The 57,671-nt window shown below is 65.2% G+C and carries 38 protein-coding genes and 1 pseudogene (2 of these 39 cut by a window edge); 16 read left to right on the forward strand and 23 right to left on the reverse strand.

Annotation, left to right across the window (positions count from 1 at the left end; genetic code table 11):
• Positions 1-22, reverse strand: partial view of a WD40 repeat domain-containing protein gene (locus DES52_RS15605; RefSeq protein WP_110887763.1) — the start only. The gene continues 1,910 nt to the left of window position 1, outside the view; the window shows 22 of its 1,932 coding nt (coding positions 1-22); its start codon is at positions 20-22; its stop codon lies beyond the left edge, outside the window.
• A 37-nt stretch (positions 23-59) separates the two neighbouring features.
• Positions 60-638, reverse strand: coding sequence for a hypothetical protein (locus tag DES52_RS23320; RefSeq protein WP_211317941.1), 579 nt, complete (start codon positions 636-638; stop codon positions 60-62).
• 474 nt (positions 639-1,112) lie between these two features.
• Here DES52_RS23320 and DES52_RS15615 point away from each other — a divergent pair, with 474 nt between their 5' ends.
• A complete protein-coding gene (locus DES52_RS15615) occupies positions 1,113-2,369 on the forward strand; it encodes a vWA domain-containing protein (protein WP_110887764.1) in 1,257 nt (418 codons plus the stop codon).
• A 96-nt stretch (positions 2,370-2,465) separates the two neighbouring features.
• Here DES52_RS15615 and DES52_RS15620 read toward each other — a convergent pair whose 3' ends face one another.
• From DES52_RS15620 to DES52_RS15660, 9 genes are all read right to left on the reverse strand, one after another.
• Positions 2,466-2,954, reverse strand: a complete 489-nt coding sequence (locus tag DES52_RS15620; protein ID WP_110887765.1) for an HD domain-containing protein — start codon at positions 2,952-2,954, stop codon at positions 2,466-2,468.
• Positions 2,951-3,733 (reverse strand): hypothetical protein, encoded by a 783-nt coding sequence (locus DES52_RS15625; RefSeq protein WP_110887766.1) that lies wholly within the window; start codon positions 3,731-3,733, stop codon positions 2,951-2,953. Before DES52_RS15625 ends, DES52_RS15620 begins: the two co-directional genes overlap by 4 nt.
• Positions 3,717-4,343 carry a hypothetical protein gene (locus DES52_RS15630; protein WP_110887767.1) on the reverse strand — a complete coding sequence of 209 codons (627 nt, stop codon included), beginning with the start codon at positions 4,341-4,343 and terminating at the stop codon, positions 3,717-3,719. The genes DES52_RS15625 and DES52_RS15630 overlap by 17 nt, the downstream gene beginning before the upstream one ends.
• Entirely contained in the window at positions 4,340-6,976 is a 2,637-nt protein-coding gene (locus DES52_RS15635; protein ID WP_146237320.1) for an ATP-binding protein, read from the reverse strand. Before DES52_RS15635 ends, DES52_RS15630 begins: the two co-directional genes overlap by 4 nt.
• Complete coding sequence (locus DES52_RS15640; RefSeq protein WP_110887769.1) at positions 6,973-8,388, reverse strand: hypothetical protein; 1,416 nt, start codon at positions 8,386-8,388, stop codon at positions 6,973-6,975. Before DES52_RS15640 ends, DES52_RS15635 begins: the two co-directional genes overlap by 4 nt.
• Before the next feature lies 1 nt (position 8,389).
• Positions 8,390-9,352 carry a hypothetical protein gene (locus tag DES52_RS15645; RefSeq protein ID WP_110887770.1) on the reverse strand — a complete coding sequence of 321 codons (963 nt, stop codon included), beginning with the start codon at positions 9,350-9,352 and terminating at the stop codon, positions 8,390-8,392.
• Between the two features lie 272 nt (positions 9,353-9,624).
• Positions 9,625-11,124 carry an ISL3 family transposase gene (locus DES52_RS23765; protein WP_170131089.1) on the reverse strand — a complete coding sequence of 500 codons (1,500 nt, stop codon included), beginning with the start codon at positions 11,122-11,124 and terminating at the stop codon, positions 9,625-9,627.
• Between the two features lie 266 nt (positions 11,125-11,390).
• Positions 11,391-13,385, reverse strand: a complete 1,995-nt coding sequence (locus tag DES52_RS15655) for an AAA family ATPase (protein WP_110887772.1) — start codon at positions 13,383-13,385, stop codon at positions 11,391-11,393.
• Positions 13,382-14,833, reverse strand: coding sequence for a hypothetical protein (locus DES52_RS15660; protein ID WP_170131090.1), 1,452 nt, complete (start codon positions 14,831-14,833; stop codon positions 13,382-13,384). Before DES52_RS15660 ends, DES52_RS15655 begins: the two co-directional genes overlap by 4 nt.
• A gap of 373 nt (positions 14,834-15,206) precedes the next feature.
• Between DES52_RS15660 and DES52_RS15665 the strand changes: the two genes are divergently transcribed.
• Both DES52_RS15665 and DES52_RS15670 read left to right on the forward strand, forming a co-directional pair.
• Positions 15,207-16,457, forward strand: a complete 1,251-nt coding sequence (locus DES52_RS15665; RefSeq protein ID WP_170131091.1) for an HAD hydrolase-like protein — start codon at positions 15,207-15,209, stop codon at positions 16,455-16,457.
• Positions 16,454-17,422 carry a DNA-processing protein DprA gene (locus DES52_RS15670; RefSeq protein WP_211317942.1) on the forward strand — a complete coding sequence of 323 codons (969 nt, stop codon included), beginning with the start codon at positions 16,454-16,456 and terminating at the stop codon, positions 17,420-17,422. Before DES52_RS15665 ends, DES52_RS15670 begins: the two co-directional genes overlap by 4 nt.
• Before the next feature lie 173 nt (positions 17,423-17,595).
• Here DES52_RS15670 and DES52_RS15675 read toward each other — a convergent pair whose 3' ends face one another.
• The 7 genes and pseudogenes from DES52_RS15675 to DES52_RS15710 form a co-directional block, all read right to left on the reverse strand.
• The gene (locus DES52_RS15675; protein ID WP_110887775.1) at positions 17,596-18,294 is read right to left on the reverse strand and encodes a hypothetical protein; all 699 of its coding nucleotides are present in this window, start codon (positions 18,292-18,294) and stop codon (positions 17,596-17,598) included.
• Positions 18,295-18,339: 45 nt separating this feature from the next.
• On the reverse strand, positions 18,340-18,606 hold the full coding sequence (locus tag DES52_RS15680) for a hypothetical protein (protein WP_110887776.1): 267 nt from the start codon (positions 18,604-18,606) through the stop codon (positions 18,340-18,342).
• 9 nt (positions 18,607-18,615) lie between these two features.
• Positions 18,616-19,704, reverse strand: coding sequence for a PDDEXK family nuclease (locus DES52_RS15685; protein ID WP_110887777.1), 1,089 nt, complete (start codon positions 19,702-19,704; stop codon positions 18,616-18,618).
• 141 nt (positions 19,705-19,845) lie between these two features.
• The gene (locus DES52_RS15690; RefSeq protein WP_110887778.1) at positions 19,846-20,361 is read right to left on the reverse strand and encodes a hypothetical protein; all 516 of its coding nucleotides are present in this window, start codon (positions 20,359-20,361) and stop codon (positions 19,846-19,848) included.
• A gap of 151 nt (positions 20,362-20,512) precedes the next feature.
• A pseudogene (locus tag DES52_RS23025) lies at positions 20,513-21,118 on the reverse strand (5-methylcytosine restriction system specificity protein McrC); the annotation flags it as partial.
• A 21-nt stretch (positions 21,119-21,139) separates the two neighbouring features.
• Positions 21,140-22,456 (reverse strand): HAD-IA family hydrolase, encoded by a 1,317-nt coding sequence (locus tag DES52_RS15700; protein ID WP_110887780.1) that lies wholly within the window; start codon positions 22,454-22,456, stop codon positions 21,140-21,142.
• 247 nt (positions 22,457-22,703) lie between these two features.
• Complete coding sequence (locus DES52_RS15710) at positions 22,704-24,257, reverse strand: PEGA domain-containing protein (protein WP_170131092.1); 1,554 nt, start codon at positions 24,255-24,257, stop codon at positions 22,704-22,706.
• 831 nt (positions 24,258-25,088) lie between these two features.
• Here DES52_RS15710 and DES52_RS15720 point away from each other — a divergent pair.
• From DES52_RS15720 to brxL, 13 genes are all read left to right on the forward strand, one after another.
• Complete coding sequence (locus DES52_RS15720; RefSeq protein ID WP_110887784.1) at positions 25,089-26,420, forward strand: tetratricopeptide repeat protein; 1,332 nt, start codon at positions 25,089-25,091, stop codon at positions 26,418-26,420.
• Between the two features lie 337 nt (positions 26,421-26,757).
• Entirely contained in the window at positions 26,758-27,330 is a 573-nt protein-coding gene (locus DES52_RS15725) for a hypothetical protein (protein WP_146237323.1), read from the forward strand.
• A gap of 205 nt (positions 27,331-27,535) precedes the next feature.
• Positions 27,536-29,218, forward strand: coding sequence for a DUF262 domain-containing protein (locus DES52_RS15730; RefSeq protein WP_110887786.1), 1,683 nt, complete (start codon positions 27,536-27,538; stop codon positions 29,216-29,218).
• Between the two features lie 101 nt (positions 29,219-29,319).
• Positions 29,320-31,146, forward strand: coding sequence for an RNB domain-containing ribonuclease (locus DES52_RS15735; RefSeq protein ID WP_110887787.1), 1,827 nt, complete (start codon positions 29,320-29,322; stop codon positions 31,144-31,146).
• Between the two features lie 23 nt (positions 31,147-31,169).
• Entirely contained in the window at positions 31,170-33,782 is a 2,613-nt protein-coding gene (locus DES52_RS15740) for an ADP-ribosylglycohydrolase family protein (RefSeq protein ID WP_110887788.1), read from the forward strand.
• Between the two features lie 73 nt (positions 33,783-33,855).
• Positions 33,856-34,467, forward strand: coding sequence for a BrxA family protein (locus DES52_RS15745; RefSeq protein ID WP_110887789.1), 612 nt, complete (start codon positions 33,856-33,858; stop codon positions 34,465-34,467).
• Entirely contained in the window at positions 34,460-35,038 is a 579-nt protein-coding gene (locus DES52_RS15750; RefSeq protein WP_110887790.1) for a DUF1788 domain-containing protein, read from the forward strand. Before DES52_RS15745 ends, DES52_RS15750 begins: the two co-directional genes overlap by 8 nt.
• A gap of 10 nt (positions 35,039-35,048) precedes the next feature.
• Positions 35,049-38,627, forward strand: a complete 3,579-nt coding sequence (brxC, locus tag DES52_RS15755; RefSeq protein ID WP_110887791.1) for a BREX system P-loop protein BrxC — start codon at positions 35,049-35,051, stop codon at positions 38,625-38,627.
• A gap of 3 nt (positions 38,628-38,630) precedes the next feature.
• Positions 38,631-42,110: a BREX-1 system adenine-specific DNA-methyltransferase PglX gene (pglX, locus tag DES52_RS15760; protein WP_110887792.1), complete on the forward strand. Its 3,480-nt coding sequence runs from the start codon at positions 38,631-38,633 to the stop codon at positions 42,108-42,110.
• Positions 42,111-42,337: 227 nt separating this feature from the next.
• Positions 42,338-42,676, forward strand: a complete 339-nt coding sequence (locus DES52_RS15765; protein ID WP_146237324.1) for a hypothetical protein — start codon at positions 42,338-42,340, stop codon at positions 42,674-42,676.
• Positions 42,673-44,223, forward strand: coding sequence for a winged-helix domain-containing protein (locus DES52_RS15770; RefSeq protein ID WP_110887794.1), 1,551 nt, complete (start codon positions 42,673-42,675; stop codon positions 44,221-44,223). Before DES52_RS15765 ends, DES52_RS15770 begins: the two co-directional genes overlap by 4 nt.
• 28 nt (positions 44,224-44,251) lie before the next feature.
• On the forward strand, positions 44,252-46,843 hold the full coding sequence (pglZ, locus tag DES52_RS15775; RefSeq protein ID WP_170131093.1) for a BREX-1 system phosphatase PglZ type A: 2,592 nt from the start codon (positions 44,252-44,254) through the stop codon (positions 46,841-46,843).
• The gene (brxL, locus tag DES52_RS15780; RefSeq protein WP_110887796.1) at positions 46,843-48,870 is read left to right on the forward strand and encodes a protease Lon-related BREX system protein BrxL; all 2,028 of its coding nucleotides are present in this window, start codon (positions 46,843-46,845) and stop codon (positions 48,868-48,870) included. Before pglZ ends, brxL begins: the two co-directional genes overlap by 1 nt.
• A gap of 26 nt (positions 48,871-48,896) precedes the next feature.
• On the opposite strand, the gene DES52_RS15785 is transcribed toward brxL, so the two are convergent.
• The 5 genes from DES52_RS15785 to DES52_RS15805 all read right to left on the reverse strand — a co-directional run.
• Positions 48,897-50,090: a hypothetical protein gene (locus DES52_RS15785; protein WP_110887797.1), complete on the reverse strand. Its 1,194-nt coding sequence runs from the start codon at positions 50,088-50,090 to the stop codon at positions 48,897-48,899.
• A gap of 30 nt (positions 50,091-50,120) precedes the next feature.
• Positions 50,121-53,387 carry a UvrD-helicase domain-containing protein gene (locus tag DES52_RS15790; RefSeq protein WP_110887798.1) on the reverse strand — a complete coding sequence of 1,089 codons (3,267 nt, stop codon included), beginning with the start codon at positions 53,385-53,387 and terminating at the stop codon, positions 50,121-50,123.
• The gene (locus DES52_RS15795) at positions 53,384-56,065 is read right to left on the reverse strand and encodes a PD-(D/E)XK nuclease family protein (protein ID WP_110887799.1); all 2,682 of its coding nucleotides are present in this window, start codon (positions 56,063-56,065) and stop codon (positions 53,384-53,386) included. The genes DES52_RS15790 and DES52_RS15795 overlap by 4 nt, the downstream gene beginning before the upstream one ends.
• Positions 56,062-57,054: a helix-turn-helix transcriptional regulator gene (locus tag DES52_RS15800; protein ID WP_110887800.1), complete on the reverse strand. Its 993-nt coding sequence runs from the start codon at positions 57,052-57,054 to the stop codon at positions 56,062-56,064. Before DES52_RS15800 ends, DES52_RS15795 begins: the two co-directional genes overlap by 4 nt.
• Positions 57,055-57,204: 150 nt before the next feature.
• Positions 57,205-57,671, reverse strand: partial view of a DEAD/DEAH box helicase gene (locus DES52_RS15805; protein WP_110887801.1) — the 3' end only. Its footprint extends 2,188 nt past the window's final position; 467 of the gene's 2,655 nt are visible here — the last part of the coding sequence; its start codon lies off the right edge, out of view — the gene reads right to left on this strand; it ends in the stop codon at positions 57,205-57,207.

Genomic DNA, 57,671 nt, shown 5'->3' on the forward strand with positions numbered 1-57,671 from the left:
CCCAAATCAGTGGTAGAGGCATGTCATCCTTTCCAACCGGCGCGTGGAGGTCTGCTGCGTTACAGGTCCAGCACAAACGCCGGGTTTTTCAGTTGTTCTTGAAACTCTGCGAGGTCTTTGAATGGATTGGTCTTCACGAGTTCAAGAATTCCGGCGAGCACGACCTGCAGTCCTTGCAGGTCGCTGGCGTCCTGCGCTTTGTCGAGCGCGGCGAACAAATGCTCGAAGTTGCTTCGCCGTTCGTCGAAGGAACGCTCCAGGTACGTGCTCATGACGGCTCGCGTCGACGCGATGCTCGCGAGGGTGGCGTCCCGCCACGCTTCAATGTGATGTCGCTTCGTGCGCTCCTGCTCGGCCGTCACCGCGTACTCTCGCCAAGCCTCCACGATTCCTTGCACGGCGGCAAGCGTCGAAGGATCGCTGACGCTCTTGACAAAGCGGCGGGCGTCCGTTCCGAGGGTTGATGTTTGCGGCGGGAGCGCTTCTACTCGCGTCGCACCAGGTGTTTCGGGCGTCGCAGGTGCTTGACGAGGAGCGCTTGAGCCAAGGCGAGCCGCAAGGGTCGCGCCCAACGACGTGAATTGCTGCAAGGTGTCGAGGAATTCCTGAGGGTCAAGGGGCGATTCGGATGTTGACATGCGACTCCTTCTCTTACAACGCGCTACGACCCGCAGACACGCCGTCTCGTATGAAGGCATTGTAAGAACCCGTGGTTGCGCCGTGGGCGCAAATGCCAAGCACCTTGACCGGCATTGACAACCTGTCATCCAAGCGACGCCAAGAGGTGCTACAGAAACGACGCTTGGGTAACGCCTCAGTCGTTTCCCTGCAACAACCGTCACCTTCAGCCAGACCGACTCGAGCTCCCTTAGAAACGCTCTTACCTACTTACAGAACAGTCGCGGCACCTCACGTCACAAGCTCCAGGCGCTCCAAACGACGCTTGATGACGCCCACGTCGACTTCAATAAGAACAGCAGCGCAGCTTCTCTCCCCAAGCGAGGCAAGTGAAAGCGCCTGCGACCCCGAAGGGTCGACTACAGCAAACGATCTACCGCTTCCTCCCTCGTCCACACACTGTTCGGCATCATTGCCGTTTCAAAGGAGCTTTCATGCACGAACCGCGCCTCGAACTGCTGCCCTTGCACGCCGCCCTGCGTACTTCGCACTCAACCGACGTGACCCTCCTCATTCGCGTGCACGCGCCCGCCTTGCCTGCTCGGACCACGCGGCGCGTTCCCCTCAATCTCGCGCTCGTCCTCGACCGCAGCGGTTCCATGAGCGGCGAACCCCTCGAAATGGCCAAACGCGCGGCGATCGCGGCGGTACGTCAAGCTCGAGCGGACGATCGCTTGAGCGTCGTCACGTTCGATGACACCGTGCACGTGACGGCCGCCAGCCAAACCATCACGAACCGCGACGCTGTCATTGCTGCCATCGAACGCGTCGAAGCGGGCGGCAGCACCGACTTGCACGGCGGGTGGCTGGAAGGCGCGATGCAAGTGGCGGCGCACGTGCAAGCGAACGCCCTCAACCGCGTGGTAGTGCTCAGCGACGGTCGCGCGAACCACGGCGTGACGAATGGCCGTGACATCGCAAGGAACGTGCGCGGGTTGACCGAGCGCGGCGTCAGCACGACCACCATCGGGTTGGGCGGCCATTACGACGAGAACCTCTTGTTGAGCATGGCGACCGCGGGGGACGGCAGCTTCGAGCATGTCGAAGACGCCACGCGCCTCCCCACCTTCTTCGAAGAGGAACTGCAAGGCTTGACGCGCACGGCGGGTCGCACGGTCAGCCTCGGCATTGAACCGAATCCGGAATTCGACGTGCGCCTCATGGACGTCTTGAACGACTTCAAGCGCAACGACCACGGGCGGTTGCAGCTACCCAACCTCGTCGCCGGTCAAGTCATCGAGGTGGTCGCGACGCTTCAAGTCCCAGCGCAACTCGGTCGGGAGGGTCTCAGCGTATCCATCGCGAACGTGCGCCTCGCGTGGACGGACTTGGAAGGCACGCGCCACGCCAGGCGTTTTCCAGTCGTGTTGAACGTGTACTCGGCGAGCGACGCAGACGCTTTGCCAAACGATGCGGTCGTGCAATCCGTCGCTGCGGTGTTGCGGTCGGCGCGGTACAAGCGCGACGCGGTGCGCGCCCTCGACCAAGGCGACCGGAGGGCGGCCCGTCAAACGTTCGAGGCGGCTTCGTTCGCGCTGCTCGCCGCCCCTTTGGACGCCGCAAGCCTTTCGCAGGAACTGGCGGACGTGCAAGCCTTGTCGGACGCCTTGGATCGAGGAGACACCGCATTGTCTCGTAAGCGCGCGCTCAGTCAAGCGCACGCGCGGGCGCACAGCAAACCCCGTAAGTAGCCGACGCGTCTAGGCGACTGGGCGGTGGCCAACGCGACAGACAAGCGTTGGCCACCGCCCAGTCGCCTAGGTGTCCTTTACAGCGTTGCCGCCACTTCAAATCAACGTCCGTTCACCGCGCGCGAAGGCTCGCGCGGCAGGGGTGCTAAGGTAACGAACGTCGAGCGTGTACCCCACGCGCGGTAAATCAAGGCGGTCCGCGTCCCAGCACGCGCCGATCGTCGGATCGCTTGAGGTCGTGCCGTCCGTGTGGTGGGTGCACGCGTACACGAGCGTATCGAGTTGCGCGCTCGTCAAGTCGAGCGCCGCGTGCATTTCGCGGGCACGCGCCGCTCCACGCGCACCATGTTGAGGGTCGTGGTACTCGTTGTCGCGCTGGCAGTCATGAAAGATCGAGAACCACCGCACGACCCGCTCGTCCGCACTTGGCGTGCGTCGAGCGAGCGCGACGCCGAAGCGCTCGACGTTCCGCCAATGCAGCTCTGGGCCGTGCAAGGAACGCGGGCCGAGCGGAAACTCCCGCGCGAGGATTTCCAGCACCGCTTCGAACGACACGGGCGTCACGCCCTCACGCGGATCGTTCACGAAGGAACGCTCCTGAGGTACAAGCGTTCCACGGCAGCGGCCGCTCGAAGGTTCGCGCCGTGCTCGAGGGCATTGTTGGCGTAGCGATGCCAACGATCGCTGTACTCCGCGTCCGCTCGCGCCCACGTCGCGGCTGTCGTCACGTCCCACCCTTGACGCAACGCGTCTTGCCCGGCTTGCCGCGCGCCTTCGACGTACGCCCACTGGTAGGCGTGCTCGAACTCGTGCACGAGCGTCTTCACCGCTTCCTTCGGATGGTCGAGTTCGAGCAAGCTGGAATGCAGCGTGATCACCGCGCCTTCCGACGTGTGCTCGCACAAGCCTTGCGCGGGCATTCTCTCGAACGTCACGCCTCCTAGGGGCACGCTCCACACGCGTTCCGCGTCCCCGGCCGCGTGCACGAGCGCTTCAGCGCGCTGCTCACGCGTGGCGTGCGCCCACCCTTCGGGTTGCAAGGTCGGGATGCGTTCAAACGCTTGCCACGTCGCTTCCGCCTTGTACTGCTCGACGCTCAAGCGCTCTTGAGCGTTGCGTTCCAACACGCGCTCACGCAGCTCGTGCAGTTCCTCCGCCGTCCTCTCCGTTCCCTGAGGCGTTTCGGCAGGACGAGCGGCGCGTTCACTCCACGCGCGCGCCGCCTCCTTCCCAGCTTCCAACAGGGTGCCGAGAATCATGGTGCGCCAGTCAGACACGTCCCCGCTCGGTTCGAACCGCACCTTCCCGAGGGATTCCAGCAGCGTCGAAGCGCCCAGCTCGCGGTGTTCACCCGACTCGTACATGCGGTGCCTCCCTGAGAACGTCAAGTTGTCGTTGCAGCGCGAGCGCTCCTTCAAGGTGCGCGCGGGTCGCGGCGCGCCCGCCGGCGGTTTGCGCGAGCAGGCAGTACGCGAGGTTCGCCGTGACGCTCGGCGCGAACGGTACGCTCGCCTCTGATGGGAGTTGCGCGTTGACGATGTTCGCGGCAGCGAAACTCAAGCTCGCGGCGCTCAAGGTGCCGTTGGGTGCGACGAGCGCGTCGAGCGGCGCGGTCGTGCCGAGCAATGCTTGCGTGACGACCGCGCCGTACGCGCACGGCGCGCTGCAGTGATGACACACGCGTCCCGCGAAGGGACGCGCGGTGACGGCTGCGCGACTCGCGTGCATACGCTGCACTTCCTGAGCGGCCGCGTCGAGGACGTCTTCGAGCGCTTCGCGGCGCGCGGCGCGTTCGAGTAGCGCCTGCACGACCGTGAGGGAGCCGTTGTCGTCCGGGTACGCTTCACGTGCTTGCCGCACGACAATAGGCACGCCAGCCTCGTCGAAGTCTCGAGTGGCGCGTGAAAACCACGCGGCGCGATTCGCACGCGGCACGTACGGCAGCAAGTGCAAGGCAATCAAGGCGGCCCTCACGTGAGCTCCTTTTCTGCCGTTGGGACTTGCACGGACGCTTCGCCAGGGATTTGCACGAGCGCGGCGCGGTCGTCGGTTTGCACGATCGCCTGACCGCGGCGCAGCAAGCTGATGGCACGCTTCTGCTCGTCTTCAAGGCCCATCACAGCGGCGAGGCTGTCTTGATCGTCGCTCGCTTGCAAGCGGTGCACGATCTTGAGGTTGGTGTTCTTCAAGGCGTCCGGGATGAGCTTGGCAGGCACTTGATCGACGATGACGAGTCCTTCGCCGTACGCGCGGACTTCCGCGAGGAGATCCGCGAACATCTCCGCCACGAACGCCTTGCCGCTCGGGGTGTCCGGCGCGGGTTTGCGCAGCACGCGGTGCGCTTCTTCGACGAAGGTGACGTGCCGCAAGTCGCTCGGACCTTGCGTGAAGCGCCGTTCGTACAACAAGCCGAGCAGCAAGCCCATCACGAGGGATTTATCAGCGTCGTCGCTGAGCATCGAGAGGTTCACGACGGCGGGCGCGTCGAGAAGGTCGTGCAGCGGCGTGGACGTCGCCACGTTGAACAACTGCCCTTTCGCGCCTTTCATCAGGGACTTGATGCGGTGCCGCAGCGCCGTGCGGAGGTTGCGTTGCACGTCCGCCGCGTAGGCTTCTTCGGCCAGCACGGCGTCCACGGCTTCCATGAGGTGAGAAAGCATCGGGAAGGTTCGAACGACAGGTTCTTCGTCGTCCAACCACCCGTTTTGTTCGTACGTGCGTACGAGCGCCGCTTCAAGCAAGATGGGTAGCACTTCTTGCATGGGGAAGCTCGCCGTGAGGGTGGCTTTGAGGCGGTCGAGGTGGCTTTGCGTCGCGTACCCGTCGGGCACTTCGAATGGATTGAGGTGCAGCGCGTCGAGGGGCGTTCCTTTCCATGAAGTTGCGCCGGGCATGAACACCCGAACGTTCGCGCCGGGTTTGCGCTCTGCGAGCGCCCACTCGAGGTACTCGGTCTTGGCAGGTTCAAGCACGAGGTACGGCACGCCGCGCCGCGCGAGTTCGCGCAGCAAGTGACGGCTCGTGACGCTTTTGCCGCTGCCAGTCGTGCCGGTGATGAACGCATGCCGCGTGAAGTGCTGCAATTCCACCGGGTACGAGTGCGCGAGGATCGCTCCGCGGTCCATGAGGTGCCCGAGGGCGATGAAGTCACCATCGGCGCGTGGCGCGTCCGTCGTGAAGTGCGGCGGGCGGGGCCGTGCGCTCACACCGGGCAGGTCGCGGCGCGGGAGGCTCATCCAGATGCTCAGCTCCTCGGTGTTCAGCACGGTGGTGAGGCGCTGGTAATGCTCACCCAGCGGGTGGGGGCGTTGCAAGCCGAAGAACGAAGGTTGCAAGTTCGGGAATTGCAGCAGTTGAATCGCGCCGCTCGGCACTTCTGGGCGACGCAAATGCGCCAAGTGGTGGACGCGCAGCGGCTCAAGGTGCGTTTCCGCACCGGAGCCGAGGCTGCGCAGCAAGCTCGCGCCCAGTTGATCGGTTGCTTCCGAGTCGCTCAGCAAGTACACCCCGGTTTCCCACAAACCGAGGTTGCGTCCGCTTTGCAAGCGTTCGAAGTGCGCTTCAAGCGTCGTTTCGGCGTATTGCGCGCGACGATCAAGCACCTCGATCGTTTCGCCTTCGGACGTGCCGGTGGTGACGTTCTTGCGCAGCGAATTGACCGCGCCGGCCACGGCGGCGCCTCCGAGCGTAAGGGCAGCGAGCGGCCCGGCGATGGGGGCGGCCGCCACCAGCGGGACGGCGGCCGCGGCGGCCAAGCCGACGCCTGCTTGCACGAGGGTGCCGAGCATGGACGGGATGGTCGCCGACGCCAAGCCGCGCTTGACTTCATCCCAAGACTTGAATTGCGAAGCGCTGGAGCTTTCATTCCACGAGCGGTTGACGCTGCGCTTCACGAGCGGGTGCACTTCGGCGATGAGTTGCATCAAGCCTTGCTGCAAGTTCACGATGGTGCCGTCCGCGAGGGGTTGCGCGAGCACCACGAGCGCGAAGCGTTCTTCACGAAGCTGCCCCGCGAAGCGATCCAGAGACTGCACGAGGTAGCGATCGGCGCCTTCACGCAAGGTGGGAATGCCGGTGATGGCGCTCGCACGGTGCAGGGACGCGAGGTGCTGCAGCAACTCGCGGCGTTCGTGTTCCTTGAGCGGGGTGGCGGCCACGCCCGGAAGGTGGCTGCGCGCGACCGTCTCGACTTGCCGCAGGACCGTGTCCACGTTGGACGCGTCGGCGTTCGTGCTGTGTGGTCGGCGACGCGCGACGCCGAGGTGCAGCGCGTAGCGTCCGCGGTCCCCGAGGAGGATCAACGCGAGGCGGAAGCCGCTGCTGGCGTGATCTTCGTGCAAGCCGGACAAGGTCGCGAGGGCGGCGAGGACGCTTTGGAAATCGAAGAGGTCCGTGTCGACGGACGTGTCCGCGCTGAGTGGGAGGTCGGCGAGTCGTACGAAGCCCCAGTCGTGCTCGGGCACGAGGACGGCGAGTTCCTCCCACTTCACGGGGGCGCGTTGATCGATGCGCGGCAAGTCGCTGAGGTAGTCGCGTTCGAGTTGACTTTTCAGGACGTTCGCCCACACGGCTTCGAAAGCGGCCAGGGAGTTGTTCGATGACGTCATGCAGGCTCCGGTGTCCACGTCCACTCAGCGGACGTGAATGGATCGAGGATCTTCACGTGAGAGGGGCGGCCGTTGGGGTCGAAGCGGAATTTGAGGCTGTACTGCTGCGTTCTCGTGCGAGCGCTGTTGGTGCGCAGTTCATGATCGAGCCAAGCTTCAGCGACGGGGCCGCGGTAGCGTCCGATTTCCTGCCAAACGGGCATCACGTGGCCGATGCTGAGCACGACCGCTTCAGGGTGTTCGCCTCGTCCTTTCCAAAGGAGACCGAAGATAATGCGTCGTTCCCCGCGAGCGCTCACCGTTTCATCCAGGGTCACGTAGCGGTACAAGGCCAATTCACCTGAAGCGGTTCGAGTGGGGTTGTCAAGGTTGATCGTACGGCCGAGAAGCACGAGCTTCGGGACGCTGGGGGCCGCCTTGGCTTCTTGTTGCGGCGTTGCTGAAGGTCGGCTTGGCGCGGACGCGGTCTTGCTGACGTTACTGCTCGACGCAACCTTTGCTGCGCTCGGCGCTTGAGCTTGCGGCGGGTCGAAGTTCAACGTGGCGCCGTACGCGATGGCATTCAAGTTGTCGAGCGTTACCAGTGGCGTGTTCGGCAACGCTGTTTCGAATAAGTGTCGTAGGGGCGCCAGGTCATCCGGTGCTCCGACGAGTACGACGGCTTGCCCGGGTTGGATGCGCGACACGTGCTGCTCCACGAACTGCCGTGCGACAAGTTGCACGCCCGCTTGCAAGACGCGTCCGGGCAGGTTGAAGCGCACGCGCCCGTAGCGCGCGAGGGGAACGAGCACGACGTCGAAGTCCGGCGCGTCCGCATGCCGCGTGAGTTCGCTCCAGTACTTCGCGATTTGCTGTTCGAGCAGCGGTTTGACGTCGTCGTCCGCGAAGCGGGCCGGATCGAGGTTCGCTTGTTGCGCGAGGTGCACGGCGGCCGCGCGGAACAGCGACGCACGCCAATCGACGGCGTCGAAGTCGGTGAAGGCCGTATCGGTCGCGATGCGAGGAAGGTGCGCGCCAACATCGACGCGGGCGAGGTGCACGTGCGGTGGTGTCACGACGAAGGTCCACAGCCCGCCGGTGGCTGCCGACGGCAAGGACGGTTGGCGACGCGTGACTTCCAACGCGACCGCTTGCGCGGCGGTCACGCTGGTTTCCGAATGCGTCGGTATGGTCAACTCAGGGCGTTCACCGACGTGGACGAGGGCGAGGGCGAGGTGCGGGTCGCGTTCGCGCAGCCGCGCGCCGTACACGCGGTGGTGCAGCAGCGCGTCTTCGAGCGCACTGCACGCGGACAAAGCTTCCGGTTCGGTGCTCGTGCGTTCCCAGCGGCTTTGCGTCCATTGGTGGAGCGTCACGGCTGCTTGCCCGGCGGCCACACCAACGACGAGAAGTTGATCGGCAGAGGTGGGCATATTACTTCCGGCGGCGGAAGGTGTCGAGTTCGTCTTCCATCCAGTCGACGCCGCGTTCGAACGCGGTGATGCTGTCGTCGATCGCTTTGAACTCCTTGGATTGCTTGTGGTCGGGGATGTCGTCTTGTTCGAGTGTCGTGCGTTCGCGCCGCAGGTCTTTTCGGCGTAGCTTCATCGCTTCGATGCTTTCGTTGGCTTTGCCGAGGCTGCGTTCGTACCCGAGGGTGACCACTTTGAAAGTGACTTGCGCCTTGATGACCTCGGTACGAACGGCCTCCGCGCCCATTTCCACGAGCATTTTGGTCGTGGCGTTCGCGCCGGCACCCATCACGGCGCCGGCGGTCGCGCCCAGGCCGGTGACGAGCCACATGCCGCCTGCCATGCCCGCGCCGCCAACGGCGAGGCTGCCGCCGCCGAGCGCGGCGAGGCCTGCGGAGGTGGCAGCGGCGCCGGCCAGGCCCATGGCGCTGCCGACCATCGCGCCGATGGCGGGCGCGGCGAGCCACGCGACGGGCGTGACGAGCAGCAACCCGCCGACGACGAACGCGACGGGCATCCACCAATTGACGTTCTTGTGCGCTTTGACCGCTTGGGCTTTTACGTCGAGCACTTCCCGGACGACTTGCGGACTTTGCTTGAGCAGGCCAGCGACGTGATTGAGGGCGCGTTTGAAGTCGTCTCCGTCGTACTTGAGGTCATGCGGCGAGAAGGGATTGATGAAGGCGAGTTCGATCAGGACTTGTACGCCTTCGTGCACCGACAGGTCGGGCATCAAAGCTCGAACGGAGTGCAACGTTCGAGCGTTCGACGCGAGTTGCGGGTAGACGTCGCGGAAAATGTCGAGGTTGTCGTCGACGGCATCTTGCTTTTTGCGTTGCAGCGCCTTGTCGGATTCACGAGCAGCGAGCTCCGAGGCGAGGACGAGTTTACTGATGGATAAGGCGAGCGTGAACGTGTTAGCCATGATCTCCTCGAGGAGGCGCTGCCATACCGTCAGGCAAGGCCAGAGATGAAGTCATCTTCACTCTAGCTAGGTTTTTTCATACGCTTTCCACATTTGAGGTTGACGCGAGCGAAGCAAGACAAGGATCTTAGAGACGCCAAGAGAGAGGGTGTACAAGGAAATGGCTCTTCCGCGATGTACGCGCAGCCCTCATGCAGCCAACAAAACCCGCTTTCGCAGCAACTCGAACGACCCCCGCTCAAACATCTGACGCTTAATGAGCTTCAGGCGATTCACGACGCCCTCGGTCGGGCCGTTCGACCATTTGTTTCGCTCGCCGCCACCAGGGCGTCCCATTCGTGCCTCAAGCCGAGCACAAACGCCTGCAACGATTTCAGCCCGCTCCCTTCAACCTTCGCGCGCCAAGAAGCAAGATCAGCGGGCTTCGCGTCGAGCAGAGCACATACGAAGGTCCGGGTGAGGGTTCGAAGCTCGTTCAAGGCGGGAAAGGTCGTCAGGATCACGTCCAGCACACGCCGCTCGTCGACGTCGAGTTCCGTCCTGGGTTTCACGAAGTACCACGCGAGCGGAGCCGAACCGCCACGAATCAGATTGCTTTCGGGCAGTACGTTCTCGTCGAATCCCCGTCGTGGCTCGGTCCAGCGACGAACGGGCGGGTACTTCCCGGCATACCCCAGCGCTTGAAGTTCTCGCCAAAGCAGCTTGGCGTTGCGACACCCTTCCGCCCAGCGTCGTCGGAGATGTGGCTCGAACACGTCAAGCGGACTCGGTCGTTTGCGTCGCCTCGACACGCCCGGCGGGTGCTCTGTGCGTACGGCTGCGTGAACGGTTGGGCGTGCGATGCCAAGGGTTCGAGCGATGCCACTGATCGTCATTCCTTCGCTCTGCAACGTGCGGATCTTGTGATACTGCGCTCTTCTTCGCTCGGTGTACGCGTCACGCCGGACGTGGTCGATGCGAGAGCGGCGAATCTGCGGCAGTTGCAGACCGGCTTGGATGAGGACGTTCGAGATGGCCTGCTGCTCTCGGGCCCGTTGCCGTTCGACGGCTTCCCGGAGGTTCTTGAGGACGTGCCATCGGTCGAGCACTTGCCGAGCTTGCGGCGCACCCGTCGTAACGGCAACGAAATACTCTTTCCCACGATCACGGGCGACGAGTTCGATGTTCGGACGAGCTTGGAGCCATGTTGTTACCGTCGAAGCATCGCGATCGGAAAGAAGGTCGACGGGCGTGCCCGTTTTGAGGTCGACGATCACCGTGCCGTACGTGAAGCCCTTTCGGAAGGCGAAGTCGTCGATGCCGATGAGGTTCGGACAAGGACGTTCGGGACGCGGAAGGGCATGAACCAATCGCAACAGACGATCGGGGGAAACGAACAGGCCCGTCGAGGTCAACAGTCGCGAGCCAGGTTCTGCGCCGACGTCGAGTGCCACGCGTTCGAACACGGAGCTCAGCCGCTTCGTGATCCGTTTGAAGGGTGTGATGAACTCAGGGAAGGCTTCGGTGAACGTCTGCTTCGTACAGGGGACGTGGTGACATCGAAAGCGCCGAACGATCAGGCGCAACGAGACGGTGACACCGAGGCACGGCAGATCCTGTACGAAGCGCGTGGAGCGGCTGTGAAGCCGGAAGCTGACAGTTCCGCACGAGGGGCAAACGCAAGCACGTCGACGACTGGCGAGGGTCAACGTGAGCGCCGCGTTACCCTGCTCGACTTCGACGAGTTGGAGGTCAAGCTCCGGTGGGAACAAGGTGTGGAGGTCGAGCGACACGCGTCGCAGTCGAGCACGTTCTCATGACAGCACGCAGATTGCGGAAGAGCCATTTCGGTTGACACGCCCCGGCGACTTGAGTGTTCTCGTGACGTTCGCCGCGTCACCGGATGTGTGCGCGCAACTTGACGCGGCCGGACGGAATCCTCAACGTGCGTACGAGGTGTTCGCCGGGACGAACCTCATCACGCCGTGGACGTTTTCCTTGCGGTGACTTGAACGCGCCTGAGACAACGAGGCGCGCTTCCATGGAAGCGCGCCTCGTTTCACAGCAACCGCGTTTGCGCTTGCGTGTGCAACCGACGAGCGGTGTTCGGCAACGTCAACGTCGCCGCGACACTTGCGAGTTGCTGAAGTTGCGACGCGCTCAACATCTCCAAGTGCGGAAGAACCTTGTCGTGCAACGCGCGGTCGAGCGGCATGCCGTGCGCGTGCAAGTCCAGCACGTCGTGCACGAAGTGCGTTCCAAGCGGCAGCATGTGCCGAACGGTGAGTGAGTCGCGCGCGTCATCACCCGCTTCACCCATGAACGCGAACAGGGTGTCCACGGCGTTCGCGTTAAAGCCGCGCGCGAGGAACCAAGCGCGCTCACCGGGCGGCACGCTGAGGTCGAGGCGCACGAACCGTCGAGCAAGCGCGGAACCCACCGCGAACAACTGCTTGGAATCGAGGTCGTTCATGGTCGCGATGATGCAGAAGTCCTCGGGAAGGTACACGGCGTGCGACGCGCCGTCTTCTTCCCCGACCAGCGGAGTCTGTGCTCGGTATGCCGGGTCGAGCAGCGTCATCAACCGCCCGAACGCTTCGTCTTGATGCGCTCGGTTGAATTCATCGAGGATGAGGAAGTGCGGACGCCCCCACGAACTCGAACTGTGCGCGTGACGCTGCGCGGCCGTCGTGACGACGCCGGGCACGAACGCGTACCGTAACCCATCGGCTGGTACGGCGCGCAACCCGCCGAGGACGTCCACGGACGTCCATCGCGCGTCGGCCGTCGCGAGCGTAAAATTCGGTCGTCCGGCGTCGTTCACGCCGCACGCTTCTTCCGCGAGCAGCGTCGCGAGCAACGTCTTCCCGCACCCGGGCGGTCCGACGAGCAGCAGGTGCTTGCGTTCGCGCACGTACATGCGCGCCGCGTCCAGCAACTCCAGGTCGATCACCATGGAGTCCTCGATGACGCGCGGCACGAACGCGGAGCCAGACGGTACTTGAGGCGTGCCGGGCAGCGCCGGAGCGGACGGACGCGTCGACGCGACGCTTGGCGCGAGCGGCACCGATGCCTTCTGCACGGACGCGTTCACCTGCTTGGTCGGCGTGACTTGAGCTGCACCGTCGTTTTCACGCGGCGCGAGCGGCGCCGAAGTCGATGCGACCTTGCTTGGCGTCACGGTCGACTTCGGTTTCTTCGTGGCCCGCTCGGGCGCGGGCATGACGCCAGGCAAGGCGTTCAGCAGTGCTTTCGCGCGGCCACTCGGTTCGTACGGCGGTTGACCGTCGATGTCCAGCACGCCGTACGGCTCGTTGGTCAACCCGCCTTCCAGCAAGTACTGCGTGAACGTCCCCACGTCACTCGACACGAGCGGCGGCACGAGGTCGTATTGATGGTTCGCGTCCGCGTCCACCTGCCCGATCAACTGCCCTTCGTACGAGTACGTGGTGCCCGACCGCGTCAACACGTGTTCATACACCCGCAAAAACTTCACGGCCGTTTGCCCGGTGCGGTCCCGCATCACCAGTTTGGCGACGCCCGAGCGAACGTGGTCGTTCTCGAACACCAAGCGGAACGCGCGCACGTCCGCGCGTTCCCGGCGTGCCGCGTCACTCAAACTTTCTTGCGTGGCGACCACGATTGTGCGTGGCACCTTCTCGAACACGTCAAGCCGTTCGCCGTACGCGCCGCACACGCCCGTCGCGTACAGCACCGTGAGGTCCGGGCCGCGCGCCGCCACGAGGTGCGCGTCGACGCACGCGAGTTGCGGTTTGCAATAGCGTTGAAGGGCTGCTTCGAGTCGGTCGAGCATGCTCTTCGGGAACTTACCGTTGCGTGGCAACGGCACGCGAAGTTCGCACGTCGTTTTTCGTTCCGCGTGCCTCGGTTCAGGCAGGGGAATCGGCGGGGACAAGAAGTTCCCGGCGGTGTCCACCCACCACTCGAGGGCCGCGGCGTGCTCCGTGAACCACGTCAAGACGTCCGGTTCGATGCGTTCTTTCACGTCGGTCAGCAATTTGAATTGAGCGAAGACAGCGTAGTGAGCGTTCATGACCGTCCTTTCGAGCTTCTGGCAAGTTGAAGCGCGGCGTGCAAGCGAGCTTTGATCGTGCTCGGGTCGTCCGCGGGGTGCACGCGGACCTTCCCGAGGAACGCCCGCCCACCGTGCAACGCGTCGATATCTGGCGCGAAGCGGTGCGCGGACGGCCACAACGCCAACCCGAGCTTCGCGTGGTACGCGCCCATGTACCGCAGCAGTTGAGCGTTGATGTCTCGCAGCGCTTCTTCCCGCAAGTTCTCCAGCGGGCGGTACTTCACGTCCGCAACGAACGCAAAGCCGTCGTCGAACACCACCGCCAAGTCTGGACGAGCGGCGAATCGGCGGGCGCTGCCCACGCCGCGGAACAGGTGTTCGACGTTGTACTCGACGCGTACGCCCGACCCTTCGAAACGCCCCACGCGTCCTTCATGCCCGCGCGCTTCTTGCAGGTGCACGCGCGTGGCCCCCAACGCCGCCGCCACTTCGGCCGCCACCCACAGTTCGTACAAGTCGCTCATGCGTGCTTGCCCGGCGGGAAGGTCGTCGAACGCCGCGCTTCCGCCTTGGAACGCTCGAATCAGGTGACTTAACGCGCCTTCCACGCCGTGCGGCCTCAAGCTTGTCGCGTCGAGCGGCACGGTCGTTACGAGCTCGAAGGTGCCGGCGAGTTCCGTTCGGGCGCGCGCGAGTCCGGCGAGCAGCATTGCCTCGTTCGTGTCGAGTGCCGCTTCGTGCAAGGCGTTCCACAACGCCAACGCTTGCCGCGCGAATGGCGTGTCCGTCACGCGCGTCGTGTACACGGCCACGTGATCCGGCGTCCCGCCTCGCCCCCAGTGATCCAACGTGCGGCTCCAATCGACGCGAGCGGGAACGCGTCCGCCGGGAATGACCGTCGGCACGTGCGTCGCCCGTTCGGACGGTGCTCGCGCGTACTGCACGCACGCGTCGTGCAACCGCCGCGCGAAGTCACGAAGGTGCGGCGCAGCGAGCGCCGGGCGCTCGGCAAACGCAAGCGCGTCCTCCGGGGAAGCGAGGTGCGTCCACGGCACGTGCAAGTCGCGTGCGAGCAGTGGAACGCGCCGCGTCATGCGGCGCAACAGCCGCCACGCGTCGTTCGCGTGAGCGTGCAATTTGGCCGGGTACACGAAGAACGTCACGAGACGCTCGTCTCCAGAGGCGAAGCGCACGTGAAACGTGTGCCGACCGACGCGTCCGGTGAGTTGAATGCGAAGCGTTCCGTTCGAAGCGGGCCGTCGCACCGGCACATCCCGCGCGTCTTCCCGGGTGGGTAGCGCGTCGCGCTGCTCACCCCACGTGACGTGCGTCAACGGTTCCGCCGCGTGCAACGTGACTTCGGCTTCCTCAGGCACTTCGAACGTGAGGGACCGCATCGAGAGCGGTTCGATGGGTCGGTCTCCTCGGGGGGTGATGACGTTGACGTGGACGTCCAGCGGGCGCATTCCTTTACACAATGCACGCGCGCAACGACGAAATGTGCGCATTTGCCGAGCGATGGCGACGTTACGCTCGGCAAATGCCCGTCGGAACGGCCTCTTAGGGTTTTACGCTGAGCGCGATGCTGACGCTCACACATCGAATCGAACCAGCGCGTGTCCGCGTGACGCCGTCAACGCTCCCCTTGCATTCGCACGCCAAGCCAGCTCAGCGAGCATGGTGGACCTTGACTCGTGTCGCACGTGCTTCACAGGTCAAGTCGTTGAGGGGAAAACGAGTTCGATGAAGGCAATCGAACCGCGTTCTACACGCAGCGAAGCAGTACCTACCCATCGAGCCGCGGCGTCGCGATCGTTCGAATCGCCGTTCAAGTTGGTCGTGTTCGACCTTGACCACACCCTCGTCTTCACGGACGCGTTGCAAACGCACCGAGACGACCCTCAGTGTGATTACAACGGCCCGGCGTTCAGGGAGGCGTTGCAATTCGCGCACTGCGATTATCAATTGCGCTTGTTTCTCGAAGCGTTGTCCGCACTGCCCGCCGAGCACCGGCCGCGCCTCGCAATCGTGACGCGCGCGAAGCACGCGTACGCGCAAGCGGTGCTGCAGCAGTTCCTCCCGAAGGTGACGTTTGACGCACTGCGCTGCTTCGAAGACGCACGCGACGGCGGCGGCGTGTACAAACCTCATCCACGCCTCGTCTTGGAGTTGATGGCGACATTCGACGTGGCCGCGCATGAAACGGTCGTGGTCGGTGATGACTTGGGCGACGTCGAGATGGCGTACCGCGCGGGCGTCACGAGCATCCTCGCGAACTTCTACTGGCAACGGCGTGACACGCAATCACCGAAGAAGAACGAGTTCTTTTACGCGCTGGACGCGGTACCCGACGCGGTCGTCGACACGGCGAAAGAGTTACGCGACGCTTTGTGCCGTCCGGCAGAGCGCTTACCGTTCGTTGAAGCGTTCGAGCAGGGCGTGTCGCCGCGCGTCGCGCTTCGCAAACCGACGCATGTGAAGCTCACGGTGTTCGGACTGGTTCACGCGCCAGGCTTGGTCGTGCACGTACTCGGTCGGTACTTCGCGGGTCCCCGTCATGAACACGATGCGACCGTCACGCCGCGGCGTGCAACGCACGGCACCACGCGTAACATTCTCGCCAAAGAGCATGGTGACGACCGCGTGCCGGACACGTGGGTCGACGCGTGCAGCTTGTTGTTGCCGCGCGTGCTCAGCCTGCGCACGCCCACCGTCATCACGATCATTCCGTCGAAACGAGGGCGAGCGCGACGCATGGAATGCCTCCTCGTACGCCTGAGCGAGCGCTTTCCCGCGTCGTCGTGGGTGTTCGACGCGCAAGTGTTCGAGTTCATGGAAGGCGCCGCGTCGCAAAAGCACCTTCCGCACGCGCCCGAACGGCACGAGAACATCGAGCAGCACTTGAAGTTGCACGAGACGCACGTCGTGCAGCCGCGGTATCGTTACATCGTGCTCGACGATGTCCTCACGACCGGCGCGACGCTGCTCGGCGCGCGACACGTTCTCGTTGGCGCGGGCGTTCGCGCTTCGAACGTTCAAGGCGTTGTCATCGCCAGAAACGTACGCTGCCGGGAAGGACGCCGACCGTGACGATCAGCGAAGACACCTTTCGGTTGTTGACGCTGCAGCACCTCAAAGGCGTCGGGAACGTCACGCTGACCAAACTCGCCACGAACCCGGCGTTTCGTGAAACGAACACAGCGGACGTGGCGCGCCTCATGCCGAACTTGGCGAGTAAACTCGACGCGGCCGCGTTGGACGACGCGGAGCGCGCTGCCCGCACGCAAGCGGACGCGGCCCGTTCGGACGGTGCGATGATCGTGTCGCTGCTGGACGACACGTACCCGCCGTTGTTGCGCGCGACATTCGACGCGCCCGCCGTGCTGTACGTCAAAGGCCGCGTGCAACCGCAGCGGTGCCTGGCGGTGATCGGCACGCGCGAACCCACGCGGCACGGTGAGGTGATCGCGCAGCGTCTCACCGAGCACTTCGCGTCGCGCGCTTGGAGCGTCATCAGCGGACTTGCGCTTGGCGTGGACGGCCTCGCGCACCGCGCGGCGCTGGACGCGGGCGGGCACACGGTCGCGGTGCTCGCGCACGGTCTGCACACGGTGGCACCGCGCGGGCACGCGGCCCTCGCGCGCGACATTCTCGACGCGGGCGGCGCGCTTGTCACCGAGTACGGGTACGGCGTGAACGCCTTTCCACCGCAATTCGTGAAGCGCGACCGGGTGCAGGCAGGCTTGGCGCAAGGCGTGGTGCTCGTGCAGACGGACGTCACAGGCGGCAGTTGGCACGCGAGTCGCGCGAGCGTCGAGTACGGTCGGGTGCTCGCGTATCCGCAGCCGACGCGGCACGACCGGGAAGCGAACGCCCCGAAAATTCAAGGATTGTTGGAACTCGAACGCTCGGCGAGCGCGGCAGCCGCGCAATTGAAGTGCTCGCCGAGCGCCTTGGAACGGGTGTACCCGCTCGCGTCACGCGATGACTACCCGCGCTTCGAGGACGCATTGAACGGTCCGCTGACCCCGGGTTCGCAAGCATCACTTTTTTAAGAATCGAGCGTCACGCAACGCGATGGACGACAATCCACGGTGATCGGAAGGTGCGGTCACCGTGGATTGTCGTCGAGAAAGGATGGGCGTGAACCGTGCGCTTCGCAGGACGGCGCCTTGACAGGGGCGAACGCCACGCGCCGTGTCGTCGTGCCGTGCGTGCTTGGCGGTTCTCAATCCCAGTACCCAATGTCCTTTCGATTCCAACTGGGCGTTTGCTGCAACGCCTCGGTCGATTCTCGGTACAACGCCATGATGCGTGCGGCTTCCGCCGCTTGAGCTGCTTCCGCCGCCTCTTCATGCGGTGTTTTTCGGCGAGCGGCAGGACTGAGGCTGGGAGGCGTCAAATACCACCCCGGCGGCTCGGCCGCCGGGCGGGTCTTCTTGGCGTTCGTCTTGGACTTGCGCTTCGCCGTTGCTGCTTGCTTCGCTTGTTCGACACGTTGTGTCGGGCGCGCGGACGCTTTCACGTTCGCCTTGGCCGTCGCCTGACGTTGCTTTTTCTTGCGTTTCGCGGCCTTCGTCGCGGCACCGCGCTGGGTCGAGGAAGGCGCTGCCGTGTCATGCAACAAGGCGGCGCACTTGGGAATCAAGTCGTAGTTGGCGGCGAGGCGCAACGGATCGTCGGGCGCGACGCGCGCGTCGATCGACGCGCACTCGCGCAAGAAGAGCGTCATGTCACAACGACTGCGAATCACGTCGAGGACTTCGAAGAGGTGATTCAAGAAGAGCCGCACGATCTGCTCCATCGGCACTTCCACCACACCGTGCACGGCCGTGGTCACGCTGACGAGCAGGCACTTTTTTGCTTTCCGCACGCGAACCTCGCGTTGAAAGTCGCTTAGGAGCAACGCGTTGCGCAATCGAGTCACGATTTCTCCTCGTAAGCTGCCGAATGAGTGAAAGGGGGAGGCGAGTTACCGGGCGTGCGGGTCGTACACGAGCGTGAAGGCGTCCCAGTCTCGCTTGCCACCCTCCGTGACGAGCACGCAAAAAGGCGTGTCGTCCGCGTCCCACTTCGTGTTTCCCATCACGAAGCCACGGAGTTGCACGTTCGGTCCACGCACTGCCTTCGAGCAGTTCACGAAGTAGCGGTGGTACGCCCCAGTCGATGTGACGACCACCCGCCACTCCCCGCGTTCCCAGACGCACTTCATGTCCACTTCAACGATCGGTCCGTACATGATGTCCTCCTACAGGGACGCTTCGAACGCCGGCTTGAAGTGCACGCTCAAACGCTCCAAGGTGAAGCGGTTGCGCAACTTGCACGCGGAGTTCTGATTGGCGAACAAGCCTTTCTCCCACACCGCTTGCTCCAACGCGCGCGTGTCGAGCCACCGCACGGGCACCATCCACTCGCAGCGCTCGTCGTCCTGGTCGTGCAGCAACTGCCCGCGCAACGTCAGCGCCGACAACCGCACGCGTTGCCCGCCGTGCTCGACCGTGAAGTCCCGCGCGGGCACGGCCGCGCCCGTGACGACGCCCACGCCGACGTACCCTCGCTTCGGTACGTGCACGGACACGCGGTCGCCTTCCTTGAGTTGCTTGAGGCTGTTCGTGTACCACGCGCCACCGCCCGCGCTGACGAAGCCAAGGGTGCGCGCGTCCTCCCACGCGCGTTGCGCGTCATGCCCGAACGACACGTAGTAATCACGTTCGTTCCACGATTCTTGCGTGCGACTCGCCGGGCTTTTCTCGACGCTGCCTTCGACGTCGCTCGGGTCGAGCAGCCACGTGCGCGCCAAGTACTCGCTGGCGCCTTCCTTAAAGTACCGGAGGAACACCGCGTTAAGAGGCACGCCGTACTGCGCGAGGTACGCGATGATGCGTTCCGTGCTCGGATCGAGGTGCGACGCGACGATCAGCAAGCGGTGCCGTTTGTTCAGTTCGTCAGGAACGGGCGCGTCGTCCCCGAAGCGTTCCGCGAAGCCTTGCTCGAACGCTTTGCCAGCGTGCTTCTCCGCGTAGATTTCACGGATGCGTTCGTTGGACAGTTGCTGCACCCACGCGGCGTAATCGAGGGTTTGCGCGACGACTTCACGAGGCGTCATGGCGCGCTTGAGTTCCACGACGCACACGTCCCCGGTGATGTCCACGGCGAGGATGTCGATGAACTTGCCGTTGTCCGTGCGGACTTGCGAGCCGAGCACCATGAGGTTCGCGTCCAGCATGCGAATGTCACGCGTGAGGGCGTCTTCGAGTTTCGCTTCACTGTCGAGGTGCGTGAACTGCACGGGTTCAATGGTCGGGCCGAGGCGCCAAATGCCAAGTTCGACAGGCATGCGTTCCTTTTCGTGGTGCGCGGCGAGAAGAGGAGGGCCGGAGCGACGTGGCCATGAAGTCGAATGAAGGCGGCGGCGTACCCGCGTTGACAGGCGAAATCGTGTGCGACCGCCGCCGAATGCTCGGCGCACCGTACCCGCTTAGACCGTTTGGCCTTCGCGTTGCAGCACGGCGCGAAGTTCGTCTTCGTCCGCGTACCCGGACGCCGCTTGCACCAACGCGTCATCGCGCTGGCAGGAGAAGCCCGCTTGCTCGAGCGCACGAACGAAGTCCGCCATCGCTTCGGGCGGCACGTGGTAGAACCACCCGTTGAGGGTCGAGTCGCCTCGCGTTCCGAACGCTTGGCGAATCGACGCGGGAATGACGGTCAGCATTTCTTGTTGCGGCCACGCGGGCCAATCGCCGTCGTCGAAGCCGTACGGCGTTTCGAACGCGTCGTCCGCGTCGGGTTCCTCGTCGTACTCGCCGTACTCGGACTGCTCGATCAGCTCGCGGTACAATTCGGGGGACGCGAGTTGCTGCACTTGAGCCCACGTGTCGCACGTCGCGACGACGTACCGCGCTTGCGTGAGGGCCACAAGGCGCTCGCGTGGCAACGCGACGACGGCCGTGCCACCGCCGCCTTCCACCAACCCGTACACGAATGTGTGAGGCATGCCGTTGTCATACCACCCACGCGCAGCGCGTCATGCACATTTGCCCAGGGGCTCGCCGAGCTCCCGTTCGCATGCTTCAACGCCCGCTTTCACGTTCACGCTTTGAAATCAAACAGTCGTCCGTGAAGGGCACGCGAGCGATGCGAGCGCATCACCCGTCGATCAATTGCTGGGTGGCGACGTCGAACGGCAGCACCCGAAGCGTTAACGCGTGCCCGACCTCGAAGGGCGGCAACGCTTCGGGAAACGCGCGCGTGCGCGGGTACACCAGCCACACTTCTCCGCGCCCGACAGGGTACTTGTGACCGTACGAGAAGAGTTGGTAGAGGTCCGCAGCGCTCACACCGGCTTGCACGCCAAGCGTGCGGTCGAGGCGGCGTTTCCACGTCACGTCCGCGATGACGACCCGCCCGTCGTGAAACGTGAGGCGCAAGTCGGGACGAAGGGCGAACACGCGCCGCGCATCTTGCCACGCGAGAAACGCCCCTTCCACTTGCGCTTCCACCCGGCGATCGACCGCTCGGCCGTTCGCGTCGCGTGCGCCCCGCGCAAGGTGGCAGTGACGTACGCCTCGTAAAGTTCGTGCAACGAGAACAGCGGCGCCGTCACCCGCGTCTACGAAGGGCGTGCGTTCCGAAAGGATCGACTCGGTCAGGGGTCGCAGTGGCGCGTCGTGCAACATCGAACGCTCCGCGCGCCACACCGCGAGGTCCTCGCTTGGCTCCGCGCTCTGCGGAACGTCGGCGAGCGCGAACTTTGCATCGTTGCCGTGTCGTGCTCAGTACGGTTGCGTGTACCAACACCCGGTGAAGCGGTAGTTCGCGCAACCCCAAAACGGGCGGCCGTCGGATCGGCGGCTCAGCAACTGCAAGTCAGCGCCGCACTCCGGGCACGTCAACGTCTCCTTCTGCACGCGAAACATCGTTCCACTGATCGTTTTGGCGAGGGCGGCGCCTCGCACGTCGACCGCTCCAGCTTCCCGCAAGCGTTGCAGCGCGGCGAGCAACGTCGCGCCTTGCGTGATCACGTCGTCCAAAACGAGGACGCGCCGACCCGTGCAAGACGCACGTACGCTCAGCCCGGCTTTCACCGTCGGGAACCGCGACGCCGCTGGCAGGTGCTTGATGGATGGCGTGCCTTCCTGAAACGCGAGCAGGTGCGCGTCGAACGTGACGTCGACGTGCGGGGACGCGTCGGCCATGACGTCGAGAATGCGTTCGAGGCGCGCGTCCTTGCCAGGCTTGGTTGGAACGACCGTGATGGTGTCGACGTGCCACGTTGCGGCGGCGTACTCGGCCAGCGCTCGGAGTGCCGGACGCCACGCGTCCGGTACGGGGAACGGCTCCGGGCGTTCTTTCAAGGCGATTTGACGCGACAGCGGATGCGTGCGGTGCAAGTGCAAGGTGCGGTTGAAGTTCGGGAAGTACCGCCCGAGGACGTCCACGAGGAACGGCGCGTGCCCTGGAACGTGCACGCCGACGGGAATGGGCTCTTGCCGTTGCGACGCGGCTTCATCTTGATGCAGCAGGTACCCTTCGAGGAGGGGCCGCGCGAGCGCGGGCGACGTGAGGTACGTCAACAGGTCGTTTGGCTCGAACAAGAACGCGTCGGGCACGAAGGCGTACGCGTCGGCGTCCGCGTCATGCCACGCGCACAGCGCGGCTTGCATGCCCGCGTGGTACGCGGCTTCCATGTCGTCGCGGTGGTCGCCGACGACGACGACGTTCGCCGCGTCGACGTTCAAGCGCTTCGCGGCCAATTCGAACACGTCCGGGTACGGTTTGGCGCGCGCCACGTCTTCGTACGTGACGATCGCGGTCCACGTGACGCTTGGAAATAAGTGGGTCAGGAGTGTCTCGGCGTACACGCGCGTTCCGACGACCGCGGCGGCGAGCGGCACGTGGGTCGTGAGACGCTGCAGCACCACTTCCAAGTCCGGGTGAGGCGTTAAGTCGTGCAGGGCGCGTTGCAACGCTTCGCGGTCTTGCGTCGCGCAGTACGACTTGAGGTGCCCGGTCGCGGCGAGGGTGTCGTCGAGATCGAAGATGAACGCGCGAACGAGCGGGTGGACGGGGAGCGGGGAAGTCGCGAGCATGATGTTCCTCGAAGGTGACGGCGGCAGTGAATTGACGGCATTGTAAATCGTTGCGTCACCGAACGAAGCGCACGTGCCCGCGACGCCTCGTTTCACGCTGTGGCCCGCGCGTTTGGTGACGCGTGCCGCCGTGAAAGCCGATCATGCGGTGCGAGGACGCCACTGCGGTGGCGCCCTCGCACCGCATGACGGCTCCGCTCCTCGCGTGATCGACGTGTCGCTTTTCGTCGCTTGGTGGTCGTCGAGGTTACTTGCGCGTTAAGCGTTCTCGAACTTCCACTTGCCCGTCTGGCGCGACCAGCACGCGTCCCGTGAAATCTAGGTAGCCTGGCAGGCGCAGCGTGTACGTCAAGCGTCCGGGCGTCACGCGTCGCACCACGAACGGCGTCTTCCCGACGGCTTGGCCGTTGATGATGATGCTCGCGCCGCTTGGCGTGCTGACGAAGGAAACGCTGGGTTGCTCGCGCAGCGTGAACGTGCTCGCGGTGGTGGCGTTGCCTGTGACGCGCACCACGCGTTCCTCATCGAAGTACCCGTCTCGCCGCACGGTCACGCGGACGTCTCCCGGCGGAAGGTTTGGCACGACGAACGGCGTGACGCCCACGCGGCGTCCGTCAATCACGATGTCGGCGCCTGAGGGATGGGAAGTGACGTTGAGCGCGCCGAGCGTACGGGCCAGCGCGGGAACGTTGACCGACCGCGTTTCGCGAGGTCGAAGCTTCACCCTGGCGTTGAACGCTTCGTACCCGGGTGCTTGCACGTGAAGGTGCTGCTCGTACAGCGATGACACGGCAACTTCAAGGCCGTCGTCAGGAATCACGCCGCGTGAAACGCCGTTTGTGGTGAGCAGCGCCCCAGGCGTTCGCCCTGAAACGAACAAGGTCGCGTCTGCCTGCAGAAACGGCGTTTGGTTCGGCAAGCCGTACAACCGCAACGGACAATCGCAGATCTCCTCAATGAGCAAGTAGCGTCCATCCAAACTGAATTGCCCGTCGACGATGTTTTGAGCACCTTCAAACGCGCGCGTCACTTGACTGCCCGTTGAGGTGTCCGTCAACACGATGCTTTTTCGTGGTGAGGCGCTGTTGTCGAAGGACGCGAGGGTGCGACCGTCCGGGCTCAACCAAAACGGGGATCCCGGTCGGGTTTGCGCGATGATGCTGGTTTCGCCCGTGTCGACATTGGTTTTCGCGATGAACTCGGCGGAAGCACACCCGGACGGGCACCGAGCGAAGGTCGTGTAGTACAGCGTGGCGCCGTCTGGTGAAACGGCGCTGTGTTCGTACCATTTGAACGGCAGTGACGCGAGCGGTGACTTGCTCGTGAGGTTCACGGTTTGCTGACGAACGAACGCGTCCGAGTAAACGTCAACGTGTCCTTCTCGAGGAGCGCCGATCACGATGAGCCTCGAGCCGTTGGGCGCGACTTTGAACGTCCGCAGTTGCTTGGTGAGCAAAGCAGGCGGAGCTTGTGGCGCGCGCAAGTCAAGGCGGTACAGTTCTTCTTGATTGCGGTACGGTCCGCGTTGAAACACGAGCGAGTCGCCGAGCAACGCGGGATTTAAGCAGTAATTCGTTTGGTTGTCCGCACGGGCCGGGCCGCTTTCGAACAAGCGGCGGTTGGGTTGCGTGACGTCAATGCCAATGACGCACGCGCCCGGTCGAACCAAGGTCACGAACAATTGCCGTCCGTCTCGTGAAAAAAGGAAGTCCGTGGCCATCGCGTTCGCTGGAAGGTTCACGGCTTCCGCTTGACTTGCTCCGTCAACGCGCCGTAACTGCACCCCTTGCGGAGTCTGCACGACCAAGCGTGTTCCATCTGGTGAGAATCGATACTTGCTGAATTTCGGGAGTTCCCGAAGAAGTTGCACGTTGGGCGGTGACGTCGATTGCGTCACCGCGACGTTTGAAAGAGCGAGCGCGAGAACCAACCACGAGAACATCCTCAATCGCATTCCTTCACCTCACGAACGAGTCCTGCGGCTCGGCATGGGTCGCTGACGACCGGGCGGGCCGCCCGGTCAACGTCATCGTGCGAAGAATCGAGTGGTACGAAGAATCGACTGGCACCCAAACATTGAAATGCCCCTCGTTGCAGTGCACGTCGAGCATCTCGGAACGCCAGGCGTTCGTTCGCACGAACCAGCGGCCGTTCGCGGTTTTGAGCGTTGACGTCGTGACACGCACGGCGGTGAAAGCGACGCCGCGGTCCCGCGTGAACGGTGATGTCGTCGGTTGTACCGTGAGCGCTCATGCCTGCACATGCCAGTGCAACGCTTCGCGTGCGCGCGTGCTTGATCGTCGAACTGGCCGCATCAACGCTCATCGTAAACAACGTGTCGTCGTTTGGAAGCGCAAATGCCGACGCGCGTTCAAGCTCGTGTGACGGCAAATCGTCATTTGTGGCGCTCTCGAGAAGAGCGTGTGCGACCATACGGGCACGTGCGAAGCTCGCCTGGAAAGCGTCACGGGTTCTTGAAGCGGTCGCTGTTCGAAGCGGCGCCACGCTCATTGTCCGAAGGAAATCGAATCGTATGACCACGAATGACTCCAACGCCTGGCCGACCGACTCCCCCACCCCTCCAGAGCCTTCGTCGGCACCGAAGAAGACATCACGTCGCACGATAACCATCGTGCTCACGTTGCTGGGCGTCACGGCAATCGCAAGTGCTGGCGGCGCGTGGTGGTACACGCAAGAAGGCTTTTCGCAAGCGCCGGACACGACGGCCGTCGTCTTCACGGACGCCGTGCGCGCGGGTGAGTACGGGCGGGCGTACGACCTTCTCACGCCACGCAGTCGAACGGCCCTTACGTTTTCGCAATTTCAGCAACTCATCCGGGCCTTTCAGCAGCGCCTGCCGGCCGACTCGTCTGGCGTCACGGTCGTGAAAGACGACGGTTTCTTCGCGCGTGGGGCGACGTTGACGTTGCACGGCGAAACGCGCGCCGTGCAACGCGTGACGCGAGCCACGCCGCCACTGCGACTGCAACTTGAGAACGGCCGTTGGCGAGTGGTCGCCACGAACTTGTACGCACACGCAATGGTTGCGTTGCTGCCAGATTTGCGCGACTTGATTCCGCCGAATCGACCGGGTGAGCAGCACTTCGGTTCTCGCTCGGACATCGATCGGGCTGTCGCGACGGAGAAAGCGAAAGGTGACGAGTTGCTGCGCCGCGTCAACACGTGGCATCTGCGAGCCGTTGCGTTCGACGATTCCTTTAAAGCGCAAGGCCTTCTCAAGGAAGCGGCGGCGTTACGGCAAGCGCTTGACCCGGCGCTCGTGGAAGCGGCGCGGCGCGCACGAACGGCGGCGTCTCGGGATCGCTTGAACGACTTGATGATTCAAGCGTTCGTCGCATTCAACATGTACGACAACGAACGCGCCGCTGCGATTTACCGGCAGGTGCTGGCCAGTCCGCTCGCGACGCAAAAGCAACGTTCGGACGCACAAGGAGGCCTTGAGGAGATCGCGGGTAGGAACCGCACGAAAGCCCATTGGGCGTCGCTGGAGCAAGCCAACCGCGCGTACGACCGGGCCGAGCATCAAAAAGCCATTGCCATCTTGCAGGAGTTGCTCGCTGAAGACGACCTCACGGTCGAGCAGCGCGCTCAAGTGAACTACTTGTTGTCCTTCGCGTACCGAGACTTCGAAGACGTGCCGAACAACATGCAAAAAGCCATTGACGCCGCGCGCGCCGCCACGGACGCTGACCCTTCAAACGGCGAGTACTGGTGTAACTTGGGCGACCGCTTACGTCAATACAAAGTGCACGGTGAGTCGACGCGCGCGTTTCTGCGTGGTATCTCACGTGCGTCGACCAGTAAAGTCAAAGCTGACTGCTACGTGTACTACGGTTGGAACTTGTACGAAGACGACGATTACGACGGCGCTCGGGCCGCGTGGGAGAAAGCCGTCGACCTCGATCCTCAAAACCCGGACGCGTTGAGAGCCTTGAATCAGTGAAGAACGGAACGCGCTTCGGGCCACACGAGACGCGTGGCCCGGGGCGCGTTGAAGCGAGCTTTGATCGAATTTCGCGGCCTGTTCACGACTGCAAGATGGTCGCGTGGTCTTCGTCGAGCACCCCGCCCCCCTCGAGTAGGGACCGAGCGGCACCGCGATTCTCGCTCGCTCTTGTCGACCCAGCCTCCGCGAGGACCACGGTGCTTCATGACGCGGACCGCAGCGCGATGCCGCCGTCCGCTGCGTCGAGACGGCAGCGAATGCACCCTTGCAGGCCTTCGTGCGTGAAGCGCTCGTTTGCCCGTAACTCGCGAAGGCACGCTCGTATGCTGAACGCATGGATGACAGCAGCTTCTACAGTGGCGACTGCCCGAATTGCTATGGAAGCGGGTACGATGACGGTCAGTGCGACATGTGCAGTGGCACGGGTACGGCTTTTCAATTCGCGCTCCCACCCGAGGAGCGCGGGCCAGAAGCGAGTCGGCGAAGACAGGAAGCGAACGACGCGCTGATCAGCGACCCCTTCGATGTACCGAACGACGCGGATGACCCTTCGTTCGTTGGGGTGGTCGTTGAGGACGTCGCGGCAACGCAACCAGACGCGATGAAGCTGGACGGCGAGTTCTACGCGGGCCGTTGCCGTGACGTCGAGGAGGCCTTGCAACGGTACCATTGGGCGTTTTTCGTGTTCGAGCCAGGCTCGTATCCGCTCGGGAAGGACGACTTGTACCATCAGGTGTTCGTCGTGAACGAGTTGGACGCGTTGCTGTACCTTGATGATCTGCGCGCTCGCACGCCCGACTCGGAAGTACTCGCGTTGCATGAACGCGCCATTCGAGCGCAGATGCTCGCGGAATCGGTCGATTGGGCGAAGGTACATCGGCAACGACGCTCGACCCGCCAGCGGTAAAACCTCCGCCGTTGTGCGACCGCGCGGACGTATCGGCGGCGCGGCCTCCGAGGGCGGCGAAACGCGAAACGTTCCGCGCCCTTGCACGCAACTCACACGTGATTTGGAGGTGCTGGAATGAGCTTGGACGCTTCGCCGTCACGTCGTTCGACCGTCCGGCACTTGTCGGCGCGCGTCGCTCTGCGAGTGCGACAATGCACGGGTTATGAGCGCGAAAATCCACGGAGCGGAGTACCCGGTTCAAAAGATCTTCAGTGACGACTTCACCTTCACGATTCCGTTGTACCAACGCCCGTATTCCTGGACGACCGAGCAAGCCGGCGAGTTGCTCGAAGACCTGTTGACGGCGCTCGACAACGCGCAAGAACCGTACTTTCTCGGCAGCATCGTCCTCATCAAGACGGACGGCCGAGCGGACGCCGAAGTGATCGACGGTCAGCAACGCCTCACGACCTTGACGATTCTTCTCGCAGCGCTTCGCGATTCACTGCAAGAAGCAGGACATGCCGCGGCCAGCAGCTTGAACAAGTACGTGTTTCAGCAAGGTGACGTGTTCACGGGCACGCCGGATAAACCACGCTTGACATTACGCGAACGCGACGCCGCGTTTTTCCGCACGCACATTCAAGACGCGCGCGGCTTTCACGGTGTTTCAGAGCAGCTGCCCGATCCGCAGCGTCACTTGCGCGGCAACTACGAGTTGTTCAAATCGCGGCTCAACGCGTTGGCGGTGTCCGTGCGCACGCAACTCGCGTCGTTCGTCCTGACCAACTGCTTTCTCGTCGCGGTGTCCACGCCCACCATGGAGTCCGCGTACCGCATTTTCAGCGTTATGAACGACCGCGGCTTGGACTTGTCGCACACGGACATCCTCAAATCGGAAGTGATCGGAGCGATTCCAGCGGCGCAACGCGAGCAGTACACCACCATTTGGGAGGAACTCGAGCAGACCCTCGGCCGCGATCACTTCGAAAGCGTCTTCAAGCACCTACGCACGGTCGTCCGTAAGATCAAACCGCAAGACACGCTGCTCAAAGAGTTCCGGACGTTCGTTCGCCCGCACGAAGACCCCGTCGCGTTCATCGAACGGTACTTGCAACCGTACGCTTTGGCGTACTCGACGTTGCGTGACTGCGCGTACGAAAGCGTGCAAGCCGCGGAGGACATCAACGCCCTCTTGGAATGGCTGGGCCGCGTCGACAACGAAGATTGGGTGCCGCCAGCGTTGGTGTTCTTCGTGCAGCATCAACATCAACCGGCCTTGCTGCTGCAGTTCTTCACGCGTTTGGAGCGCCTCGCGGCCGGCATGATGATTTTCCGCGCGAACATCAACGAGCGCATCAATCGCTACGCGGCGTTACTCACCGCGTTGGAGCAAGGCAACGCGCTCGCTGCTGGCAGTCCGCTCGACCTCACGGCCGAGGAGTGCCACAAGGTGGTGCGCGCCTTGGATGGCGACGTGTACAACGCCACGAAAATCCGCACGTACATTTTGCTGCGCCTCGACGCGGCCTTGTCCGGCGGAGGCGCTCGGTACGACCACAAGACGATCAGCATCGAGCACGTGCTGCCACAAAATCCACGCGTCGGCAGCACGTGGCTGCAGTGGTTTCCGGACGTGCAAGAGCGGGACCGCGCGGTGCATCGTCTCGGCAACCTCGTGCTGCTGTCGAAGTCGAAGAACAGCCAAGCGGGCACGTTCGACTTCGACAAGAAGAAGAGTGTTTACTTCCGCGCGCGTGACGGCGTGTCGCCATTCGCGCTCACCACGCAGGTGCTGATGGAAGCTGAGTGGACGCCGAACGTGCTGCACCGCCGGCAACGCGCGCTGGTGCAGTTGTTGATGAACGTCTGGCAGCTTGGTGTGCTTCGAGACGCCGTATCGTAAGCGTCCGCCACGTCAAGAAGTGACGCTCGGCACCGCTGGTGCCGAGCGTCACTTCTTGACGCCGGTGGGCGTCATCGTGAAGGCACGAAGAGGAGGGTCGCATGCTCGCAACCGTCGATAGCCTCGTGGTGTTCAAACGTCAACCCGCCCGTGTCGTGCGCGTCGCGAAGAAAGTCGAGCTGGAAGGCCCGCTCGGCACGGCCCGCGTGCGCCTCAAGGACGTCACGGTGCTGCACCCCGGCCCCGTTGACGACGTGCGCACCCTGCGCGCGCCGAGCGTCGACCCGCAGGACGTGTGGGACGTACTCGACGGGCAAGCGGCGCCGCTGCGCGACGTCGCGGAACTCGCGTTCGGGGCGTTCACGCCGGAAACAGCGCTCGCCGTGTGGCACCTCGTGGATGACGGAACGTACTTCACCCTCCGCGCGGACCGCGTTGAGCCCGTGCCCGCCGAGGTGCTCGAGCGGCGTCGCGAAGCAGCGCGGCGAGCGGACGCTGAGGCGCGCGATTGGCAAGCGTTCCTCGACGGGTTGCGTGAAGGGCGCGTCACGACCCGCCGCCTGCTCGCGGACGTCGAAGCGCTCGCGTTCGGTCGCGCGACCACGTCGCGTGTGCTCGCCGCGCTCGAGCGACCGCAAACGCCGCAAGCGGCGCACGCGCTGCTGCTCGACGTCGGCGCGTGGGACGCGTTCGTCAATCCGCACCCCGTGCGGCACGGGGTGGTCGCGCACGCGCCGACGCTTCCGACGCCGTCGTGGCTACCGGACGCGCGCGTCGACCTGTCTCACCTCGACGCGCTCGCGATCGACGACGCGGACACCGCGTACCCCGACGACGCCATCAGCTTCGAGCGCCTCGCGGGCGGGTGGCGCGTGTGGGTGCACGTCGCGGACGTCGCGGCGCTCGTGCCCGCCGGCAGCGACCTCGACGGGGAAGCCCGCGCGCGCGGCGCGACGCTCTACCTGCCGGAAGGGGTCTCGCCGATGCTGCCGCGCGACGTGTCCCACGAAGTCGCCTTGGGTCTCACGGAAGCGTCGAACGCCCTGAGCGTCGCGGTGACGCTCGACGAGGCGTTCGAACCGCAACGCGCCGAGGTGCTCCTTACGCGGGTGCGGGTGACGCGCGTGTCGTACGAAGACGCGCAAGCGCGCCTCGACGCGGGCGACGCGCTCCTCACCCTTCTCGCGCGCTTCGCGGCCGCGCGCCGCGCCGCGCGGGAAGCGGCAGGCGCGATCCTCATCGACTGGCCGAGCGTGCGCGTGCGCGTCCACGACCACGCCGTGCGCTTCGAACCCGAAGTGCGCCTCGAAAGCCACCGCGTCGTGGAAGAAGCGATGCTGCTCGCCGGGTGGGGCGCGGCCGCGTGGGCGGCCGAACGGCACCTCGCGTTGCCGTTCGTGACGCAACACGCGCCGTTCACCCGCCCGAACGGCGAAGGCTTGGCGTTGCAGTTCGCGCGGCGCCGCGCGTCGAAACGCACGACCTTCGCGTTCACGCCCGCGCCGCACGCGGGAATCGGCGTGAACGCGTACGCGCGCGTCACGAGTCCGCTGCGCCGCTACGAGGACCTCGCCGCGCACCAGCAACTGCGCGCGGCCCTCTTGGAGGAACGCGCGTCGTCCGGGCGGGACGCGCTCGCGCGCGTTCTCGTGGCAGACGCGGGCGCGAACGCCGTGAAGGCCGCGCAGCGCGACTCGACGGCGCATTGGACGATGGTGCACTTGCAGGCGCTCGACGCGTGGGAAGGCGACGCGCACGTCGTCGGTCGCCGCGGCAAGCGCGCCGTCGTGTTCGTGCCGGCGTTCGGCTTGGAAGTCTTGATGAAGCTCGACGAGCCGGTCGGATCGCACGTGCGCGTGCACCTCGACCGCGTGGACATCCCGAATTTGCGCGCGACCTTCCGCGTGGTGTCGAGCGAGGCGGCGTGACGCGCGTGCGGCATACTTGCGGCATGACCGACCCGCTGCTCACGCCTTTCCTCGACGTCGGCACGCCTCCCCCGTCATCGCTCGTCGTGCTGCGTTCCCTCGCGGTCGCGGACGCGCTCGGCGCCGCCACGGAATTTCAACGCCCGGAGGACATCGCGGCGCGCTTGCCGCGCGTCACGGGATACCACGAAGGGTCCCCATTCGGATTCGCGCCCGGTGAAGCAACGGACGACACGCAGATGACGGTCGCGACGCTACTCGGGTACGCGAGCGGCCGCGGTCTCACGGGCGTGCTGAACGCGCTGCGCACCTGGGCAGGAAGCGACCCGCCGGACGTTGGGACGCTCACCCGCGCAGCGTTGCGCGTCGGTCGCGTCAACGGTGGGGTGCGTGCGTGGGAAGCGTCCGGGCGCACGTCGGCAGGCAACGGCGGGTTGATGCGCGTCGCGGCGGTGTTCATCGCGGGCATGCGCGGCGAGTCGCTGTTGCACGAAGCGGCGCGCGTCACGGCCCTCACGCACGCCGATCCGCGGTGCGTGCTCGCCAGCGTGTTCCTCGTGGCGTTCCTCGAAGCGCTCGAAGCGCGTGTGCCGTACGCCGCGGCCGCTGAGTGGGCGCTTTCGTGCGCGCGCACCGTGGACGTACCGATGGCGCTGCGAGATCTGCTCGACGAGCACGACGCGCAAGGGTACGCGGCGCTCGTCCCGGACGCCTTCGCGTCCGTCGAAAGCGCGGTGCGCGGTGGGCTGCGCGGCGAAGCGCCCTCCCAGTCGGGGTTCGTGTTGGACACGCTGCGCGCGGCCGTCGCGCGCGCAAACGGCGAGTCGTGGATGGACTGCGTGGCGTCGGTGGTGCTGCGCGGCGAGGACAGCGACACGGTCGCGTGCGTCGTCGGCGCGATCCTCGGCGCGCGCGGCTTGGAAGCGCCCGCGCACTTGCTGCCCGCGTTGCGACTCGGGCATGACTGGCCAGGCTGGTCGCGCGCGTGGCCGTGCGACGCGCACTTCGAACGCGTCGTGCGTGACGCGTGGCAGGGCGCGCCGTTTTCCCGCGCGCCGCTCGTGCCGAGCTTGGATGAAGACCCGGCGGTCGTGGCGAGCGCGTTGCGGCGCGTGTGGCGCGCGTGGGCGGCCGGCGCGTGGACGTGCAACGTCGTGCACCCCGAGTACGCGTGGCCGGACGGCTCGACGCAGGACGGCGCGTGGTTGCTGTCGTCGCCGTTACTCGCGCACCTCGCCGGGTGGAACACCACCGAGGTGCGGCAGTGGGACGTGGACGTCCCGTGGGGCTTCCTGGTGTCTTTCGACGGGCGCTTCGCGGCGCGACACGAATGGCAATTCCCGTACTCAGCGATGTGGAGCGCGGACAATCCCTTCCGCGGCGTGCACGAAGTCCGCGTTTCGGACGTGCGCGCCTTGCACGGCGTTCGCTGGGAGCGACGCGCATCCTTCTCGCATTGGCTCGACGCGCCCACCGCCGGGTGTGATTCGAGCGCGCCGTGGCCGCACGGCGACCGACCCGACGTGAACGACGCGTTCCGGCAGGCCGCGCGAACGGTGGGTTCCGAACGGCCCGTCCTGAGCGCGGGCGAACTCACCCAGGCGCTGCAAGACGCGCGCGTCGCGTTGCGCGCCTCGCCGTCACGAGGCGGCGCGGGCATCACGGACGTGCGGCGCCGCACGCTCGGCTCCGCGCAGTGCACGCTGCGCCGCGCGCCGCACTGGCAAGCGACGGAACGCGGCGCGTACGTGCCGCTCGCCGCCTCGCACTGGCACTTTCAAGCGCAACCGTCGCACCGCGCCGTGCGCGCCGCCATGACAGAGGGGTGGTGGGATGAACGGCGCGCCGATCGCTTGCGCTTCTCGAGCGGTGAAGGAGCGGTCGACGTGCGCATGCTGCCTCACCCGCGCTTGTTGCAGCGCGCACGGCGGGGCGGTGGGTGGTTCGTGGCGCTCCTCGAAGGCGGCCTCTGGCTCGACACCTTCGAGGATCCCGCCGCGTTACACGGTCAACTCGAACGGTACGTCGACGTGCCGCGCTTGGCGTTGCTGCGCTCTCCCGCCCGCGCCGCGTTCGACGCGAGCACGGCGCGCCTCGCCGCGTCTTTGATGGGGGCGAGCCTCGCGGAAGTGTTCCGTGTGCAGTCCGCGCCCAGTTGGCGTGACGCGCCGCCCGCCGAGGAGACCGTGCGAAACGCGAGCGCCCTTGCGCTCGCGGCGCTCGCAGCGTTGCTGCGCGCGCACGAGGACGGCGCGCTCGGCGAGTTGCTGCCGCCGCATGATCGACGCGGCGACACGTACCGCGCGTTCGCCCTGCCGTTCGAAGCGCCGTCCGCGCCGCACGTGCTCGTGCGGTTCCTCGCGGACGGCGGTGAGATCATCCTCGCGCGCGACGCGACCGAACGGTTCGTCGTGACGACGAACGAAGCGATCCTGCTCGATTTGCTGCCCGACGAGGACTTGCCGAGCGGAAGCGTTCGCACGGCCGCGTCGTGGTCGGCGGCGTTGACGCTGCTCGACGCGTACCCGTGGCCGCTTTTTACGCCGAGCGACGTGCATCCGGACGTGCGCACGCGCCTCGAACGCGCGGCGGCTGCGCGCGGCGCGGCGCTGCGCACGCCGTGGGAGGAGCGATGACGCGCGCGGGGTGCGTCCACGCGGCATTTGCCGCGCGTGTTCGAAGCGCCCGACCTAGAATGAAGGGGTTGTGATGGCCGCGTTGAACGAGCTTTACCAGGCGGGCACGAACCTGGGCTTCCGCCTCGCGGAAACCACGGAAGTCGCGCGCCTGCTCCTCGCGGGCCTTGGCGAGGACGACGTGCTGCGCGAAGCGGTGGAACGCGACCTCTTCGGGGTGCGCTCTCCCGCGAGTCGCCGCACCCTCGCGCGGGCGCTCCTCACGCGCCTGCAGGGCGTGCCGCGCGACGTGCTCGAACTGCTGGTGGACGGCGATTCGACTTCGCGGCGCCTCGCGAACTTCGCGCTCGTGCTGCGCGAGCACCGCTTGCTGCGTGAGTTCATCGCGGACGTCGCCCTCGAACGCGCGCCGTCCGCGCAACCGACCCTCACGCGCGGCGACCTCGGCGCCTTCCTCGCGCGCAAGCAAGTGCAAGAACCCACGGTCGGCGCGTGGAGTGACGCGACCCTCAAGCGGGTGCGCACGCGCCTCGTCGAACTGCTCCTCGCGGCAGGCCTCCTCGAAATCGAAGATCGCCGCACGTACCGCCTTCTGACTTCCCGCGTCCCGAAACCCCTCCAAGCGGCGTTACGAGGCGCGAACCTCTCTCCCCTGCTTCCCCTGCTACTCGATCCTCATGCGTGAACTGACCCTCCCCGAACGACTCGACCGCCTCAAAACGGCCCTCAGCGACCCCGCGATTCTCAAAGCGCAAGGTCTCGGCAACGAAATCGCGTTTTACATCTTCGATTACGACCCGCAGTTCGAACCGACCGTCACCGCGCACGTGCAGCGCCTCCTGGAGCGCCTGGAGTACGAGGTGCTGCACGTCGACCTCTACCGCGTGTGCCTCGAAGCGATCGACGCGCGCGGCCTCACGCAGCGCGCCCTGGACCTCGAAGCGCAAAAAGGCAGCGCCGCGCTCGCCAAAGCACTCCACGCGACACTCGCGCCGGACAAGCTCGCGCGCCTCATCGCCGAGAAAGTCACGCCGCAGCACCGCCTGGTGTTCCTCACGGGCGTTGGCGCGGCGTGGCCGCTCGCGCGCTCGCACGCCCTGCTGAACAACTTGCACGCGCTGCTCGACCACGTGCCGCTCGTGACGTTCTACCCCGGGCGGTACGACGGGGAAAGCCTCAAGCTCTTCTCCACCTTCGACGACGACAACTACTACCGCGCGTTTCAACTCGTGCCGCGCACGACGAGAAGCGCTTGACGAGGTACGCATGACGATCATCGGCACCACCATCGGCGAGCTGTTCAAGAAAGACATCCACCGGGACATCAACGGCGTCATCAAAGTCGGGCAACTCGACGACGCGCACGTGCAACAAGAACTCGAAGAGTACATTGTCACCAGCGAGCTCGCCGGGCACTTCGACACGCTCTTCAACCATTACGCCGCGTCCTTCCGCAATCCCACGGACAAGATCGGCATTTGGATCTCCGGCTTCTTCGGGTCGGGCAAATCGCACTTCCTGAAGATCGTGTCGTACCTGCTCGCGAACCGCGTCGTCGCCGACCGACCCGCCGTCGAGTACTTCACGGGCAAGTTCGCCGACCCGATGGTGCACTCGGCGGTGGCGCGCGTCGCGGCCGCCGGACCGACCACCGACGTGATCCTCTTCAACATCGACTCGGTCGCGGACGCGAACTCCAAAGCGGACAAGGAAGCGATCGTGCGGGTCTTCCAGAAGGTGTTCGACAATCACCTCGGGTACCTCGGGAGCGTGCCGGGCATCGCGAACCTCGAGCGGCAACTCGACGCGCGCGGTGAACTCGCCGCGTTCAAAACCGCGTTCGAAGAAGCGACGCTCACGTCGTGGCACAGCGGCCGTGAAGCGTTCGACTTCTACCGTGACGAAGCGATCGGCGCCATCGTCAGCGTGTGCCGCCTCAGCGAGGAGTCCGCGCGGCGCCTCGTCGACTCGACCATCGACGGCGCGACGACCCTCAGCGTGCAAGACTTCGCGCGGCGCGTGAACGCGTACATCGACGCGAAAGGGTCCTCGCAGCGCGTGGTGTTCATGATCGATGAAGTCGGGCAGTACATCGGCGAGAACAGCGACCTGATGCTGAATCTTCAGACGGTCGCGGAGGACCTCGGCACGATCTGCGCGGGGCGCGCGTGGGTGTTCGTCACGTCCCAAGAAGCGATCGACCAGATCACGAAGCAAGACCGCATGCGCGCCCAGGACTTCTCGAAAATTCAAGGGCGGTTCACGCCGAGGGCGCGCGTGAACTTGTCGAGCACGAACACCGACGAAGTCATCAAGCTGCGCCTGCTCGACAAACGCGACGACCTCAAAGCGGATCTCGCCGCCTTGTACGCCGACAAGGACGTCGCCTTGCGCAACCTCATCCGCTTCACGGAGGACGCGGCGGACATGCCCGGCTACCGCAGCGAAGCGAGTTTCGTCGCGGCGTACCCGTTCGTGCCGTACCAGTTCACCCTGCTGCAACGGTCCTTCACGGCGATTCGCTCGATGGGATCGAGCGGCAAGCACCTCGCGAGCGGTGAGCGCAGCATGCTCGACGCGTTTCAACTCGCCGCGATGAGCGTCGCGAAGCACGAACTCGGCGCGCTCGTACCCTTCCACGCCTTTTACGGCGCCGTCGCGGGCTTCCTCGACAACGACGTCAAGACCGTCATCGGGCAAGCGCGTGGGAACGCCGCGCTCGAAGCGCACGACGTGGACCTCCTACAGACGCTGTTCCTCGTGAAGTACGTCAAGGAACTGCGCACGAACCTCGAGAACCTCACGACGCTCAGCCTCACGCACGTCGACCAGAACCGCTTGGAGCTGCGCCGCCGCGTCGAAGGCAGCCTCGCGCGCCTGGAGAAGCAGACGCTCGTAGCGCGCAGCGGCGACGAGTACAGCTTCCTCACGAACGAAGAGCAAGATGTCGGCCGGGAAATCAAAACGGTGGACGTGGAACCGGGCGAGCTCACGGACGAACTGCAAAAACTCGTGTTCGAGGAAGTGTACGCCGAGAAGCGCGTGCGGCTCGACGCGCGTCACCAGTACGGGGTGTACCGCAAGCTCGACGACCGCATGTACGGCCTTCAAAGCGGGGAGCTCGGCGTGCACGTCCTCACGCCGGACGCCGACCGTTACGCGGAACTCAGCGATGACGGCGCGGCGATGCTGTTCACGGGCGGCGGCACGGAACTCCTCGTGCGCCTCCCGAACGACGACACGCTCGGGCGGGAGTTGCGGGCGCTGGTGCAGACGACGAAGTACGTGCTGCGCAAGAACACCTCCACCCTCTCGCCGACGCTGCGGCGCATCATCGACGATCGCCGTGAAGAAAACCGCGAGCGGGAGAAACGCGTGCTCGATCTCCTGCGCGGCCTCATCGCCGGGTCGGCGTTGTTCGCGAACGCCGCGCGCGTCGAGGTGAAAGCCAGCGACCCTCGCGAAGTCGTGAACGCGGGCTTGCGCAAACTCGTCGAGAACGCCTTCAACAAACTCGGGTACGTCAAGAGTCCCTTCGACTCCCTCGCGCAAGTGCAAAGCGCGTTGACACGCCTCGACGATTCGCAGACGCTCGACCAGGACACCCCGAATCACCTCGCGCACTCGGAGCTACGCACCTTCCTCAGAAACGAAGGCCTCGCGCACCGCAAAGTCACCGTCCGCAACCTCGTGGACCGTTTCACGCGCCGCCCGTTCGGTTGGACAGACCTCGACGTGCTCGGCGTCCTCGCCGAAACGCTCGCGCGTGGCGAGGTCGAACTGCGCCACGCGAACGCGCCCGCGAATCTCGCCGACAAGAACCTCGCGGCGAACCTCAGCGCGGTCCGCAAGCAAGACGAGTACACGCTGCGCCTCGCCGAAGTCGTCGATCCCGCCCAGCTGCGCGTCGCCCGCGACGTCGCCAAGGACCTGCTCGACTCGGCGGTCGTGCCCATCGAAGCCGCGCCGCTGCGCGACAAAGTCCTCGAAGCCGCCGCGAAGCACACGGCGACGCTGAAGAAGTACCTGGAGCGCGCCGCGACCGGCCCGTACCCGTTCAAGGACGCCATGACGACCGCCGTAGTGTCCTTGCAAGGCCTCGTGGACGCGCGTTCGCCCGCCGAGTTCGTCGCGAAAACCGCCAAGTTGAAGGACGACCTTGAAGACGCCATGGCCACCTTGGAAGACGCGGGTAAGTTCTTCGAGCGCAACATCGCGACGTTCGACGCGTTCGTGCGCGACCTCGACAAGCTCAGCGGAGACCTACCGCACGTCACGGACGCTGCCCTGCTCGCGAACGTCGACCGGGCGCGCGCCATCCTGCAAGAAAAGAACCCGTCGCAAGCGCTGTATCAGAACTCGAAGATCCTCGCCCCGGTCCTCGAGCATGTCGCCGAGCTGCTCGCCGAGCGCAAGAAGGCCGCCTTGAGCGCGTGGCAAGCGGAGACGACGCACCTCACCGAGATCGCACGCGACCTTCCGCAGGACCGCCGCGCGCCCATCACGAAGCCGCTCCTCGCCCTGAAGAGTGAGATCGAGAAGGCGACGTCCATCGACGCGGTCCTCGCTCGGCAAGGTTGGATCGCCGAGCGCGCCCGTGGCGTCGAAGGTGCTCTGATCGACGCCTACAACACTTGGCTGCAAGAGCAAGCAGGGCCAAAGGACACGAAGCGCGACGAAGTCGAGTCTGACATCAAGCCGAAGACGATCCGCAAGGTTCGCGTCGCTCATCTCGCCAAGAAGCCCTTGCTGGAGACCGCCGAAGACGTCGAAGCGTACCTCGCTGCCCTTCGCGCCGAACTGCTCACTGCCATCAATAGTGGCGATCACATCCGACTGGAGTAATTCGTGAATCGAAGTGCCATCAAGAAGTTCGCCACGTGGGCCCGTGTCGCTCTGCGCGACGGGGCCAAAGCTCGCTTAAGTCAATTCGGCATCACCGAGAAGGGGGTCATGTCGGCCCGGCGCATCGAAGGTGGTCTCATCATCGGCGACCGCATCCTTACGCTGGAGACGCACGAAGTCGGGCAGTACCACGACCTCCTCGCGCACCTAGCGCGCACGAGCTACGCGCACGTCGTGGACGAAATCGCGTACACGTGGTTCAACCGCATTGCCGCCCTGCGCTACATGGAACTCAACGACCTCAGCGAGCGCGTCTTGAGTTCGAGCGCAGGCGGCGTCGAACCTGACCTACTCGTGAACGCTGATCTCCTCGCAAGTTCCGGGGACCTGGAAGGCGTCACCCTCGTCAACCTCGAAGCGTGGCGGGGAAGCGCGCCCGCCGGGCAAGAGCGTGAGTTCGTGTACCGCAAGTTGCTCGTCGCGCAGTCCCGCGCCCTGAGGACCGCCCTGCCCTTCTTGTTCGAAGGCAAGCTGTACCTCGAACTGTTCACGCCCGCGAACCTGTTGCACAGCGACGGCGTTCTACGCCGCATGATCACAGACATCCCCGAGGAAGACTGGCAGGACATCGAGATTGTCGGGTGGTTGTACCAGTTCTACATCAGCGACCGCAAAGACGAGGTGATGGGTCAGAAGGGCAAGTACGCCGTCGAGGACATTCCCGCCGCGACGCAACTGTTCACGCCACACTGGATCGTGCGGTACATGGTGGAGAACTCCCTCGGACGCGTGTGGCTCGAAGCGCACCCGGACAGCACACTGCGCGAGTACATGCCATATTACCTCGAAAGCGAAAACGAGCCGCCCCCCGCGAACCCCGACCTTCGGCCCGAAGACCTCAAGGTCATGGACCCCGCGTGTGGCAGCGGGCACATCCTCGTGTACGCCTTCGACCTCCTCGCGCACATCTACCGCGAGCGAGGGTACAGCGACCGTGAGATTCCCGAGCTCATCCTCACGCACAACCTCCACGGCGTCGACATTGACGAGCGCGCCGCGCAACTTGCATCGTTTGCCGTCACCATGAAAGCTGCGGGCCTGAACCGCCGCGTTTTGCGCCGCCCGCCGAACCTCAATGTCGCCCAAGTCAAGAGCACGCGGGGTCTCAATTTACCCACTGTGCCCGTATCCGGCTTCGACAAGAAAGCGTGGGAAGCGCTCGTCACCGCCTTCCGAGACGCTGACCACCTCGGTAGTCTCATCATGCCACCCGAATTCTACCCTGAGACGTTGAGGGGGCAGTTGAAAGCGTTGGAGCAAAGTGGGGCGTTGCTGGAAGAAGGTTTGCTTGAGAACTTGAATGACCTGTTGAAGCAAGCGGAATTGTTGCAGCAGAAGTATGATGCGGTGGTAGCAAATCCGCCATACATGGGAAGCGACAGATTTCACCCCCTACTGTACACTTTTATTGAGTCTCATTACAGGAATGCACTGCCCGACCTCTACGCAGCAATGATGCTGAGATGTATAAGCATGACCATCCATAACGGGGTTATGTCTATGATCAATCAAAGCGCCTGGATTTATTTATCAACATTTAAGTCTTTGAGAAAGGATTTGATCGGATCCATCTACATCAGCAATCTTTTGCACTTAGGAACTCGGACCTTCCCTGAAATATCAGGTGAGGTAGTGCAAAACGTCGCATTTTGCGTAACACCATCTCAACAGAAATCTACAAGTCTCTTTATAGATTTAACGGGCGGCACGAGTTCGGAGGACAAGAGGCAGATTTTTCTATCACGTGAACATAGGTATAGAAAAACACTACAAGAATTCACGCATATTGATGGATATGTGTTTGCATATTGGCTATCAGCAAAGATGATCGAATCCATGAGTATTAGCAGGCTAAAGGATTATGGATCTGCTAGGCAAGGAATTAAGACTGGAGACAATACTCGCTTCTTGAGATATTGGTACGAGGTAAACAATGTAGACATACAAAGCACGTGGTATTACTGCACCAAAGGAGGACCCTTTAGGCGATGGTACGGCAATAACGAGTATGTATTAAATTGGAAGAACAGCGGTCGTGAGATACGCAATTTCAAGGATCATGAAGGTAGACTTAAGAGTAGACCACAAAACACGCATTTATTCTTTAAAATGGGCTTCACCTGGTCTTCTATCTCGTCCGGGCCTTTTTCAGCACGCTATACGCCAGAAGGTTTCACATTTGAGTCGACGGGCTCAATGTACTTCCCAATAGGCGCGGACATCTTTCGAATTCTTGGGTACGTGAACTCCAAAGTTGCCCAAGAAGTTTTTAAAGTTACCGCCCCCGATCTTCATTATACGGAAGGAGCATTGCAGTCGCTGCCATACCTTACGGATGCTGGCCGGGATACTGAAGTGAGTTCCGCAATTGAAATTTCTAAACATGATTGGGACAACTTCGAGAACTCGTGGGACTTCCAAACCCATCCTCTTCTGCGTCATAACACCTCATTTCTGTTCGACGCCTTCGCCGCTTGGCAGCAGCAATCTGAGGACGCCTTCCAGGAACTCAAACGCCTCGAAGAAGAAAACAACCGCTACTGGATCGACGCCTACGGCTTGCAAGACGAACTCACGCCCGACGTGCCCGACGAGCAGATCACCATCCGCCACGCCCATCGTGAGCGTGACGCGAAATCGCTCATCTCGTACGCCGTGGGCTGCATGATGGGCCGTTATAGCCTCGACATGCCTGGCCTCGTCCACGCCGGGCAACCGTTCAACCCGAGCAAGCACACGACCTTCCCTGCGGACAAAGACGGCATCCTGCCAATCACGAGTGCGCCCTTCTTCGAAGACGACCTCGCCGCACGCTTTACGGACTTCCTACGTATCGCCTACGGCCCCGAGAAGCTCGAGGAGAACCTTCGCTGGATCGCCGAGTCGCTGGGCCTCAAAGGCAACGAGAATGCCCGGGACCGCATTCGGCGGTACTTCGTGTCGGAGTTCGTGTCAGACCACGTACAGACGTACAAGAAGCGACCGATCTACTGGCTGTTCACGAGCGGGAAACGTCGCGCGTTCGGCGCGTTCATGTACCTGCACCGTTACACGCCCGACACGCTCGCACGCCTGCGCACGGATTACCTGCTGGAGTTGCAAGTGAAGCTCGAAGCGGAATTGACGCGCGCCGTCGACGACCTCGAACGTGCGACGGGCGCGAACCGCAAGAAGGCCGAGACGCGCGTGAAGGACCTCCGCGGGGACCTCGAGGAGATCCGCGCGTACCAAGCGAAAGTGCAAGACGTCGCCGACCGCCGCATCGAACTCGACCTCGACGACGGCGTGGCGTACAACTACACGCGCTTCAAAGGACTCGTGTACGAAGGCGCGGACCTCAAAATGGCCGACCTTGAGAAGAAAGCGCAGTGGAAGCTCGACCTGCTCGCGCAGCAAGCCAAGCCCCTCGTCAGCACCGATTGACTTCCTGCGGCCCCGCGAACGGGGCCGCTTCTCTCCAACATTCGAAGGACGCCATGGCATCCATCCCGAACAACGAACAAGAACTTCAAGCGTGCGTGCGAAAGGCGAAACGCTTCGTCCGTCAAAGAGCGTTGATCTCCGGAGCGACACGCGCACTGCCCACAAAGGCACTGCTCGCAAGCGCATTGCCCCCGACGTTTGTGGCCGTCGATTGGGACCTGAGCGACATGACGATGAGCCTCGACCACGTGAATGGCATGTTCGGCTTGACGCCTCAGCAAATCGAGGCGTTGGAGGAGAGCCAGCGTCTCGCCGTTCAAACGGCCATCGCTCGTCTCGTGGACTCGGCGGTCGGCAAGTACCTCACGAAAGAGTTGATCGACGTGGTCCAAAGGCGTTCCGGCGTGACGACCGCGACGAAGCACGCCGCGAAGTACCTTCCGGTCGTGAACGGCGCGGTGGGGTACGGCACGTTCGTGGTGACGTGCGATCGGCACATCCTCGAGTGCGAGCAGGTCGTGCGCGCCGTGTGGGCTTCTAGACGAAACGGAGCGCGTGAGGCGTGACGGAACGCGACACCTTTTCGAGCGAGCCGTTCCCGATGATCGACTTCGCGGTGCGGGTCTTGCGCTGGCTCGCCTCGCGTCCGCCCGGCGCGCGGGCGACGTCGTCTGAGATCGCAGGCGAGCTCGGCGTGACCGATCCGAGCGTCGTACGGCAAGCGTGCGCCGCGTGGAAGGTGGGCGGCACGAAAGGATCGGGGTACGACCTCGACACGCTGCGCGACACGCTGTCGCGCGGGCTGCTGCCGGACGGGCCGGTGCGCGTGTCAAGCGACGGCCTCGGCGCCTTCGAGACGCTCTTACGCCGCTTCGTGCCGAGCGTGTTCGTGGCGTGGTCGAACGCGGAAGATGCAGAAGCGCACCTCGTCGGCCAGGACGCCTGGGACACGCTTCCCGCGTTCCTTCCGGTGTTCGCCCTCGGCGTCGAACGCTCGGACGCGCGGGGCAGCGTGACGTTGGCGGACGCGGTGCGCCTCACGCAAGTCACGCGGGTCATGACGCGCGGCGTGCCCGAACCGACCGCGTGGCGCATGCGGCGCTTGCTGGACGCCTTGAACGAAGCGACCCTGCCGATCCTCTCCTCGACGGACGTGGCGGCGCTCATCGACGTGCCCAGTCACACCCTGCGCAAGGACTTGTCGCTGCTGGAGTTGGAAGCGGGCGTGCAAGGCATCGGCCTCTACCGCACGCGGCTCGTCGAAGGGTTGCGCGCGACGTTCGGCTTCGCGAACGCGGCGGCCGAGCACGTCGTGGTCGTGCCGAACTCCGACCTCGGTCGCGCGTGGGCGAGCGAGCCGCCACGCGCGGCGTTCCCGTTGGACGCGCGCGTGCGCGTGGCGTTCCACGACGAGAACGTGCCGCTCCGCGCGGACGGTTCGCTCACCGTGGTGTCCACGGATGACGTGACGCTGCCGTTCGCGGACGACGCCGTGCGCCTCGCGTTCGGTCCGAACACCGCGTGGACGGACTTGGCGTTCGACGTCACGAACGCCTTCTTGCACTTCCTGGTGCGCGTTCCACGACGGGCGAGCGACACGCCCGCCTCCCTCCCCTCCCCCGTGCGTCCTTCCCACATGGACCTGCCGCTGGGCGACGTCGCTATGGACGTTCCGCCTTCTTCTCCTCACCTGGAGGTGCCTCCTGTGACCGAACCGACCGTATCGCCGAAAGCCGCCGCGTACCTCGACTTCCTTTCCGAGGAAGGCTTCCGCCCGCAACTCGACCAGGACGGCGACGTCAGCTTCAAGTTCGAAGGCGGGCATTACGTGCTGTTCACGCGCGATCCCGACCCGCGGTTCTTTCACTTGCTGTACCCGTTCTTCTTCGAGCACGACCCGGACGAAGACGGACCGCGCGTGCTCGCCACGGCGATGCACGTCACGAAGGACGTGAAAGTCGCGAAAGTCTACCCGGCGGGCGGCAACGACGTGAGTGCGAGCGTGGAGTTGTTCTTGCCGAACGCGGACGACTTCAAAGCGGTGCTGTCGCAGTCGTTGAGCGCGTTGCAGTACGCCGTGCGGCAGTTTCGCGCGGCGATGCAGGCGAATTGATGGTCGCGCGCGCTATGGTGCCTTTGACGTGAGCACGGACCGCATTCAATCGAGCCTCAAGGAACTCTTCGACGCCGATCGGCATTGGCCGCACGAAGGACGCCGCGTCGTCTTCTGGTACGACGCCGCAGGCGAGTTCGAGGAGACGTTCGACACCCTCGCCTTGCCGGGCGTGCAGCGCGTGCGCCTCGCGGACACGCCGTTCACCGTCAAACGCCGCTTGCTCATCGACGAGCCGGACGCGCCGTTTTTGCTGTACGCGCCGTTCGCGGAGCCCGCCCCACACGAGAATTGGTTGTACGACGTGCAGGCGGCCGGGCGGGTGTTCAGCGCGGACCGCGCGGCGATGCTGCACGCCGACTTCGGCTTCCTCGACCGTTCCCTCGAAAGCTTTCTGCGCGGGAAGTTGCGGTTCTTCGCGAGCAAGAAACGCGAGGAGGCCTTCCGGGCGCTCGGCGTGACGAAAAGCGCGAGCGCGTTCGACGTGCTGATCGCGATGCTGTCCGTGCTCGTCGGTTTGAAGGTCGCCGACGCGGCCCTCGTCGTGCGGCGCGTCCTGATGGGCGGCCTCGACGAACCGTCGAACGCCGTGTGGAACGAAGTCGTGAAGTACGTGACGCCCCAGGAGTTCTGGAGCGTGACGCGCGCGACCCTCAACTTCCCCGTCGATGGTGCGGTCGAGCCGACGCTGCGCCGCCTCTTCCTCGCGCTGGCCCTCACGCACCTGCGCCGCACCTTCGACGGCGCGTGGCCGGGCGGCAGCAGCCCGTGGAACGCGCCGCTGCTGATCGAACCGCCGCACGCGGCGTTCGTGTTCGTCGACGCGTGGCTGAAGCACGCCGAGGACGCGCCGCGCTTCGCGGACCTCCGCGCGGACGTCGAGGGGGACCTCGACGTGAAAAGTGTCTTCGAGAAGGCCGATCCGAGCGCGTTCGTGAACGTCGAGACCTTCGAGGCGTTCGACGAGTTGCTGCTCGCGCGCCTCACGGACGACGCGCGCTTCTCACGGCGTCGCGCGGACGACGTCGCGGCGCTCATCGAACGGCGGCGCGGCACGTTCACCTTCCCCGCGTACTGGGAAGCGTACGCGGCCGTCGCGGCGGCCGCGGAGTTCTTGGAGCGCGAATCGACCCTCACGAGTTTGCCGCGCGACGCGGGCGCGCTTTTCGAAGCGTACGCGCGCAGCTTGCACCGCTTCGATCGCCTCTACCGGGCGTTCATGACGGCCGCGCACGCGAGCAGTGACGCGCAACGCGACGTGCTGCACGACCTGATCGAGCACGTGGAGCGCGTGTACGTGAACACCGTCCTCGATAAGGTCGGCGAAGCGTGGTCGGACGCGCTCGCCGCGAACGTCGAGGGGGTCGTGCACCGTCGGCAGCGGCAAGAACGCTTTTTCGACGTGTTCGTCAAACCGATCTTGGAGCGCGGCGAGAAAGTCTTCGTGATCGTGTCGGACGCGCTGCGGTACGAAGTCGCCGAGGAGCTCCGCGAGCGCCTCAAGGTGGAGTTGCGCGGCGAACCGGACCTCACGCCGCTGCTGGGCGTGCTGCCCAGCAAGACCGCGTGGGGCATGCCCGCCTTGCTGCCCGGCGAAGGACTCGCGTGGACCGCCCCGGACGTCATCAAACGCGGCGGCGTTTCGCTGTCGACCCTCGAGAAGCGTTCGGACGCCCTCGCCGCGACGGGAATTCCCGCGCGGGCCATGCGCCTCGCGGACCTCGTGGGCATGCGCACCGAAGAAGGCCGCGCCCTGCTGCAGCCGCTGCGGCTCGTGTACCTGTACCACAACGTCATCGACGCGCTCGGGGATCACGCGCCGAGTGAAGCGCGCGTGCTTGAAGCGTGCGCGAACGCCGTCGAGGAACTCACGCGGGCCGTGAAACGCCTCGCGAACACCCTTAACGCCACGCACGTCATCCTCACCGCCGACCACGGCTTTCTCTACCAACGCCTCGCGCTCGAAAGCGCCGAGAAGTTGCCGCTGCCGAAAGACGCGGGTGTCCTCGTGACGGACCGCCGCTTCGTGCTCGGCCGGGGTCTCGCCGAGGTGGCCGGCACGATTCGCGTGCCTCTCGCGACGTACCAAGCGCTCGACGCGCCCGACGACCTCGTCGGCCTCTTCCCGAGGGGCGCGCTGCGCTTCGCGGTGCAAGGCGGCGGCGCGCAGTACGTGCACGGCGGCGCGAGCTTGCAGGAGTTGACGGTGCCCGCCTTGGTGTACAAGCACGTGCGGGCCGTGAAAGGCGACGACGGCCCCAGCCGCAAGGTCGGCGTGATCGTCGCGGCGACGCAACGCCGCGTCACCACGAACACCTTCACGGTGCGCCTCGTGCAAACCGACGCCGTCTCGGACCGCGTGCGACCCCGCACCGTCACCGTCGCGCTGTACGACGCGAGCGGCGCGGCCATCACGGACGAACGCACGGTGGCGTTGTCGAGCGGCAGTCCCCACGCGGTGGAACGCGAAGTGCCCGTGCGCCTCACCATCGCCCGCGCGAACCTCGATTCCTCCAGCGCGTACCAGTTGATCGTGCGGGACGTGGAGGACGGCGCGGACGTGCTGCGCGAAGCGTGGACGGTGCGCCTCGCGATTTCGAACGACTTCGGAGACTTCTGATGGACCCCACGCTCGACCTCGACGCGAAACTCAACGCCGCCTTCCCCGGAAAGGTCGTGCGTAAAGACCTCACGGGCCGCATCAAAGAAGGCGCGAACGTGCCCGTGTACGTGCTGGAGTACCTGCTCGGCATGTACTGCGCCACGAACGACGACCTCGCCATCGAAGAAGGCGTCACGCGCGTCAAGAAGATCCTCGCGGAGAACTACGTGCGGCCCGACGAAGCTGAGAAGATCAAATCGAAAGTACGCGAGACGGGCCGCTACACCATCATCGACCGCGTCACCGTGCACCTCAACGAGAAGCACGATCGCTACGAAGCGACCCTCATGAGCCTCGGCGTGAAAGGCGTGGAAGTCGACGCGGAAATCGTCAAGCAATACGAGAAGCTCCTCGTCGGCGGCATCTGGTGCATCCTCGGCCTCGCGTACGACGCGTCGCACCGCGCCAGTCCCTTCGTGCTGACGAGCCTGAAGCCCATTCAAATGCCGAACCTCGACCTTCAAGAGCTCTTCGAAGGCCGCGCGGCGTTCTCGCGGGACGAGTGGGTGGACGTGCTGCTGCGTTCCAGCGGCCTCGAGCCGACGACGTTCACGCCGGACGCGAAGTGGCACTTGCTGGCGCGCATGGTGCCCCTCATCGAGAATAATTACAACTGCTGCGAGCTCGGCCCGCGCTCCACCGGCAAGTCGCACCTGTACAAGGAGATCAGCCCGAACACCATCCTCATCTCCGGCGGGCAAACGACCGTCGCGAACCTCTTCTACAACCTCAGCGCCCGCCAAGTGGGCCTCGTCGGCCTCTGGGACGTCGTGGCGTTCGACGAAGTGGCAGGCATCAACTTCAAAGACAAGGACGCCATTCAAATCATGAAGGACTACATGGCGTCCGGGTCGTTCGCGCGCGGCAAAGTCGAAATCACCGGCACGGCCTCCATGGTCTTCGTCGGGAACGTCAACCAAAGCGTCGAAAGCCTGCTGCGCACCAGCCACCTCCTCTCGCCCTTTCCGGACGCGATGATCGACACGGCGTTCTTCGATCGCTTTCACGCGTACATTCCCGGTTGGGAAATCCCAAAGTTCCGGCCGCATCACTTCACGCGCGCGTACGGCTTCATCGTCGATTACCTCGCCGAGTGGGTGCACGAACTCCGCAAACGCAACTTCAGCGACGCCATCGAACGGTACTTCCAGCTCGGCGGGGACCTCAATCAACGCGACACGCAAGCCGTTCGCAAAACCGTGTCGGGCTTGTTGAAACTGCTGCATCCGGACGGGCGCTTCGAGAAGAAGGACGTGCACGACGTGCTCGTGTACGCGCTGCGCGTGCGGCGCCGCGTGAAAGAGCAACTCAAACGCCTCGGCGGCATGGAATTCTACGACGTGCACTTCTCCTTCCGTGACCGCGCCACGGAAGAAGAGCACTTCGTGTCCCTCCCGGAAAGTGGCGGTGGCGGCCTCATCGAAGACGAGCCGCTGCCTGCCGGGCACGCGTTCAGCATCAGCCCGGGCGCGGGCGGACTGCTCGGGGTGTTCAAAGTGGAGTTGCAAGTCACGGACGGCAGCGGCGACCTCGTGCGCATGGGCGCCGCCGCGCACAGTAGCGTGCGCGATCCGCTGAACGTCGCGTTCAATTACTTCAAGGCGAACTCGAACCGCGTGTCCGGCAGCCTCCGCCCGGACGGGCAACGCTTCCTGCTGCACCTCACGGACGCGCAAGGCGTCGGCGACCCCGTGCAAATCAGCCTCGCGGCGTTCGTGGCGCTCTGCTCGGGCGCGCTCGGCCGCCCCGTGCAGTCGGGCCTCGCAATCCTCGGGGACATGACGCTCGGCGGGACGGTGACGCCCGTGCAAGACCTCGCGGCGAGCTTGCAAGTCGCGTTCGACGCGGGCGCGAAGCGGGTGCTGCTGCCCATGGCGAGCGCCGTCGCCATCGCGACCGTCCCGCCCGAACTCTTCGCGAAATTCCAAACGACCTTCTACACCGACCCCGTCGACGCAGTCTTCAAGGCGGTGGGAACGCGCTGAAGGGCGCACGTTCCCACCGCGACCAGCTACGCCACGGCATCCTCAGGATGGCCGATCTCTTCGAGATGATCGAGCAGCCGAGCGAACACGATCGGCATCGACGCGTCCTCCAAGCGATCCCCGTTCACAGGGAAGGTGCGCTGCGCAGGTACGCCACGCCGCATCGCGTCGTACAACGTTTCGACCGTCTTTTGAAGGGGTGCGCACGTCGCGAGGTGGGCTTTTAAGAGAAGCACGCCCCCGTACACGCTCAAGGCGAAGTCCAAGCGGTCGGCTTCGTCCACGTCTTGCGCGTACAAGTTCGGCACGCGCCACGACATGTTCGCTTGCGTTTCGAGTTCTCGCTGCAACCATCCGGCCGCGTCGAGTTCTTCGTCACGCGCCGCGTGCTCGACGAGGATGAATACGAGAAGATCCAGCGCGCTCACGAGGCCACGGTCGCTCGACTGCATGTGCCGCCACGTGTCCTGGTATAGCGCGGCGCTGAACGCCGTCCACGCGTCAGGCGACGAGGACTCGGACGTATCGAGCGGCACGTGCGCGAGAAGCGCGATACGATCGAGCGGCGTGTCTTCTCGGTTCAGCAACGCGCCGCGCAGAGCGTCGTCGGCCGTTGCAAGAAGTTGATCGACGAGGCTTTGCGGTGCGTTCGGGTGGTTGATGATGGCGGCCTTGACTTCAGGGGCGTTGGTCTCCACCGTTTTCTCAAGCGTTTCGGCGTCCGAGAGTTCATGCTCGGCGATGAGGAGTCGTACGGCGTCGAAACCACCTCGGGGTTCAGCGCGACGAGTGCCTTGGTTGCACATGTGCGCTGCCAAGGACAGCACCTCCAGGAGTTTTTCTTCGTCGGACTCGAGCTCGTCGAGCAACTCGGGAAGCGAGCCTTCGCGTATTACGTCCTCAAGCGCGGTCCATGCCACTTCCCGCTCGACGATGAACTCATAGCTGGAGAGCACGACGGTTTCCTCGTCTTCTCTCAGGTGTGAGGCGTACTCGTCTTGCAACGCTTCGAACGCTTCGTCGTCTTCAGGGGTCAACGGGGCCTTGTCGGCATTCGCGACGAACTCGATGGTGTAGCAGTTGTAATTGAGCCATCCTGCATCCTTGTCGTACTCCCCGTCCTCTTCGACGGTCCACGCGATGTACATCGCGGAAGGGTGCGCTTGGCGTGCGAGCGTGGCGAACGTGTCGTCGATGTTGCGAATATCGTCAAATTGCATACAACCCTCCGGTATCAGGGGCGAAAGACATCAAATCTCTTCGATGTATCGACTCGGGCAGCTGCCGCGGTACGCGCACCAACGGCACGTGTCCACGGACGGCGTCGCCTCGAAGTCCCCCTCAAACATGCGGCGCGCCGCCCCTTCAGCGAGCTGCAAGCCCCAGCGCAACTCGTCCTCGGTGAAGTCGTGCAGGCGGTCGTGCCGCAGGTACGCGAGGCTCGCGCGGTTCGCGCCGACGTGCGCGGCGTACACCGCGAGTTGCGGCAGGTGATGGTGCGGCGCGGCCTCCTTGTCCGTCTTGTAATCCACCACCCAACCGTCGTACAGCGCGTCGATCACCCCTTCGAACCGCACGCCCGCGAGGACCGGGGAGACGTTCAGTTCCCGCTGCGCCTCAAGGCCGCGCAACTCGCGGTACGCGTCGCCACTGAGGGCGCTCACGAGCCGCGCGACTTCCTCGCGTGCCCGGTCGGGTAGGTACGCGAGGTGCCGTTCCATCTCGGCGGGCGTCCACGCGAGTTCGATCGCGCGGTGCACGGCCGACCCGATGATGGCCCCGCCGACGTTCGCGCGCGCTTCGTCCGGGTCGTTCGCGCGCCACAACGTCGCGAGGCGCGCGTGCCCCAGCAGGTACTGCCGTTTGAACGCCAGCGGGCACGTGAGGTACACGCTCAAGGACGTGACGGGCAGCGACTCCGGCAGGGGCGCCGCGTGCGGCAACACCAAGCGACCCGTCGTCACGTCCCGCATGAAGCGGCGTGGTTCGGGCGTCGGAACGCTTTCAGCGGCGTACGAGAAGCGCGCGACGTGCTCATCGGGGAAGTCCCCGGCGAGCGCGGCGAGGCTCGCGGCGCCACCACCGCTCGCTTCGCCGGTCGCGCTGAGGACGAGCAGGTCGGCGGCGCGGGTGAACGCTACGTACCACACGCGTTCGTCTTCGCTGCGTTCACGTTCTTGCCGCGCTTCGAGCAGCGCTTGGTACGCGCTCGGTTGCTTCGCGCTCGGCACGCCGGGCACCCTCACGGCGACGCCGACGCTCGCGTCGTGCAGAACGCTCGGTGTGTTGTTGTTCTTGCCGCGCAGCAAGTCCGGCACGAACACCACCGGGTACTCGAGTCCTTTGGCGCCGTGAATGGTCGTGAGTGTCACAGCGTCCTCGTCCGCGAGGGTCGCTTCGGCGAGCGGCACGTCGAGCACTTCGAGTTGCCGCAAGCGGTCGTTCACCGCGCCAAGGTCGATGCCGCCTTCGCTTTGCCAAGCGCGCACGAGGCCCGTGAAGCGCGCGAGGTTCGCGAGGCGTCGCTCACCGTCGCTCGTCGCGGCCATGAGGACGCTGCAGCCGCTGCGTTCGTCCGCGAGGGCCAGCAAGCGTGACGGTCGCAGAAACGCGCACGCGTCGAGCAACGAACGCAGCAACTCGCGCGCGACGGTGAGGCGCGCGCCGAGCGTCTCTTGGCGCGCGAGCGTTTGCCACAACGTCTCCTCGGGGGTGCGCGCGCGCGCGAGGCGCGCGAGGTCCGCGTCGTCCACGCGGCCGTACGGACTGCGCAGCAAACTCGCGAGCAGCAAATCATCCGCGGGCTGCGCCAGCCACGCGAGGAGCGTGCGCGCGTCACGCACTTCCGGGCGATACAAGAGGCCGCGTCCGCCGTTCACGACGTACGGAATGCCCGCGCGGAACAACGCCGCTTCGTACACCGCGAGGTCCGTGCGAGATCGGAACAGCACGGCGATGTCGCCGAACCGCACGGGGCGCGCGCCGGCCGGGCCGTGCACGAGGCGTTCCTCGGCGATGAGCGCTTGAATGCGAGCCGCGAGCAAGTTCGCTTCGGCCGCGCGGCGCGCGGGCGCGCCTTTGCCGAGCACCGCGTGGAATTCGACGGGTGCGAGCGGCTCGGCCGGGTTGACGGCGCGGTGCGCGGTGAGCGGCGTGAACGTCGCGGCGGTCGGTCGCGTGTCGTCCGGGCCGGGCATGCGCCGTTCGAAGAACGCGTTCGTGACGCTCACGAGCGGAGCGTGCGTGCGGAAGGACGTGCCAAGGTGGACGTTCACGCCCCGCTCGGCCGCGACACGCTCGCGCGCCGTGCGGAAGAGGGTGACGTCCGCGCGGCGAAAGGCGTAGATGCTTTGCTTTTCGTCGCCGACGACCGTGACGTTCGCGCCGCCCGCGAGGACGCGCTCCAAGATCGCCCACTGGGTGGGGTTGGTGTCTTGGAATTCGTCGATGAGGACGTGCCGCCAGCGCGCGTGGTAGTACGCGCGAACGTGCGGGTGCTGCAGCGCGTGCAGCGCGAGGCGTTCGAGGTCCGCGAAGGTCAGCACGCCTTGCTCGCGTTTCAAACGGTCGAGTTCGCGCAGCACGACCGGCCACGCGCGCGTCACGACGCGCTGCGCGTCGAGCGCCCACACGTCCGCGGCGTCCTCGTCGTCGCTCGCTTTGCATAGGTCGCGCAGTTGCGTGAGCGCCCCGCCAATCAACGCTTTGTCGGCTTTGCTCCACGCGCTGGCCGTGCCGAGGTTGCTGCGGAAGCCTTGCAAGGCGGTCGTCAACGCGCGCGTTTGCTCGTCGCGCCGCTCCACGCCCCGCAGGGCTTGCAGTGCGGCCACGCGGTACTGCTCCAGGCGATCTCGCGGATCGTTCGCGGCGGCGCTTTCCAAGGCGTGCACGGCGGTTGTCCAGGCGCGGTCGCGTTCCGCTTGCCGCGCGACGACCTGCGCGACGGCTTGCGCGCGCGCGCTCGCCCACGCGGTTTCATCGAAGGCGTCGAGGCTGCGGTTCGCTTCGACGGGATCGTCGAGCAGCGCCTCGAGGACGTCGCGTAAGACACCGACGGGTACGCTTCCGAGGGCGTCGTCGTCGAGGGTGGCGAGGGCGAGCGGCAGGTGCGCTTTCGGCCAGGCGTTCGACGCGGCTTCATCGAGGACCGTGAAGCGCGCGCCCACCCCGGCTTCCACGGGGTGTTCGCGCAGGATGCGCGCGCACAACGCGTGTATCGTGCCGATTTGCGCGAGCGGCAACGCGTCCGCGACGGCTTGCCAGCGCGCGCCGTCCCGCGCGGCGACATACGTTTCGACGCGCGCGCGTAACTCCGCGGCGGCCGGCATGGTGAAGGTCGTCGCGAGGATCTGCCCGGGCTGCACGCCGTCGTCGAGGAGACGCACGATGCGTTCGGCCATCACGCGGGTCTTGCCGGACCCGGCGCCCGCGTCGATGGCGACGCTGCCCAGGGCGTGCACCGCCGCGCGTTGCTGAGGGGTGGCGTCGAACGAGGAAGGAGGGTGCGGCGTGGTCATTCGTCCTCCGTCGAGGTGAAGCGTTGAAAGCGGCACAGCGGCGACGCGTCGCAGTACTTGCACGCGCCGAGCGCGTCGTCCGGTCGCGCGTCGAACACGCCCGCCGCGAGGTCGTCGCGAACGCTCGCGAGGAACGTGTCGACGCTGCGCGCGTGCTCGGGCCAATCGTCGGCGCTCGTCGAGGCGGGGCCGACTTCGTCGAGGGTGCGCGCGTTCTTGAGGCTGTAGTAGCGTCCGCGCGTCGCGCCGCTGAGCCGCACGTACACCGGGAGTTGCACTTCGAGGTCGAGGACGGTCGCGTCGCTCGTGCGGCGCACGCGCGAGATGTACTTGCCGAGCTTGTAATCTGTCACGACCGGCCCGTTCGGCGTGGCGTCGACGCGATCCGCGAATCCCGTGAACGCCCAAGCGTGCGATGCGACGTTCACGCTTCCGTCGAGGGGCGATTCGACCGCGAGGGGCGTCCAGTCGCTCGGCAAGAAATCCGGCGCGGCGACGACGCGCCGCAGTCGCTCGAGGTGTTCGCGGCGTTCGAAGCGCCACAACGGCCCGGTGGACAAGCGGCCGGCGCGCACGAGGGTCGTTTCCGCGCGGTCGAACGCCGCGTCGACGCCTTCCGTGAGGTGCGCGCGGTCGACGGAGCCGTCGATGACGCCGGCGATGAGTTCTTGCAGCGCGCGGTGCAGCAGCGTGCCTTGCATGGCCGGGTCGAGGTCGTCGCGTGGCGCGTCGAGCGGTGCGAGCCTTAGCGCGCTTTTCGTGAACCATTGAAAGCGGCACGCGCCGAACGCGTGCAACTGCGACGCGCTCCAGCGATGCGCGGCCGCGTCGATCGCGTCGAGGCGCACGGTGTCACGGCCTCGCTCGCGGTCTTCTTCGCGGCGCGCGCCGCGCGCGACGTCGTCGGACACGCGGCCCGTGAGGGCGTCTTGACGGGCGCGTTCGAAGCGCGAGCCGGCCACGGCGTGCACGTTGACGGCGCGGGGCGCGACGCTGGCGAGGAAGACGCTGGGCCGCAGCGCGCGCCCGTCGACGCTGGTGAGGGGTCGGCTGAAGGTGACGTCGCCGTGCGCGGCGCACACGCTGACGTAGAAGAACGCGCGCTCGAGGGCCGCGCGGGTGCTCGCGTCGGGCAGAGGCGCGCCGCGTTCGGTGAGGCGGGCGCGCGCGAACGAGTCGAGCAAGCCTTCGGACGCGGGACGCGCGGGGTACACGCCGTCGGCCAGGCCGAGCATCCACACGTGCTCGAACGTCCGTCCGGCGGCGTTGATGGGGCTGAGGACGCGCACGCCCGCTTTGGCGAGCAGCAGCGGCACGCGTGTGACGTCGAGGCCTTCGTGCAGAAAGGTCGCGAAGCGTTCGAGCGTCCACTCGTCGTCGTCGTTCGTGAGGGGCGCGAGGAGGTCGCGCAGGGCGTGCAAGTGCACGGCGAGGTGCGGATCGCGCGACTGCCGATCCGTCACGCCGAGCGCGTCGAGGGCCGCGCCGATCGCTTGGGCGTACGCCCAGCCGGGCGCGAAGGACGGCCACACGAGCGCGTCGAGGCGCGGATCGTCACTCCACGCCGCAAGGCCGCGCGGCGTGCCTTGCCGGAAGGCGCGCGCGCGGGCGGGCGCGTCGAACGGCAGCGTCCACAAGGGGTGCATGAGGACGCGGCGCGCGTCGAAGAAGCGCCACTCGCTGAGGTTCGCGTTTCGCCACGCGCTGAGCAGCGACCCGAGGTGCGTGCCGCGCAGCGGGGTGCGCAGGGCGCTGAGGAGCGGCACGTCGTACTCGTCGGCGACGTCCGCGAGGGCGGGCAGGTACATCGCTTCGTCACGCACCAAGAGGGCGATGTCGGACGCGGGCGTGCCGCGTTCGAGCAGGGCCTTCGCGTGCCGCAGCGCGGCGCGCACTTCCTCTTCGACGGTGGGCGCTTCCACGACGACGCACGCGCTGGGCGGCTCGCCGAGGAAGCCGCGCGCGACGCGCTCTCCGACGCGTTCGCCCGGGTCGCCTTCGGGCGTGCGCGTCGACCAGCCGTGCGCGGCGAGGGTGCGCAGCGTGCGGCGCGCTTCGCTGAGGGCCGACGCGCCGGGCACGAACGGCAGCGTGACGACGCTGCCCGGCGCGGCGAGGGCGTTCACGAGGTGCAGTTGCGCCGCGTCGAGGTACCCGAAGCCGTGCACGAGCAGCCGCTCGGAGGGCGCGTCGAAGCGCGCCGCGAAGTACTCGGGCACGGCGCCGTCGAAGGCGCGCTCGTCGTCGAGCAGCGTCAGGTACGCGGCGTACACGCGCGCGAGGTCGCGTTCGCGTGGCGTGTCGGCCGCGTTCGCGAGCGCGACCGGGTCGAGGTTGGCGCGCAGGCATTCTTGCACGAGGGCGCGCAGCGTTTCGATGGTGGCGGGTTCGTCGCGCAGCGGCTCGAAGTAATCGAGGCGCACGTGCGCGAGAACGCGCGCGATCAGGCGCGGCGCGTCGGCGGTCGTCATGGCGTGACGACCCGCGCGGCTCAGGAGGGTGCGCGCGAGTTGCGTCATGGTGAGGGTCGCCATGGGCGTGCCGAGCGCGCGCCGCAGTGCCTGCCCGGCGGGGACGTTCACGGTGACGACGCGGCACGGCGCGCTTCGCACGGTTTCAAGGGCGACGCCCTCGAGGACGCTCGGCGCGGCGTGCGTGACGACGACGCGGCCGTTCACGCGCTGCCCACCGGGGCGGGCGCGTACAAGGCGCTGGCGTCCGCGAGCGTCTTGCGCATTTCTTCGCGCAGCTCGGCGGGGCGCAGCACTTCGACTTCCGCGCCCCAACTCAACAACCACGGTTTGATTTCCGTGGTGTTCGCGATCATCAAGCTGAGCAGCACCCGCCCGTCGGACAGCCGCTGCAGCGGTTCGACTTGCTGCGGAAAGTGATCTTCGCGCAGGCGCGACTCGACCTTCGGGGAGAACAGCAGGTCGACCCGCCTCGGCTCGCCGGTCATGACGCCCCACGCGCCCGCGAAGAACTGCAGCGCGTCGAAGTCGTCGGGAATGTCGTACGTGCGACTGGTCGGGTGTGGATTGCGCATGCGCGCCACTTTGAAGACTTTCACTTGCGGAGGCGTGCTGCTGCGGTCGAGGCCGATGGCGTACGCGGCGCGGTTGTGCGCGTTGATTTCCACGTGGTACACGTCGAGTTCCACGCGGCGCGCCGTCGTCTTGCCGACCGCGGCGTACTCGAAGGTGAGGGCGCGGCGGTCGACCCAGGCTTGCGCGGTGATGTCGAGGGTGCGCGCGTCACCGCTGCGCGGCCGCTTGGCGTACTCGGCGTTGGCGCGCACCGCGATCGACCGGGCGGGTTCAGGCAGACGGTGCGTGATCATCTCGAGGACTTCGAGGTAGCTGGGGTGAAAGCTGCTCGCGTGATGCACCAAAAGCCGCGCCGCGGAGTAAAGCGCGAGCGCTTCGACGGGATTGTCCGGGTTCAAGCTTTTGAGGGTGCGGCGTTTGCTGCGGTAGTGACCGCTGTCGAGCTTCTCGATGTCACCACGGTCGCATAAGAGGGCGAGGTCGCGTTGCAGTGAGCGCAGCTTCTCGCTCGGTAAGTTCAAGCGGTCGAGCAGTTCGCTGGAGGTTCGGTCGGCCATTTCGAGGGATTGCATGATGGCGACGAGCCGTTCGGCACGCGCGTTCGAGCGAAGTTCAGGCATGGAAGGGGACTCCTGAAGAGAGGCGCGGCATACGCCGATTTTAAGAAGGACTTCTTTCAAAGTTTGCACAAATGACGAACGCTCGACCGCCCGCGCGCTTCTCGCGGCACCGCCTCCGCTTGAAGCTTCCGGGCGGTCGAGTGTCGAGTTTCACGCGTCTTCAGTGACGTCCCCGAGGTCTTCGTCGTACCAGCCGAGGCGACTGAGGCCCGGGATGGGCTGCACGCCTTCGACGGGCACCACGGTGACGTGCGTGTCCCACGCGTGGTCCGTCGCGAGGCGCCCTTTGTATTGAAGGCCGCCGCGCGGGCTGAAGTACACGTGCTGCACTTGAAATTCACGGTTGCCGTGCAGCACGCACAACCCCACCGAGTCGGGCGTGATGACGCGCACGCGCGAACCTTCGACCGAGCGTGGCGTCTCCGTCCAGCGGGTGGGGGTGGCTGCCATGCGGGCGTGCCCAGCGAGGTCCGCGAGAACGTCGAGGGTGCGTTGCCACGCGGCGCGCTCGGCGGCGTCCGCGTCTTCGAGCGCGTACCGCGCGAGGTGAACGGCGCGCGCGAGCGTTTCTTCGAGCACGCCTGCGTGCAGCAGCTTCGACGAGAGGCGCAAGCTGC

The sequence above is a fragment of the Deinococcus yavapaiensis KR-236 genome (assembly GCF_003217515.1).
Lineage (GTDB): Bacteria > Deinococcota > Deinococci > Deinococcales > Deinococcaceae > Deinococcus_A > Deinococcus_A yavapaiensis.

Coding starts and splice junctions, on each gene's coding strand:
- DES52_RS15640 (WP_110887769.1), bottom strand. CDS start 8,388: ATGCCCACCTCTGCCGATCAACTTCTCGTCGTTGGTGTGGCCGCCGGG.
- DES52_RS15660 (WP_170131090.1), bottom strand. CDS start 14,833: ATGCGCCCGCTGGACGTCCACGTCAACGTCATCACCCCCCGAGGAGAC.
- DES52_RS15645 (WP_110887770.1), bottom strand. CDS start 9,352: ATGGCTAACACGTTCACGCTCGCCTTATCCATCAGTAAACTCGTCCTC.
- DES52_RS15725 (WP_146237323.1), top strand. CDS start 26,758: ATGGATGACAGCAGCTTCTACAGTGGCGACTGCCCGAATTGCTATGGA.
- DES52_RS15685 (WP_110887777.1), bottom strand. CDS start 19,704: ATGCCTGTCGAACTTGGCATTTGGCGCCTCGGCCCGACCATTGAACCC.
- DES52_RS15800 (WP_110887800.1), bottom strand. CDS start 57,054: ATGCCTGAACTTCGCTCGAACGCGCGTGCCGAACGGCTCGTCGCCATC.
- DES52_RS15740 (WP_110887788.1), top strand. CDS start 31,170: ATGACCGACCCGCTGCTCACGCCTTTCCTCGACGTCGGCACGCCTCCC.
- DES52_RS23320 (WP_211317941.1), bottom strand. CDS start 638: ATGTCAACATCCGAATCGCCCCTTGACCCTCAGGAATTCCTCGACACC.
- DES52_RS15690 (WP_110887778.1), bottom strand. CDS start 20,361: ATGCCTCACACATTCGTGTACGGGTTGGTGGAAGGCGGCGGTGGCACG.
- DES52_RS15655 (WP_110887772.1), bottom strand. CDS start 13,385: ATGAACGCTCACTACGCTGTCTTCGCTCAATTCAAATTGCTGACCGAC.
- brxC (WP_110887791.1), top strand. CDS start 35,049: ATGACGATCATCGGCACCACCATCGGCGAGCTGTTCAAGAAAGACATC.
- DES52_RS15615 (WP_110887764.1), top strand. CDS start 1,113: ATGCACGAACCGCGCCTCGAACTGCTGCCCTTGCACGCCGCCCTGCGT.
- DES52_RS15635 (WP_146237320.1), bottom strand. CDS start 6,976: ATGACGTCATCGAACAACTCCCTGGCCGCTTTCGAAGCCGTGTGGGCG.
- DES52_RS15745 (WP_110887789.1), top strand. CDS start 33,856: ATGGCCGCGTTGAACGAGCTTTACCAGGCGGGCACGAACCTGGGCTTC.
- DES52_RS15730 (WP_110887786.1), top strand. CDS start 27,536: ATGAGCGCGAAAATCCACGGAGCGGAGTACCCGGTTCAAAAGATCTTC.
- DES52_RS15750 (WP_110887790.1), top strand. CDS start 34,460: ATGCGTGAACTGACCCTCCCCGAACGACTCGACCGCCTCAAAACGGCC.
- DES52_RS15765 (WP_146237324.1), top strand. CDS start 42,338: ATGACGATGAGCCTCGACCACGTGAATGGCATGTTCGGCTTGACGCCT.
- DES52_RS15680 (WP_110887776.1), bottom strand. CDS start 18,606: ATGTACGGACCGATCGTTGAAGTGGACATGAAGTGCGTCTGGGAACGC.
- DES52_RS15700 (WP_110887780.1), bottom strand. CDS start 22,456: ATGCTCGCGACTTCCCCGCTCCCCGTCCACCCGCTCGTTCGCGCGTTC.
- DES52_RS15785 (WP_110887797.1), bottom strand. CDS start 50,090: ATGCAATTTGACGATATTCGCAACATCGACGACACGTTCGCCACGCTC.
- DES52_RS15735 (WP_110887787.1), top strand. CDS start 29,320: ATGCTCGCAACCGTCGATAGCCTCGTGGTGTTCAAACGTCAACCCGCC.
- DES52_RS15790 (WP_110887798.1), bottom strand. CDS start 53,387: ATGACCACGCCGCACCCTCCTTCCTCGTTCGACGCCACCCCTCAGCAA.
- brxL (WP_110887796.1), top strand. CDS start 46,843: ATGGACCCCACGCTCGACCTCGACGCGAAACTCAACGCCGCCTTCCCC.
- DES52_RS15625 (WP_110887766.1), bottom strand. CDS start 3,733: ATGTACGAGTCGGGTGAACACCGCGAGCTGGGCGCTTCGACGCTGCTG.